General features: G+C 49.5%; 32 protein-coding genes, 2 rRNA genes and 3 pseudogenes. 20 read left to right on the top strand and 17 right to left on the bottom strand.

Going from position 1 to position 40,976, the window contains the following annotated elements; translation table 11 throughout:
• Positions 1–174: 174 nt before the first annotated feature.
• Together LH51_RS18555 and LH51_RS21760 are read left to right on the top strand one after the other, a co-directional pair.
• A complete protein-coding gene (locus LH51_RS18555; protein WP_036525154.1) occupies positions 175–1,551 on the top strand; it encodes an ammonium transporter in 1,377 nt (458 codons plus the stop codon).
• Between the two features lie 50 nt (positions 1,552–1,601).
• Positions 1,602–1,778 (top strand): hypothetical protein, encoded by a 177-nt coding sequence (locus LH51_RS21760; protein ID WP_200882068.1) that lies wholly within the window; start codon positions 1,602–1,604, stop codon positions 1,776–1,778.
• An 83-nt stretch (positions 1,779–1,861) separates the two neighbouring features.
• Here the strand turns inward: LH51_RS21760 and glnG are convergent, their stop codons facing one another.
• The 3 genes from glnG to glnA all read right to left on the bottom strand — a co-directional run bounded on the left by glnG (position 1,862) and on the right by glnA (position 5,987).
• Positions 1,862–3,289 (bottom strand): nitrogen regulation protein NR(I), encoded by a 1,428-nt coding sequence (glnG, locus tag LH51_RS18550; RefSeq protein WP_036525151.1) that lies wholly within the window; start codon positions 3,287–3,289, stop codon positions 1,862–1,864.
• 60 nt (positions 3,290–3,349) lie between these two features.
• Positions 3,350–4,345, bottom strand: a complete 996-nt coding sequence (glnL, locus tag LH51_RS18545; protein WP_327125601.1) for a nitrogen regulation protein NR(II) — start codon at positions 4,343–4,345, stop codon at positions 3,350–3,352.
• Positions 4,346–4,580: 235 nt separating this feature from the next.
• Positions 4,581–5,987, bottom strand: a complete 1,407-nt coding sequence (glnA, locus tag LH51_RS18540; RefSeq protein WP_036525148.1) for a glutamate--ammonia ligase — start codon at positions 5,985–5,987, stop codon at positions 4,581–4,583.
• A gap of 394 nt (positions 5,988–6,381) precedes the next feature.
• Between glnA and typA the strand changes: the two genes are divergently transcribed.
• From typA to LH51_RS18520, 4 genes are all read left to right on the top strand, one after another.
• Positions 6,382–8,190: a translational GTPase TypA gene (typA, locus tag LH51_RS18535; protein ID WP_036525146.1), complete on the top strand. Its 1,809-nt coding sequence runs from the start codon at positions 6,382–6,384 to the stop codon at positions 8,188–8,190.
• 77 nt (positions 8,191–8,267) lie between these two features.
• Positions 8,268–9,218, top strand: coding sequence for a prolyl aminopeptidase (gene pip / locus LH51_RS18530; protein WP_036525143.1), 951 nt, complete (start codon positions 8,268–8,270; stop codon positions 9,216–9,218).
• A 2-nt stretch (positions 9,219–9,220) separates the two neighbouring features.
• Complete coding sequence (dtd, locus tag LH51_RS18525) at positions 9,221–9,658, top strand: D-aminoacyl-tRNA deacylase (RefSeq protein WP_036525140.1); 438 nt, start codon at positions 9,221–9,223, stop codon at positions 9,656–9,658.
• A 115-nt stretch (positions 9,659–9,773) separates the two neighbouring features.
• Positions 9,774–11,207: a sodium-dependent transporter gene (locus LH51_RS18520; RefSeq protein WP_036525137.1), complete on the top strand. Its 1,434-nt coding sequence runs from the start codon at positions 9,774–9,776 to the stop codon at positions 11,205–11,207.
• Between the two features lie 56 nt (positions 11,208–11,263).
• Here the strand turns inward: LH51_RS18520 and LH51_RS18515 are convergent, their stop codons facing one another.
• The 3 genes from LH51_RS18515 to LH51_RS18505 all read right to left on the bottom strand — a co-directional run bounded on the left by LH51_RS18515 (position 11,264) and on the right by LH51_RS18505 (position 14,423).
• Entirely contained in the window at positions 11,264–11,908 is a 645-nt protein-coding gene (locus LH51_RS18515; RefSeq protein WP_036525134.1) for a hypothetical protein, read from the bottom strand.
• 73 nt (positions 11,909–11,981) lie between these two features.
• Positions 11,982–12,962 (bottom strand): alpha-E domain-containing protein, encoded by a 981-nt coding sequence (locus tag LH51_RS18510; RefSeq protein ID WP_036525131.1) that lies wholly within the window; start codon positions 12,960–12,962, stop codon positions 11,982–11,984.
• 3 nt (positions 12,963–12,965) lie between these two features.
• On the bottom strand, positions 12,966–14,423 hold the full coding sequence (locus LH51_RS18505; protein ID WP_036525128.1) for a circularly permuted type 2 ATP-grasp protein: 1,458 nt from the start codon (positions 14,421–14,423) through the stop codon (positions 12,966–12,968).
• A gap of 331 nt (positions 14,424–14,754) precedes the next feature.
• Between LH51_RS18505 and LH51_RS25000 the strand changes: the two are divergent.
• The 3 genes and pseudogenes from LH51_RS25000 to LH51_RS18490 all read left to right on the top strand — a co-directional run bounded on the left by LH51_RS25000 (position 14,755) and on the right by LH51_RS18490 (position 21,593).
• A pseudogene (locus LH51_RS25000) lies at positions 14,755–18,079 on the top strand (transglutaminase family protein).
• 29 nt (positions 18,080–18,108) lie between these two features.
• A complete protein-coding gene (locus LH51_RS18495; protein WP_052063957.1) occupies positions 18,109–20,718 on the top strand; it encodes a circularly permuted type 2 ATP-grasp protein in 2,610 nt (869 codons plus the stop codon).
• 41 nt (positions 20,719–20,759) lie between these two features.
• Positions 20,760–21,593 (top strand): transglutaminase family protein, encoded by an 834-nt coding sequence (locus LH51_RS18490; protein ID WP_235263829.1) that lies wholly within the window; start codon positions 20,760–20,762, stop codon positions 21,591–21,593.
• 119 nt (positions 21,594–21,712) lie between these two features.
• Here the strand turns inward: LH51_RS18490 and LH51_RS18485 are convergent, their stop codons facing one another.
• The 7 genes and pseudogenes from LH51_RS18485 to LH51_RS24995 form a co-directional block, all read right to left on the bottom strand.
• Complete coding sequence (locus LH51_RS18485) at positions 21,713–23,824, bottom strand: hypothetical protein (RefSeq protein WP_052063956.1); 2,112 nt, start codon at positions 23,822–23,824, stop codon at positions 21,713–21,715.
• Between the two features lie 65 nt (positions 23,825–23,889).
• Positions 23,890–24,318, bottom strand: a complete 429-nt coding sequence (locus LH51_RS18480) for a TIGR01244 family sulfur transferase (protein ID WP_052063955.1) — start codon at positions 24,316–24,318, stop codon at positions 23,890–23,892.
• Positions 24,319–24,357: 39 nt separating this feature from the next.
• On the bottom strand, positions 24,358–24,963 hold the full coding sequence (locus LH51_RS18475) for an ABC-type transport auxiliary lipoprotein family protein (protein ID WP_036525125.1): 606 nt from the start codon (positions 24,961–24,963) through the stop codon (positions 24,358–24,360).
• Positions 24,960–25,859, bottom strand: coding sequence for an MlaD family protein (locus tag LH51_RS18470; RefSeq protein ID WP_036525122.1), 900 nt, complete (start codon positions 25,857–25,859; stop codon positions 24,960–24,962). Before LH51_RS18470 ends, LH51_RS18475 begins: the two co-directional genes overlap by 4 nt.
• Complete coding sequence (locus LH51_RS23205) at positions 25,856–26,083, bottom strand: hypothetical protein (protein ID WP_235263828.1); 228 nt, start codon at positions 26,081–26,083, stop codon at positions 25,856–25,858. Before LH51_RS23205 ends, LH51_RS18470 begins: the two co-directional genes overlap by 4 nt.
• A 29-nt stretch (positions 26,084–26,112) precedes the next feature.
• Entirely contained in the window at positions 26,113–26,637 is a 525-nt protein-coding gene (locus LH51_RS18465) for an ABC transporter ATP-binding protein (protein WP_235263827.1), read from the bottom strand.
• 5 nt (positions 26,638–26,642) lie between these two features.
• A pseudogene (locus LH51_RS24995) lies at positions 26,643–27,300 on the bottom strand (MlaE family ABC transporter permease).
• Positions 27,301–27,925: 625 nt separating this feature from the next.
• Here LH51_RS24995 and dacB point away from each other — a divergent pair.
• The 8 genes and pseudogenes from dacB (at position 27,926) to LH51_RS18425 (ending at position 37,204) form a co-directional block, all read left to right on the top strand.
• Positions 27,926–29,128: a D-alanyl-D-alanine carboxypeptidase/D-alanyl-D-alanine endopeptidase gene (dacB, locus tag LH51_RS18455; protein WP_327125603.1), complete on the top strand. Its 1,203-nt coding sequence runs from the start codon at positions 27,926–27,928 to the stop codon at positions 29,126–29,128.
• Positions 29,119–29,301: a hypothetical protein gene (locus LH51_RS21755; protein WP_200882067.1), complete on the top strand. Its 183-nt coding sequence runs from the start codon at positions 29,119–29,121 to the stop codon at positions 29,299–29,301. The genes dacB and LH51_RS21755 overlap by 10 nt, the downstream gene beginning before the upstream one ends.
• Positions 29,302–29,369: 68 nt before the next feature.
• Positions 29,370–31,469 (top strand): TonB-dependent receptor plug domain-containing protein, encoded by a 2,100-nt coding sequence (locus LH51_RS18450; RefSeq protein WP_036525120.1) that lies wholly within the window; start codon positions 29,370–29,372, stop codon positions 31,467–31,469.
• Between the two features lie 39 nt (positions 31,470–31,508).
• Positions 31,509–33,365, top strand: a complete 1,857-nt coding sequence (locus LH51_RS18445; RefSeq protein WP_036525117.1) for a TonB-dependent receptor plug domain-containing protein — start codon at positions 31,509–31,511, stop codon at positions 33,363–33,365.
• Positions 33,366–33,708: 343 nt separating this feature from the next.
• Entirely contained in the window at positions 33,709–34,590 is an 882-nt protein-coding gene (locus LH51_RS18435) for an ABC transporter substrate-binding protein (RefSeq protein WP_036525112.1), read from the top strand.
• On the top strand, positions 34,590–35,087 hold the full coding sequence (locus tag LH51_RS18430; protein WP_036525109.1) for a hypothetical protein: 498 nt from the start codon (positions 34,590–34,592) through the stop codon (positions 35,085–35,087). The genes LH51_RS18435 and LH51_RS18430 overlap by 1 nt, the downstream gene beginning before the upstream one ends.
• 17 nt (positions 35,088–35,104) lie before the next feature.
• A pseudogene (locus LH51_RS24990) lies at positions 35,105–35,299 on the top strand (HAMP domain-containing protein); the annotation flags it as partial.
• A 24-nt stretch (positions 35,300–35,323) separates the two neighbouring features.
• Positions 35,324–37,204 carry a hybrid sensor histidine kinase/response regulator gene (locus LH51_RS18425; protein WP_144244332.1) on the top strand — a complete coding sequence of 627 codons (1,881 nt, stop codon included), beginning with the start codon at positions 35,324–35,326 and terminating at the stop codon, positions 37,202–37,204.
• Between the two features lie 5 nt (positions 37,205–37,209).
• Here the strand turns inward: LH51_RS18425 and LH51_RS18420 are convergent, their stop codons facing one another.
• Both LH51_RS18420 and LH51_RS18415 read right to left on the bottom strand, forming a co-directional pair.
• Positions 37,210–37,584, bottom strand: a complete 375-nt coding sequence (locus tag LH51_RS18420; protein ID WP_036525105.1) for a hypothetical protein — start codon at positions 37,582–37,584, stop codon at positions 37,210–37,212.
• Complete coding sequence (locus LH51_RS18415; protein ID WP_036525104.1) at positions 37,584–38,060, bottom strand: DUF2489 domain-containing protein; 477 nt, start codon at positions 38,058–38,060, stop codon at positions 37,584–37,586. The genes LH51_RS18420 and LH51_RS18415 overlap by 1 nt, the downstream gene beginning before the upstream one ends.
• Positions 38,061–38,404: 344 nt before the next feature.
• Between LH51_RS18415 and LH51_RS18410 the strand changes: the two genes are divergently transcribed.
• From LH51_RS18410 to LH51_RS18405, 3 genes are all read left to right on the top strand, one after another.
• The gene (locus tag LH51_RS18410; RefSeq protein WP_200882066.1) at positions 38,405–38,962 is read left to right on the top strand and encodes a Crp/Fnr family transcriptional regulator; all 558 of its coding nucleotides are present in this window, start codon (positions 38,405–38,407) and stop codon (positions 38,960–38,962) included.
• 8 nt (positions 38,963–38,970) lie between these two features.
• A complete protein-coding gene (locus LH51_RS21750; RefSeq protein WP_200882065.1) occupies positions 38,971–39,069 on the top strand; it encodes a hypothetical protein in 99 nt (32 codons plus the stop codon).
• Positions 39,070–39,136: 67 nt separating this feature from the next.
• Complete coding sequence (locus tag LH51_RS18405; RefSeq protein ID WP_036525103.1) at positions 39,137–39,319, top strand: YgaP family membrane protein; 183 nt, start codon at positions 39,137–39,139, stop codon at positions 39,317–39,319.
• A 131-nt stretch (positions 39,320–39,450) separates the two neighbouring features.
• Here the strand turns inward: LH51_RS18405 and rrf are convergent.
• Both rrf and LH51_RS18395 read right to left on the bottom strand, forming a co-directional pair.
• Positions 39,451–39,566, bottom strand: a 5S ribosomal RNA gene (gene rrf / locus LH51_RS18400).
• A 143-nt stretch (positions 39,567–39,709) separates the two neighbouring features.
• A 23S ribosomal RNA gene (locus tag LH51_RS18395) occupies positions 39,710–40,976 on the bottom strand; the annotation flags it as partial.

Raw genomic sequence — 40,976 nt, 5'->3', positions numbered from 1 at the left:
CCCGCATATACTGACTTTCAACCTAATAACCCAACTTTACATCGATCTGGCACGCACCCTGCTTACATTCCTTTCCGGAACATTTTATAACCAGAAATAAATAACTAGTCGACCTTTTGGTACGTCTATGACTGTGTTTTAAGCCGCCCCAATAACCTTTCCGAGGATTGACCTATGGATGAGCTTCAAACCCCTTCCCTTGCAGAGCTACATGCTCTGATCGAAATGACCAACACCTTAAACATGGAGATTTTCTACTGGTGGTGTACCGCCTTGATGATACTGATCCACGCCGGATTTCTCTCTTATGAAATTGGCGCATCGCGCCTTAAAAACGCCCTGGCTGCCGGGGTTAAAAATATTCTCGCTTTCGCACTGATCATACCGGTTGTTTACCTGATCGGCTGGGCGATCTACAACGCCTTTCCGGATGGACTGGTGCCAAGAATGGACGCCTTCTTGGGCGCTATGCCCTGGAGCCAATCAATGGGACCTAACATCCAGGACAATGCCACCGGCATTTTCTGGGGGGCGTTTGCACTGTTTGCCGCAACTACTGGCTCTATTTTTTCTGGCGCTATTATTGAACGTGCTCGTGTCAGCGCCTTCCTGATTCTGACACTAGTGCTTGGTGGCGTCCTCTGGCTTCTGGCAGCTGCCTGGGGCTGGCACCCGGAAGGCTGGCTGACGGTAAAATGGGGTTACCATGATGTCGGCGCTGCAGGTGTCGTACACATGGTCGCCGGCTTTTTTGCACTGGCGGTGGTCATTAATCTGGGACCGCGTATCGGACGCTTCAATAACGACGGCTCGGTCAATCCCATCGTGGGCCATAGCATGCCAATGAGCATCGTTGGATTGATGCTCATTATTGTTGGTTTTTTTGGCTTTCTCGGCGGTTGCATTATTTACAACGAAGGCGCGCAGTGGATCAATATTTACGGTCAGCCGACAACCCTGTCCGCCTTTTCTTTTAACACCCTCATGGGATTTGCCGGTGGCGTTGTCGGTGCTTACCTGGTCAGCCGTGAACCTTTCTGGATGATGTCTGGTGGCCTGGTCGGCATTATTTCGGTTGCTCCTGGCCTGGACCTCTACCACCCGGGACTGGCTTACCTGATCGCTCTGGGTGTTGGATGCCTGGCGCCTATGGTTAATCAGCTATTGCTACGCTTTCGCATTGATGATGCGGTGGGTGCATTTGCCGTTCACGGCTTTGCCGGATTCGCCGGACTACTGATCAGTGGCGTGTTTCTCAGCGGTTATCCCAATATGGAAGGTATGGCCGATATCAGCTTTACCGGCCAGCTGGTCGGTGCCATCGTTATGGCCTCACTGGGGTTCATTCCAGGCTACCTGCTCTCTTACCTGCTAAAGCAGGCTGGTATGCTGCGTGTTCCCGCACAGGCTGAAGAGCGTGGACTGGATTTGACCGAGGTGCCAGCTCAGGCTTATCCCGAATGGGCTGCAATGCATGGACAAGCTCCCGTTACCCGCTTCGAGAACAGCAGTTCGACAACCTCTATCCCTATGGAAAATAAACTTGCCTGAACCAGCAGACAGATGATCGCTGGTCAAACTATTAATTAAGAGGATTTACTATGAGTCTAACTACATTTGAAGGCGCCAGCGCCGTATTCACCTTCTTCGACAAACCCGTGATACTGGGTCTGATTACCCTCGGTGTTGCCGCCGCTGTTATCCTGGTAGTGATCGCGAGTGCGGTACACGAAAAAAACAGCTTTAGCAGTCCAATGGATCCGTTGAAAAACCGCTAACTGTCGGTTCACTGGCAGCTCTCTCAGGAGAGCGAGCTGCCAGTACCCGGATATATCCTCATCACAACAAATTACAACAGCCTTTAACTATCGTCATCTTCATCATCAGCTTCCATACCCAGCTCTTTAATCTTGCGGGTCAGCGTATTGCGCCCCCAACCCAACAACTCAGCAGCATCACGCTTGCGACCTGCTGTGTGTTTAAGCGCAACCTCTATCATTGCCTGCTCAAACGCTGGAAGTGCTTCATTAAGAATTGATTTGCGTCCGCGAACCAACTGCTGATCAGCCCAATTACGTAACAACTGATCCCAACTACCACCCACTGGATGGTTGATTTCCGGACGATCCAATAACTCGGGTGGTAAATCTGAAATCAACACTTCTCTACCCGAGGCCATCACCGTTAACCAGCGACAGGTATTCTCCAGTTGCCGAACATTACCTGGCCAGGGTAGATCACAGATGAACTCTTCAGTATCTGACTTAAGTGTTTTCGGTTCCACGCTGAGCTCTTCTGCTGAACGAGCCAGAAAATAGCGCGCCAGTCGTGGAATATCTTCACGTCGCTGCGACAACCTGGGAATATGAATGCGGATGACATTTAAGCGATGAAACAAATCTTCACGAAAACGCCCCTCCTGCACCAGCGTTTCAAGATTCTGATGGGTTGCCGCGATAATACGCACATCTACCTTAACCGGCGTATGACCCCCTACCCGATAAAACTCGCCATCAGCCAAAACTCGCAGTAAACGCGTTTGAGTATCTGCTGGCATATCCCCAATTTCATCCAGAAATAGCGTCCCGCCATCGGCCTGCTCAAAACGCCCGCGCCTCGCGGCAGCGGCACCGGTGAAGGCCCCTTTTTCATGACCAAACAGTTCTGATTCAATCAGATCTTTGGGGATGGCTGCCATATTGAGTGGAATAAACGGATGCGCCACACGCGGACTATGTCGATGCAGAGCATGCGCGACTAGCTCTTTACCCGTCCCGGAGTCGCCATTGATCAGCACGGTAATATTTGATTGTGACAAGCGCCCGATAGCACGAAACACTTCCTGCATGGCAGGCGCTTCACCAATGATTTCTGCTGTATCCGCTTCAATCAGATCAGGGGTTTTTTCCCGCCGCTCATGGGCATGTTCTACCGCTCTTGCAACCAGCGCAACCGCATCATCGACATCAAAGGGCTTAGGCAGGTATTCAAAAGCACCGCCACGGTATGATGCTACAGCACTATCCAGATCAGAATGTGCTGTCATAATAATGATCGGCAGATCTGGATAGTCAACATGGATACGCTCCAGCATCTCCAATCCATCTATTCCCGGCATACGTATGTCACTGATAATGGCATCAGGTTGTTCCTGCGACAGTTTTTTCAGTAACTGATCTGCACTTTCGAAAATAGCAGTCTTCAGACCGGCTGAGCTTAAGGCTTTATCAAGCACCCAGCGTATCGAACGGTCATCATCAACCACCCAGACATTACCGCTTGTATTCATGATCCTGCTCCAGTGGTATTAGTAAGTTAAATCGTGTCTGACCTGGCTCTGTAGTGCACTCTATAAGCCACGGTGTCGGTTAATGATGGACTGTGCAATTGACAAGCCCAAGCCTGAACCTTCAGCACGCCCGGTAACCATCGGATAAAAAATTGAGGAGGCAAGCTCATCCGGAATACCTGGACCGTTATCAACTATTTCGATTGAACACACTAACCTATGCCTTTCTGTACCCAGCGTCATCTGTCGCAGAGCACGTGTTTTAATCGTGATAGACGGGTTTTCAGTAGCTGACTCATGCAGTGCTTGCATAGCATTACGGACAATATTAAGAATGGCCTGAATCAACTGCTCTTTATCCCCAGAGAATTCCGGAATACTCGGATCATAATCTCGCGTTAAGCTAATTTTCTCTTCAGATTCAGCTCTGACCAAGTGGCAGACACGCTCCAGGATGGCATGAATATTAACCATCTCCAGGTGTGGCAACTTATGCGGGCCGAGCAAACGATCAACTAAATTACGTAACCGGTCCGCTTCATCTATGATCACACGTGTGTAATCGTGCAAATCAACATCTGTAAGCTCACGCTCCAATAGCTGTGCGGCTCCGCGAATCCCACCCAAGGGATTTTTGATCTCATGCGCAAGCCCTCTGACTAATGAGCGAGCTGTAGCATGGCGGGACAAAAGCTCTTCTTCTCTTTCAATACGCAGTAACCGATCTCTTGCCTGAACTTCCAGCAACAACCCCAATGACGGTGACAAATTAACACTATAGTCAATCAGCAGTTCCTGCCCCATCGCATTCATCAGGCGGGCTTCGCGTTTACTGTATGGATGCGATGTGGTTAACGCATCACGCATCAACTCCAGATCCTCTTCACTAAACACTAACCACTCATATACAGCCTTACCTTTTAAACGACGTATGGATGCCTGCAGCAACATTTCCGCTGCTGGGTTCATATAGATTATAAACAGCTGATTATCGAGCAGAATCACTGAAGTAGTCAGGTTATCCAGTATCTGCTGATAAATCGTTTTTATGGGCATGAAACATCTCCTCTTGCATTGTTATAGCAAGAAAGGTGCCACTTAAATGACCCCTTACGATCCAAATAAGTGCAGTGTCTACGGGTTTTTCAACCACTCTACCATCAAACAATGCACAAACAGTGCACCAATTCTGTGCACTTGTGATTTTTTAGCACAGTGAGCTGCGTTGTAAAGGGGCAAAAAAAAACCCCCTAGCGGAGGTTTTTTTTAGCTGGGTTAAACCTTGCTAGTCTTAAACAGAGTAGTAAAGGTCAAACTCAACAGGGTGAGTTGTCATGTTGACGCGCTCAACTTCGGCACGTTTCAGCTTGATGTAAGCATCCAGCATATCTTTGGAGAACACACCGCCTTTAGTCAGAAACTCATGATCAGCTTCCAGGTTATCCAAAGCTTCAGTCAAGCTGGATACCACAGTCGGGATCTGCTTAGCTTCTTCTGGTGGCAGGTCATACAAATCTTTATCGGCAGGGTCGCCAGGATGAATCTTGTTCTGGATACCATCAATACCTGCCATCAACAAGGCTGCAAAGCACAGGTAGGGGTTAGCCGCTGGATCAGGGAAACGTGCTTCAACACGACGTGCCTTCGGCGTTGTAGTGTAAGGAATACGCAGTGATGCAGAACGGTTACGCGCTGAATAAGCCAGCATAACAGGTGCTTCGAAGCCAGGAACCAAGCGCTTATAGGAGTTGGTTGATGGGTTACACAGTGCATTCAATGCTTTAGCGTGTTTAATGATACCACCGATGTAGTAAAGTGCGGTATCGCTTAAACCACCGTAGCCATCACCCGCAAAGACGTTTTTGCCATCTTTGTTCATAGACAGGTGAACGTGCATACCAGAACCATTATCACCAACCAGAGGCTTAGGCATAAAGGTAGCGGTTTTACCATAAGCGTGCGCTACGTTGTGTACGCAGTACTTAAGTATTTGTACTTCATCAGCTTTTTTAACCAGGGTGTTACCACGCACACCAATTTCACACTGACCGGCTGTGGCCACTTCGTGATGGTGTACTTCAATGGTTAAGCCCATAGCTTCCATCGCATCACACATCGCCGCACGGAGATCATGCAGAGAGTCGATCGGCGGCACTGGGAAGTAACCACCTTTCACGCGCGGGCGGTGACCAGTATTACCACCTTCAATCTTATGGCTTGATGCCCAAGAGGCTTCTTCAGAGCTGATCGTATAACCACAGCCACCGATATCAGCATGCCAGTTAACTTCATCAAATACGAAGAATTCAGGTTCTGGGCCAAGCATCGCTGTATCAGCAATACCGGTAGAGGCCAGATACTGTTCTGCACGCAGTGCGACAGAGCGCGGATCACGATCATAACCCTGACCGGTGGCTGGCTCTACGATATTGCAGCGAACAATAATAGTTGAGGCTTCAGTAAAAGGATCGAGTACGGATGCAGAGTCATCCGGCATGAGAATCATGTCAGATTCGTTGATACCCTTCCAGCCGGCGATGGAAGAACCATCAAACATTTTACCTTCTTCAAAGAAGGAATCACCCATATCAGAAACAGGGATGGTTACGTGCTGTTCTTTACCCTTGAAATCAGTAAAGCGCATATCAACCCATTTCGCATTGTGTTCTTTAATCAGATTCAGAGTATGCTCTGACATAGGACTCTCCTACCTTTTTGATCTACATGAATTTGCCGAAAGCCGGATCTACCGGAGTTCTATCCAGCACGACTGCTTAATATTTACCAAGCAAACCTCGTGCCATTTCGTCAGAGCCACCTATTTACGGCATGGAGAGTGATAAACACCCCCACACACCCGCCAATCATGCATTGTTTTGGTGCATTACTGCATTGGCAAGCACAGAAATGGTGCATTTATACAATTGGGGTTCTGATAGTGTGCACTGACTTGTTTATACTACGCCAAAGCGTGAAATCTTGCGCTATCGCAGTGCACCATTTAGAAAATAAACACTGCACAAACTTTCATCGATTGTTCGGCGTTACTGGCGTATAATACTGCGCTTTACCAAGAAACCTGGAACACACTTGTGATCGAAGACCTCAGAAACATTGCCATTATCGCGCACGTCGACCATGGCAAAACCACACTAGTGGACAAGCTCATGCAGCAGTCAGGCACCCTGACTCGTCGCGATGAAAGTGCAGAACGCATCATGGACTCCAATGACCAGGAGCGTGAGCGTGGTATTACCATTCTGGCCAAAAACACGGCCATCAAGTGGAATGGCTACCGTATCAACATAGTAGACACACCGGGACACGCCGACTTTGGTGGCGAGGTTGAACGTGTACTCTCTATGGTAGATTCCGTTCTGCTGCTGGTAGATGCGGTTGACGGCCCTATGCCTCAGACCCGCTTCGTCACCCAGAAAGCCTTTGCTCAAGGCCTGCATCCGATTGTCGTTATCAACAAAGTAGATCGCCCCGGCGCCCGACCTGATTGGGTTATGGACCAGGTGTTTGATCTGTTTGACAACCTCGGAGCTACTGATGAACAGCTCGACTTCCCGGTTGTTTATGCGTCAGCCCTGAATGGCATCGCCGGTCTCGACCATGAAGATATGGCCGAGGATATGACGCCGCTGTTTGAAGCGATCATCAAGCATGTACATCCGCCACGTGTTGATCCCGACGGTCCACTGCAGATGCAGATTTCCGCACTGGATTACAACAGCTATGTCGGTGTTATCGGTGTGGGGCGTATCACTCGTGGACGCCTGAAAACCAATACCCAGGTCAAAGTCATTGACAGTCATGCAGGCCTGCGCTCCGGTCGCGTACTGCAGATTATGGGTTACCATGGCCTCGAACGTGTCGAAATAACAGAAGCTGAAGCAGGTGACATCGTTTGTATCACGGGCCTGGAGCAGCTCAATATTTCTGATACCCTGTGTGATCCGAACTGCGTTGAAGCCCTGCCTGCCTTATCTGTTGATGAGCCGACAGTCTCCATGACCTTCCAGGTCAATGACTCACCCTTTGCTGGCCAGGAAGGTAAGTTTGTTACCAGTCGTAACATCAAAGAGCGTCTGGAACGTGAGCTAATTCATAACGTTGCGTTACGTGTAGAGCCAGGTGAAACACCTGAGAAGTTCAAAGTATCGGGTCGTGGCGAACTGCATCTATCTGTTCTGATTGAGTCCATGCGTCGTGAAGGCTTCGAGCTGGGCGTTTCCCGTCCCGAAGTTATTCAGAAACTCATTGATGGCGAAATCCGAGAGCCCTATGAACTGGTCATGCTGGACGTTGAAGAACAGCACCAGGGATCAGTCATCGAAGAGCTGGGTAAACGTAAAGGCGACATGACCAACATGGAAGTGGATGGTAAAGGCCGCATACGTGTGACCTTCATGATTCCATCCCGTGGCTTGATCGGTTTCCGCAGTCAGTTTATGACCATGACATCCGGCACCGGCATCATGACCTCTGTTTTTGATCATTACGGCCGCGTCAAAGACGGCGATATGGGTGAGCGTCAGAACGGTGTACTGGTCTCCATGGTTAATGGCAAGGTACTCGGCTTTGCGCTGTTTAACCTGCAGGAGCGTGGCCGCTTGTTCTTGCCGCCTAACGTTGAAGTCTATGAAGGCATGGTCATAGGTATTCACAGCCGTTCCAACGATCTGGTGGTCAACCCCACCAAGGGCAAGCAGCTGACCAACGTGCGCGCGTCTGGTACGGATGAAAACATCGTACTGACGCCTCCAGTTAAGTTCTCACTGGAACAAGCGCTCGACTTTATTGAAGATGATGAGTTGGTAGAAGTCACGCCAAACAGCATCCGCATACGTAAAAAGCTCTTGAAAGAGAATGAGCGTAAGCGCAATAAAAAGTAAGACTTGCTAAACTAAGGGCAGCCTCCGGGCTGCCTTTTTTTTAAGTGAAATTTTAAGCACCTCTGGAGCTATCGAGCATGCGCGCCCTCTACCCTGACATCACACCTTATGCCGAACATCGACTTGATGTAGATAGTATTCACCAGATTTACGTGGAAGAAAGTGGTAACCCGCAAGGCATCCCAGTGATATTTATCCATGGCGGCCCAGGTGGTGCAACCTCACCGACACACCGGAGTTTTTTCAACCCGAACCACTACCGTATCATCCTGTTTGACCAGCGCGGCTGTGGGCACTCAACACCGCACGCCAGCCTGGAGAACAACACCACCAGCGATCTGATCAATGACATGGAGACGATACGCCGGCACCTGGGGATAGAACAGTGGCTGCTGTTTGGGGGCTCCTGGGGCTCAACGCTGGCACTGGCCTATGCACAAGCACATCCTGGCAAGGTTAGTGGCATGATTCTGCGCGGTATATTTCTGTGTCGGCAACAGGATATCCATTGGTTTTATCAACAGGGTGCCAGTGCTATCTTCCCGGATTACTGGGCTGATTTCCTTCAACCTATTCCGGATGCCGAACAGCATGATCTGCTCAGTGCCTATTATCAGCGACTCACGGCGGATAATGAAATCGCACGTATGGCCGCAGCCAAAGCCTGGTCTATCTGGGAGGGTCGCTGCTCCACTCTGCACCCGAATACCGATATCGCCGCACACTTTGGTGAGCCCCATGTCGCCTTGGCCATGGCACGCATCGAGGCGCATTACTTTATGAATGGCTGTTTTATGCGCCCCGGACAACTCCTGGATGATGCATATAAACTGCGGGACATCCCTATAACTCTGATTCATGGCCGTTATGATATGGTCTGTCCTATTGAGCAGGCCTTTGCACTCTACCGGCAATTACCCCATGCTGAATTCAACATCATCCGTGATGCAGGTCATTCAGCCTTCGAGCCAGGCATCACCGATAATCTGATTCGTGCAACCGATCGTTTTGCCAACCAAAGAGCCTGAGGATGAAAGGATTAATACAGCGCGTTGCCCATGCCAGGGTTGATGTTGCAGGCCAATGCTGCGGAGAGATAGGTCCGGGAATTTTACTGCTACTGGGCGTGGAAAAGCAGGACACGCCTGAAGCGGCGGATAAACTGCTGCAAAAAATACTCAATTACCGTATTTTTTCTGACCAGGATGGCAAAATGAATCTCAGCCTGCAACAGACCCGCCAAGGCTTGTTGATTGTGTCTCAGTTCACGCTGGTAGCCGATACCCGCAAAGGACTAAGACCCGGTTTTTCACAAGGCGCAACACCGGCCTTGGGTGAGCAACTCTATGAGCATTTTGTCCAGCAGGCAACGACCCTGCACAACCCAGTCGCTTCGGGACAGTTTGGCGCCAATATGCAGGTCAGCCTGTGTAATGATGGGCCGGTCACTTTTCTACTGCAAAGTTGAAATTGATACGCATCGACTACCTGACTCATCGGACAGTTTACTGTAGAATTCCCGCCCTGTTTTAGCCTTTGGTCTAATTAACTCTTTTATCAAATCAACCCTGGAATTCACAACTATGAGTTCACCCAAAGTTTGGACCCATAAAGGGACCTTTTTGTTGGCAGCCGTAGGTTCTGCTGTTGGCCTCGGAAACCTCTGGCGCTTCCCCTACCTGACTGGTGAAAACGGTGGTGGCGCCTTTATTCTCGTGTATGCGCTGACCATAGCCCTGGTTGGGATACCCATTCTGATTGCCGAATCACTACTGGGTCGCGCCAGCCGCAAAAGTCCAATCATGGGCATGCAATATCTGACTGAATCGCACAACACCAGTCGCAACTGGCGTGCTATCGGCTGGATGGGAGCCTTTGCGGCATTTATTATTCTGAGCTTTTATTCCGTCATTGCCGGTTGGGCAATACACTATGCGGGCCTGATGTTTTCCGGCTCCATGGTGGGAGCCGATGCGGATACCATTAGCGAATCATTCGGAACACTACTCGCCTCACCTGGCTTGCTGTTGATTTACCATACCCTGTTTATCCTCGCATCGGGTCTGATCGTTGGCATGGGCATCCACAAGGGCATTGAAAGCGGCCTGAGGTTTATGATGCCTGCGCTCTTCATCATTTTGATGATCGTGTTGGGTTATGGTGTCATTGCTGGTGATGCTGGCGCGGCCATGCGCTTCTTATTTACCTTCAACCTCAGCGACTTAAGTCTGGAAGGCTGGCTACAGGCTATGGGTCAATCCTTCTTCACCCTGAGCCTGGGTATGGGTGCCATCATGGCTTACGGCGCATATATGTCCAGTGAAGCCTCATTGACCCGCACTGCCATTTCCATTGCTTTTGTCGATACAGCTATCGCTCTGTTGGCGGGTATAGCGATCTTCTCACTGGTATTTGGTAGTGGTTTAGAAGCCGGTCAAGGTCCAGGATTGATGTTTGTCACTCTGCCGATAGCCTTTTCTGAACTCCCTGCTGGCTGGCTGATTGGCGGTGTATTTTTTATTCTGGTGATCGGTGCTGCGCTAACCTCTGCTATCTCTCTGGTTGAGCCAGTTGCTGCTTACCTGGTTGAACGCTTTGGTATGAGTCGTCCGGTTGCCGTTAGCATTATGATTGTGCTTTGCTGGTTGCTGGGTTTATTGACTGTATTCAGCTTCAATATCTGGTCAGAAGATAGCTTCAGTCATCGACTCTTTGGCCGCTCGCCCTTTGATGTACTGGAATTCATTACCAATATTCTGATGCCACTGGGTGGCCTGCTGATTGCACTTTTTGCTGGCTGGGCATTAAGCCGACAGGAAGTATTGCGTGAGATGGCAACCAATGAAAACTGGTTCAGCCTTTGGCAGTTCCTGGTGCGTTTTGTCGCACCCACTGCCGTAGCCTTTGTCTTCCTGCGTACCATTCCGCAGATTGATGGTTACCTGATACCGGCGCTGGGATCCGTGCTGTTGATTGGTGCGTTTACAGCTGGAAGAACCTTTGTTCAACGTCGTTGAATATGAGTGAAAACTAAAAAGCAGGCTTTAATAGCCTGCTTTTTTTATTTACAGAACTACAGATCAAGCTCGCTCTGAACAGGCTGGCGGTGCTGTAGAAAAAACAGCACACTACCATAAAGAACTAACACATACCCCAGTAGCTCCAACCCTTCCTGCACAGCATTTTTCACTAACGCAGGAGCCTCAACATTCGCACCCGCATCCAGAATCGCTTCCCAAAACGAACCCGTGCCAAAAACACGGCTAAAAAACAATACAACCGCCAAACCCGCTAAAATATAGGCAAAAGGGACAGAACGGGTTGCCTCTGCCATGGCAGGCACCACACTTTTTCTAAACAATGCCGCCAGGGCAAACGTCAGTAACACCACGCAAGCTACCGGATATTTCCAAAAACCATGGCTGATCTTGTCAAACAGGTAATCCAGTTCACGCAAAAACATCGACAAAAACAAACCCGCAACAAGTAACAGAAAGCCACGTTGCGATGGTAGTTTAATCACCATCGTATACATCAACAGGGTCGATAGAAGTAACGCTGATCCCTGACTAATTTCAGTGGCACTCAGCTCTGGCATACCATGTACGATAATTTCCACATCCAGCAATACCGCAACAGGGGCCCACAGCATCCCCAGCACCAGAATCAAAAAACTCAATGCCGCACGTTTAATTGCTCGAGCATCTCCAACAGCCATGCTTACACTCCTTTTTTCAACAATAGGCTATTGTCATCCAAGTAACCACGGCTGTCGAGTCTAGGAGGCTGTCCTAGCTTGTTTGCGCCTGGGTAAGCTTAGCCAATACCTTGCTTTCTTCAACCAACCGAAACCAGGTATCGGCTATCTGGTTATGTAGCTGACTGATATCAACCTGTATATCATCAATAAAGGCATGCAAGCTCTCAGGTTCAGAGGCCAGCAAGGAAACATCGGCTTGCATCAGATGCTGCAAGCAATGATCAGCTGCCGCAATCGCATTAGCTCCGCCTGGTAAGGTATCCAGCTCACGACTGATACGGGCAAAACAGCAAGCCACGGCGCGCGGAAAACGCTGATCCTGTAGCAGAAAACGCAACACATCCGGCCCGCGTACTCGCAAACGTACATGCTGGCGGTACATCTGGAATCCGGTCAGAGATTTCAGCACACTGACCCATTGCAGGGTTTCAAAGGGGGTAAAATCATCCGAATTGCGTGGCAATAAATTGTCTGAACGCACATCAATAATACGCGTGGTCATATCCGCACGCTCGATTTGCCGCCCCAACATCAGAAAAGTACGCGTCTGCGTATAGCTAAGTGTTCCGGCGATCATACCGTTGACCGCTTCACAACTGCGAATAACACGATTCAGGAAAGTATCCCGGTTACGCGACGTAATCCCGGACTCCACCTGACTGCTTATTGTCAGATAGAGCTGATTAACCTCTTCCCAAATACGCCGGGGCATAACATCCCGTGTGGTTCTAAGATTCTCACGCGCGGATGCCAACGACGAAATAATCGATCCACTGTAACGGCGATCACCACATAAAAAGCTCAGCACACTTTCTTCATCATGCTCTGAATAATACTTTTCAAATATATCTTCACTACCGCTAATTGTTACCAGAGTAGCCCAGCCCAGACGTGTGGCACGGGGAAAATCCAGCAACAAATGGCTATTTACACTGATCAGACGTGCGGTATCTTCTGCACGTTCAAGATAACGAGCTAACCAATACACATTTTCAGCAACTCTGGATAACATAGCTTAGCCCTCTCTCACATCAACAACCCAGGTGTCTTTACTACCACCCCCTTGCGACGAATTCACCACCAGAGACCCCTTGGTCAAGGCAACACGAGTCAACCCACCCATGGTCACATAAGTCGAATCACCACCAGATAGAATAAAGGGGCGCAAATCGATATGACGGGCTTCCATGGCATTACCACAAAGTGTCGGTGCTGTTGACAGTTTCAAGGTAGGTTGTGCCATATAGTTACGCGGGTCCGCCTTGATCAACTCGGCAAAGGCTTTGCGTTCACGCTTACTCGCATGGGGACCGATCAACATACCGTAACCACCCGACTCATTGGCGGGTTTAACCACTAGCTTATCCAGGTTGTTGAGCACATATTCGCGGTCTTTTTCAAGCATACACAAATAGCTTGGCACATTCGGTAGCAAGGGCTCCTGATCCAGATAGTAACGAATGATCTGTGGCACGAAGGCATACACGATCTTATCATCCGCCACCCCTGCACCTGGTGCATTGGCCAAAGCGACCTTACCCGCCCGCCAGGACCGCATCAGCCCAGGCACACCCAGGGTGGATTCCGGATTAAACACTTCCGGATCCAGAAACATATCATCGATGCGACGGTATATAACATCTACCTGCTGCAGCCCATTAACTGTTTTCATGTAAACATAGTCATCATCACTGACCAGCAAATCAGAACCTTCGACCAACTCCACGCCCATCTGCTGTGCCAGGTAGGAGTGTTCGTAATAAGCCGAGTTATAAATACCCGGTGTCAGTATTACAATCTGCGGATCATCACCCGGTCTCGGTGACATCGAGGCCAACATATCAAACAGTTGATCGGTGTAATCATCTAGCGGTTGAATACGCCCGGTAGCGAACATGTCCGGCAATACCCGCTTAATCACATTACGATTTTCCAGCATATAGGAGACACCCGAAGGCACCCGCAGGTTGTCTTCCAATACATAGAGCGTGCCGTCGCTGTCGCGTACCAGATCCGAGCCACAAATATGCGCCCAGATGTTATGCGGCGGAGAAATACCTACACACTGTGGCCTGAAGTTAACCGACTGAGCCAGAACCTCGGCTGGAAGGACACCATCCTTGATGATGCGCTGGTCGTGATACAGGTCATTAATAAACAAATTCAAGGCCTCTACCCGCTGACGCAAACCGGCAGCCGTTTTCTCCCACTCTACACGGGGAATAATGCGCGGCACCGGATCAAAGGGCCAGGCGCGGTCTATCATGCTGCCTTCGGTATACACCGTGAAGGTGATACCCATGGTTTGTATGGCCACATCAACGGCGTGCCGGTGCTCAGTCAACTCAGCCGACGTCAGATTCTCAAAGTAATCACATAACATCTGCGCCTCAGCCCTGGGCTGACCGGGAGCGGCAACCAACTCATCGTAAAAATCTTTGCACGCATAATCTTGCCAGTTCACTTTCGTCATAGCGTGTTATCCATTGTTGTCATCATACCGATAGAGTTTTATTTGCAATTGCTGTACCAGTTCAGCGCTATCAGGCCTTATGCTCCGAATTGAATAGGTCCAGCCAATCAGTTATGCACTTAAACAGCGCCAATTGCACTTAAATAGTGCGCAACATGCGATCAAACAGGGCATTAGCAGTCATTAATTTAACCAGCCCAGGCTGGATCCAGGGCCGGTATTCTTTAACATATAGCTTATTAATGACTAAGCAAGTTATATCTGGCATATCTGTTGCTGATAAACCATCATAGATTCTGTAAGCCTATCTGTTCAGCAGGGTAAAAAGATCATGACCATTCGCGTTGCACTAAAGCACACCACACGATATGACTTTGATAAGCCGGTATATCTGTCACCACATTTGATCCGGCTGCGCCCTGCCCCTCATTGCCGCACACCAATCGATGCCTATTCACTCAAGGTATCCGGGGGTGAGTATTTTATAAACTGGCAGCAGGATCCCTTCGGCAACCATTTGGCGCGGCTGGTATTCCCAGAGAAAGTCAGTTTTATGCAGGTGGATATCGAGCTGATAGCCCCTATGACTGTCGTTAATCCATTTGATTTTTTTCTGGAAGAGTACGCTGATGCGTTTCCTTTCAGTTACCCTGAAACCTTGCGCAAGGAACTCAGTCCTTACCTCGAAATTGCAGAATCTGGTCCACTGTTGATGCAATGGGTCAAGCAGATATCAACACAACCCACTGCTGTAGTGGACTTTTTGGTCGGGCTGAATCAAAAGCTCGAAGCCGATATTGAATACACTGTGCGCATGGAAGCGGGTGTACAGAGTGCGGAAGAAACCTTGCAGAAAAAGCTCGGCTCCTGCCGTGATTCAGCCTGGTTAATGGTACAGGTGTTACGCCACCTGGGGCTCGCTGCCCGCTTCGTGTCAGGCTACCTCATTCAGCTCAAAGCAGATCTGCAAGCGCTGGATGGCCCTTCAGGAACAGATGTCGATTTTACCGACCTGCATGCCTGGACCGAAGTTTATATCCCTGGTGCTGGGTGGATAGGTCTTGATCCAACCTCAGGCATGCTCGCCGGCGAGGGGCATATCCCACTGGCAGCCACTCCCACACCTTCCAGTGCAGCTCCCATCACCGGCACATCGGAGCCCTGCAAGGTAACCTTTGACTTTGCCATGCAAGTCACCCGTATCCACGAAGATCCTCGCGTTACCAAGCCCTATACGGATGATCAATGGCAAGCCATAGATCAGCTAGGCGAGCGCGTTGACCAGGTACTTGAGCAGGAAGATCTGCGCCTAACCATGGGCGGCGAGCCACCTTTGTCTCTATCGATGATATGGATGCAGAGGAGTGGACCATTGCCGCGCAAGGTCCGAATAAGCGCCGCTTAGCTGAAATTCTATTGCAGCGATTACGCCCACACTTTGCACCCAATAGCCTGATTCACTATCAACAAGGCAAATGGTACCCGGGAGAATCTCTACCCCGCTGGGCATTGGCTTGTTACTGGCGCCGGGATGGCAAACCCATCTGGAAGGATGATCGCTGGTTGGCTGACATCCACAAAGACTATCGTCTGGATGCTGAGGATGCCCGACAGTTCGCCACAACCCTGACAACACGCCTCGGACTAAAAGACCAGCACTTAATTCCCTGCTATGAAGATGCTTACTACTACCTATGGGTGGAACGCAAACAACCCGTGGATATCGATCTTAGCAAAGAAGATCTCAACAGCGATGAAAACCGCCGCCGACTAGCCTCTCTGCTGGAGCAGGGCATGGATAAAATCACTGGCTTTACGCTGCCACTTGGGCGTGATCTTAAACGGGATCGCTGGCGCTCCGGAGACTGGCCGGTCAGACGCCGTCAGCTCTACCTGATTCCCGGAGACTCCCCCATGGGCTACCGTTTGCCGCTGAGTGAGCTGCCCTTGGCTGGACAGGAAGAACAGCATCACCCAGCGTCCTTATTTGAGGTCAAGCCACCCCTACCCGATTTGCATGGTGAAATTGCCAGCCGTTACAGCGCATGGCTACATCAGGAATCCACCACAGGTCGCCCTGAAGCCCAGTTACGTCAAGAGCAGCATTCCGACACGGACGAAAGCCGGATCATTCATACAGCCTCTGTGTCGAGCCCCGTGACGGCAAGCTGTTTGTATTTATGCCACCACTGGCTGAGCTGGAGCATTATCTGGAGCTACTGGTACAAATAGAACTAACGGCCACCGAGCTGGAATTACCAGTCTGTTTAGAAGGCTACCCACCTCCCGCAGACCCCCGTATTGAGAAGTTTATGATCACACCCGATCCGGGTGTCATCGAAGTAAACATCATGCCTTCACGCACCTGGCGTGAGCTGGTCAATACCACGCACCGCCTGTATGAAGAAGCCCGACTGGCACGCCTGGGTACTGAAAAGTTCATGTTGGATGGCCGTCACACTGGAACGGGCGGTGGTAATCATGTCACCCTGGGTGGCGCCACACCCGTCGACTCACCTTTTTTACGCCGGCCGGCACTGCTCACCAGCATGATTAACTACTGGCAGCACCATCCCAGCCTGTCTTTCCTGTTTGCGGGTATGTTCTTAGGGCCCACCAGCCAGGCACCCAGAATTGATGAAGCCCGTCATGATGCGCTCTATGAGCTGGAGATTGCCTTTCAGCAAATGCCTCCGGGTGAAGTGCCGCAACCCTGGATAGTCGACCGTCTACTGCGTAACTTACTCACCGATATAACCGGTAATACCCACCGTGCGGAATTCTGTATCGACAAGCTCTATTCACCGGACAGCCCGACTGGGCGACTCGGTCTATTGGAACTGCGCGGTTTTGAAATGCCACCCCATGCACGTATGAGCCTGATGCAGCAACTCTTGATCCGTGCACTGGTAGCGCGCTTCACCCGCGAGCCTTACCGCAAAAAACTGGTACGCTGGGGAACTGAACTGCATGATCGCTGGATGCTACCGCACCATCTCTGGACCGATCTGCTGGATGTGCTGGATGATCTGCGCGTTCATGGATTTGATTTTAATCCTGAATGGTTTGCCCCCTTCCTGGAGTTCCGCTTCCCGCAATACGGTGAGGTTATCTATGATCAGGTTAAAATCGAATTGCGTCAGGCGATTGAACCCTGGCATGTACTTGGAGAAGAGGTCAGTGGTGGCGGCACCGCGCGTTATGTTGATTCATCCGTTGAGCGATTGCAGGTAAAAGTCTTCGGCTTTAACCCGGCACGTCATATTCTCACCTGTAACGGCCGACGTGTTCCACTTCAGCCCACCGGGGTTAACTCTGAAGCCGTAGCCGGTGTACGTTACCGCGCCTGGCAGCCGCCTTCGGCATTGCACCCAATGATACCGGTTCATGCTCCCTTGGTATTTGACCTGATCGATAGCTGGAACCAGCATTCTCTGGGGGGCTGTACTTACCACGTTTCGCATCCGGCAGGGCGCAATTATGAAAGCTTTCCCGTCAATGCCAATGAGGCCGAAGCCAGGCGTTTAGCGCGCTTCTGGGCACAGGGGCATACACAGGGCAAAGTGAGCATTCCTCCTGAAGCGGTAACCGGTGAATACCCACATACACTAGACCTGCGCTATAACCACAGCAAACCCGGCGCAACTGATATATGATAAGGCGTTTTTAACTAACTAGTGGCGTTATGTCAGACCTGAACTCACTCAACAGCGACATGCAGCAACGCCTGAAGGCTTATTTGGAACAACGTATCCATAGCGGCCAGGCATTAGCCGGATATGATGAACTGCTTAATGCGGATCAACGCATTCGTGCGCACTGGCAGCCCGTACTGGATGAGTTATCCAAATTTGACCGTGAAGGGCTGCGTAGCCGCTGTGATGAAGCGCAGAATTTACTGCATGAAAACGGTGTAACCTTCAACACCTATGAAGATGAACCCGGTCAATTGCGTTCATGGCAACTGGACAGTCTGCCCTATGTCATCAGCACTGAAACCTGGGATCACCTTGAACGCGGCTTAAAGCAGCGCTCAAGGCTGCTGGAAGCTATAGCTCAGGACCTCTACGGTCCACGCACACTGATCGAGACAGGACTCCTTCCTCCTGAACTAATCCACAGTTTCCCTAGCTACTTGTTACCGGTCGTCAATGCGACTGGCAAGCAGGCGCGCCCCATGCTGATTTTTCATGGTACTGACCTGATTCGCAACGCCGAAGGCCAATGGCAGGTTTTGTGTGACTGGACCCAATCACCTTCTGGTGCCGGATACGCACTGGAAAATCGCATCACGCTGGCGCGCGCACTCCCCAGCTTGTACCGGGAAGCGCCGTTAAAACGCCTGGCTGGTTTTTTACAGGCACAACACCGCACCCTGGCATCGCTTTGTACCGCACAACGTGAGCAACCTAACATTGTTCTCCTGTCGCCAGGTCCCGGCAGCCCCGGCTACTTTGAGCATGCCTGGCTGGCCAACTACATGAATTTTTCGCTGGTTGAAGGCGCTGATCTGGTTGTCAGAGATGGCCATGTATCTATGCGTACCCTGGGAGGCTTGCGTCAGGTCGATGTGATCGTCAGGCATATTAATGACCCCTGGTGTGATCCGCTAGAGCTGCGCGGTGACTCCCTTTTGGGGGTGCCTGGTCTGATGCAAGCGGCACGCGATGGCGATGTTGAAATAGCCAATGCGCTGGGCTCTGGTATTCTGGAGCATCCCGCACTGGCCGCCTATATGGAAGAGATTTGCCAGCGATTGCTGGGCGAGTCGCTGCTATTACAAAATCGTCCAACCCTCTGGGCGGGTGATGCCGCTCATTTGTCCAGGTTGCTGTCATCACCACAACAGTGGCTTTACCGTGACATTACCGAGCCTGGCAAACTCATCCGCCCGGATAAACTCTCATCCGAAGCCCTGTCACTATTGCTGCAGGCGATCCAGACTAATCCACACCGTTATGTAGCCCAAGCTAAACTGCAAGCGGCCACCTCTCCCGTTTATAACACCCGGTCAGATCAATTCGAGGCACAAAATATCAACTTGCGCTTCTTCAGCCTGATCGAACCTGATCACCTGTTTACCTCCCCGAACAAACGCCTCTACCGCATTATGCCGGGTGGTCTGGCCTGGATAGGAGAGCCAGGCACCTTGCTGATGGAAAGCCACATGGTAAAGGATATCTGGGTCATGGCACCGGTACCCCAGCCACATATCAGCATGCTGCGCCAGGCTAATGGCCCGATTGTAGTCACCCGCGACGGTACCGACTTGCCCTGCCGGGTCGCTGACAGCCTGTTCTGGATGGGGCGCTATGGCGAACGCCTGGACATTCGCTCACGCCTGCTACGTGAAACACTCGGACGCTTCCTGCAGGAAGATCAAACCGCCGAAGACTCCGGCCTGTTGCCTGATCTGTTCACTGCACTGGAAGTGGAATTGTCTGAAGATCCTGACACCCTGGCAAATCTGCCAGAGGCGCATCCGCTGTCAGACTACAAACACACCTATCTGCACTATCGCAATCGATTGCTAGAGTTGTTTGAAGAACATCACGCTGATGGCATGCCCTGGTTGTTCAGTCATTTTCTGCGCAACTGCAGAGCGGTCAGGGATCACCTGGGTGACGATGCCTGGCGCACCGTCAACGGACTGCGCCAGCGTTTTAATGATATGCCACGCACGCAAGGCATTATTGTAGGACAACGGCAACTGGAAGGTGTTGTCACCGATCTGGCAGCCTTTTTTGGGCTATGCAATGAAACCATGCCACACCACTATGGCTGGCGATTCCTGGATATCGGGCGTTTTATAGAGCGGGTACTCTGCACACTCGAACTGCTAAAACTGGCACTGTTGAGTGCACGACAGCCCGGTATTCCCTTATGCGAAGTGGTGTTGGCCACGACTGATAATTTCACCGTATACAGGCGCCGCTACCGTTCGCAACTGCACCCGTCTGCCATTCTGGATCTGCTGCTGTTTGACGAAACCAATCCACGCTCAGTGGGTTATATGCTCAAGCGCCTGGAACGACAGATCCAGCGCTTACCCCAGCCCAGCTCCACGCCTTATCGTAATCAGGAAACCCGGCTGGTAATCCAGGCCACCAGTGCACTACATTTAGTTGATATTGATCAGCTCAGTGATGTTGAAAACAGCGAAGCTTCCCGAGCGGCACTCGAATCACTACTGGACAGCCTGATTGCGCCACTATCAGAACTGACCAATGCAATCTCTCACAGCCATTTCAGTCATGTTGAGGCACCTATTCAGCTAGTGACGATGCAATCTTAGGTTTACTATAATCATAACCCCGATTTTCTGGCCCTCGCCCTATGAAATATCAATTACGCCATACAACCCGGTATGACTATACCAACGATGCTACGCTGAGCCACAACGAGGCGCGTATACTGCCCCGTGATCTTCCCTGGCAGAAGGTAGCAGATACCCGGCTGCAGATAAATCCGCAACCGGTCAGAATCCGGGAACGTCTGGATTTTTTTGGTAACCGTGTCAGCTACTTTACTATTCAGGAGCTCCACTCCAACCTGGAGGTAACCCTGACCAGCCAGATCACCACACTACCACGCCAGCTCCCTCCGGTGGATACCGGTCTTCCCTGGACTCAAGCGGTACAAGCATTACGTTCAGCAAACAGCCATGACACCAGGCAGCTATTAATGCCGGATGCCCGTTTGATGATGCTGGATTCAGATTTTGTTCGCTGCCACGAGCAGCTCGCCGACTATGCCCGGAAGGCCTTTACTCCCGGCGTATCCCTGGTAAACGCTGTATATGCCTTCAACCAGCAGATTTTCAGCGAATTCACCTATGACCCGGAACATACCACGATAGCCACGCCGGTACTGGAGGTACTTAAAAGCCGCAAGGGGGTGTGCCAGGACTTTGCTCATCTGGCCATTGCCTGCCTTCGATCACTGGGCCTGCCTGCCCGCTACATCAGTGGTTATATGGAAACACTCCCGGCCCCTGGGCAACCCAAGCTGCAAGGCGCCGATGCCACGCATGCCTGGCTGGCAGTTGGCATTCCTGGCTGGGGCTGGCTGGAAATAGATCCCACTAACGGCACACTGGCAGATGAGCGCTATATTATCCTGGCCTGGGGGCGCGATTTTGCTGATGTGACCCCACTAAAAGGGTCATGAGTGGTGGTGGTAAACATCGACTATCTGTTGCTGTTGATGTCACGCCACTGACTGACAAACACCTGCTGGAACTCTTCTGAATTACAATACAAGCCATCAAAATGGCTTGAGCTAACCGATCAGGCGGGCAGATCAGCCTGATTGTGACGATTCAATGATCGCCAGTGTTGATTCTCATCCGAGAGAATATGCGTCAAGGTACCCAGCAGTTCACGCAATTCCTGAGTTTGCCGCCACTGTTGCTGTGCGCTGGCTGGCAGGTGCCCGGCATTACGCTGATAAAAATCGTCACAGGCCTCACTGAGCACACTGAGTTTTCCCCAGACCTGACCTGCCAGAGACGACATACGTACCACTTCATTGTGGCTGAGAATACCGTGTATGGCCGCACCCCAGGCTGGAAAAAAGGCTGTAAAAATCAGAATCCAGGATATTTTCACAAAAAAGTGTAACGTAACCGCAAGAAAAGTAATGAAAAACAATGCAAATGCCAAACGATGCAGATAAATGTGATCACGGTGAAGATTGTCATGACTCTGGGCAAAGTAATGCCGATGCTCGTTCAGCACTTGGCGCAGATAGTCAACCATCGCCGGATTGTGTTCGGTTAAACGATAGCGTGGCGCACCCTCGCGGTTTCGCGGTAATCCCTCGGCAACTAGCGTACGTTGAAGTAGCCAGTTTTCAGCACTAGTGAGCTGTGCTTCCCTGTGCTTACCCGATGGACTCCACGTAGGCTGCAAAAAGGCTTGAGGCATGACTAATAACGGGTAACCGATGCGCAAGTAGCGTAATTGTTCGGCCAAATAGCGATAGCTCATCCAGTGGCCATGCCAGTCCCGGAAACGTGCCTGGAGTACATGACCGATGATAAAGCGCAGTAGAACAAATTCAAATACAGCCCAAACCATCAATAAGCCGGGTAAAGTGGCAGGCCAGATGCCTAAAGCGCCAGCAACAGCGCAAAACACCGCAAAAGCCGCCGCATAATAAGTCATCCAGATGCTATCACGGTAGCGCCGCCCAAAAACACCGGCTTGTTGATCGGCCCAATTGAATATAACTGCCAGGTCCGGTTCTTTGATAGGATTATTGATCGCAACCTGCGGTATCACCTTATGATAGCCAGCAATCGTCTCAGAAGGCCGTAGTGACGCTTTCAGATCAGTCAGGTTAAGACGTGCAATAGCGGAACAAAACAGATGTAACCGGCTAATTAGACGTTCACGCAAACTAATGCCATGAGGTTCCTGAGTCAGTAATTCAAGTAATCGCGATTCCTGGGTTCGCTCTGGTGGGTTAAGCATCACCTGCAACCAGACATAAGCTCCTGCCAGCCAACTGCACAGCGATACCGGCCGGGGATGCCGCCCTATCGTAAAGAGACAGGCCAGCCAGTGATAGATATATATCAGCACAGGTTGCTGCTGCTTAATCTGTTGCAGTTGCTTATTTTCAACTGACTGACTGTTTTTTGCAGGTATAAAGGGTGCCAGCAACACCTGCATCCAAGCTTGCAATGCCGAGCTGAGCAACGCTTCATTCTCAACCGGTGCAAAGAAATTCAGCAGCAATTCGCTATCGCAGCTCAGGGTTTCGAGTTCCAGCAGGTGCGCTTCTGTCAGTGAAGCTTGACGACTCAACATCAGCACCGGGCAACCCTGGTGTCTATCCGGACAGATCAGCACAACCGGCTTGCGCCTGAGTAAAGCTGAGCGGATCACCCGTGCCGTACCACTGGTGATTAGCATCGGCTCCTGTTTATCCCAGACAGCAACAAGCAGATCAGCAAAACTCAGTGCCAGATTATCACGTAAGGAGTAATCCTCCTGTGACAAGGGCTGATCCGGGATCGGTGAATGCATTTCTAACACAACGGTTGGTTCTGTGGGTAAAGTCTCTGTATTGGGTGTATCTGTGGGCGTAATACGCTGCAGAGAATAGCCGCATGGATGCGCTTGCTGTGCCGCCATTTGGTCTATGCCCGAGGCCTCACCTGTCAGCATTCGATAACTGAAGGGCTCCTGGGCGTACACGTCAGCCGCCTCATGAAAGGCTTGCGCAGCTGCCGAACGTATAGAAAACAACGTATGCCGCAAACACGACTGCAGCAACTCTGTATCCAGGGCGACAGATTCTGATTTTAACCAGTTGCGCTCCAGGCGTTGCTGGCGATGACCAGCCACCAACAGACTGAATACCGGACGCGGACTGGGAATCGTTTGTATCATGTAACCTTCGTATCAGTGCTCATCAGGTGCATGGAAGAGGATGCATACCCACTAGCTCCTGACCTTCAATCGGTTAAACGCTTAAAAAAATCTGGCATGTCATAGCCTGCCTGCTGCAACGCCAACACCAACTTATCACCGCTTACCCTGTGCCGCTGACTTAGCGCCCAGAGCATGCCACAGCGGGCTCCAGAGCGACAAAAAGCCACCACAGGCTCAGCAGATTGATCGAGTATACGACCAAACTCATCACCCTGCTCATCCCTTACCTGACCAGAAATTACTGGCTGATCAATCCACTGCATACCCAGACTTTCAGCCAATGTCTGTAATTCAGCCGTACGTGGTTGCCCAGGCTCTTCCTGATCAGGACGATTACATATTAATGTTTTCACCCCGGCATCAGCCAGCGCCCGAACATCATCGGCAGTCAACTGCCCTGCTGTACTTAATGACTCAGTCAGTTGACGCATAGGGGGTAAAGGCTGTGACATCAGCTAGCTCCAATAAAATAACAATTAAATATCAATAAACTATAGTTCAAGATACGGCTCCACGCGATCACCCAGCTCAACTAACCATTTTCCCAACCAAACCTGTCCAGCAGCAGCCAGGCCCTGGGCACTGACCTCTGGCAAGGCTTCGGATTGCTGCCACTGCCAACTGACCACTGGCTGGCCATTGGCCCGAATAAGATCGGCATGAATAACAACCAGCAAGCGCTGGGAGGTTTGATCCAGGTGCCACTGATGCAGGTTAATGCGTAAACGATAATTGCCCTCAACACCCGGCTGATCAGTAAGAACATTCACGCCCTCCAACTGACCACTGAGATAATCAGCCGCAATCCTCTCAATCTGTTCTGGTAGCGGTTCCGTCCAGATATGGTCACGAAAAGGCGTCAGTTGATGCTGGCCGGTCTGATACCACAGTGCCCGGCTACTTAAAGCTGTAGTGGCCTTGGGCATCTCCAGAATCAGGCTACCTCGTTGTGCTGACCAGATGGTTTCAGCCGTACGTTCGCCTGTATTTACTGGCATCAATTGCAACTGTACAGGTGCCGGCCCTTTTTCAGGGAGAATAGAGCAGCCAGTTAGTAACACCAGCAGGAGTAACATCGGCCATGTAAGTATTTTCATTTTTGCTCTCCGGGTCCTGCGGGTATTTGCCCGGGACCTCTAATCAATATATCGCCATCACGCATCAGTGTTTCTGTTAATGCCCGGGTTTCCTTTAGGACTGGTGCCAACTCACGAGCTAACACCTGACTGTCGCGTGACATGGCACCCAATTGTCGATTGGTCTCGCCGAAAGTTTCAGCCAGGAGTTCACGAAAAGCCTCCAACTCATCCGGGAAGGATTCACTCTGCTGCACCAATGACTCTGATAATCGAGTCATGGATTTAGCCAACGTGTCCCAGGCCACTGGATCCAGTTGCTGCAACTGTTGTTCAGCCGTTTGCGACAAACTGGCCACGGCCGTCATCACTCCACTGAGTTGTGCGCGCATTTGTTCATCGCTCAACTGACTCAAATGATGGGTCAGTTGAGTCAGATTATCTGACAACTGATTAAACTTATTCAAAGTTTCATTCAGTGCCTCGGTGATTTGTAGCAATCTGGAGGCCTGACTTTGAATCACAGCAGGGTCTTTATTCGAGGTTTCCAATAAGGGTGAATTCACATCGCCACTGCGTATTTCCACATACAGCAGTCCGGTTATGCCCTGATTCTGCAGTGATGCTATCGAACCTTCACGAATAGGAACATCTGGATCGATACGCAGTTCAAGACGCACACGCCCCTCTTGCTCTCGATCCAGTGCAATATGCTCTACCACACCGACAGGAACCCCCAAAAAGCGCACGGTGGCACGTTCATTAAGCCCTGCAACCGACTCGGAAAAATAGGTGATATACGTTTGCCGTTGTACCTGTCGGTCATCTTTTGTCATTAAAGCCAGCATCGCGACACCCGCTAATACCAACAGCACAACAAAGGCCCCGACCAGCGTATAGTTTATCCGAGGATTCATGTTGTAGACTCCAGTCTGATAGCAGCACGCTTTGCACGGTTATTAGCAAAATAGGCTTTAATTACGGGATGATCATCCTTTACAAGCTTTTCTATGGGCTGTTTGGCCAACACTTTTTTATCACCTAAAAAAGCCACTTGATCGGTAACCCGCCAGATTGAATCAAGATCATGTGTAACCAGAATAAGTGTCAGATTCAACGAGGCATGGAGCTCAAGCAGCATATCATCAAAGGCTGATGCACCGGCCGGATCTAACCCAGCGGTGGCTCATCCAGCAGCAGTAAGGCAGGGTCCAATGCCAATGCACGTGCAACAGCCGCGCGCTTGAGCATACCACCGCTCAATGACTGCGGATAGAGATGGGCTGCCTGCTCAGGCAGCCCGGTCAATCGCAGCTTCAGCATTGCCAGCTCTTCCAATAAGGTTTGTGATAAGCGCTGATACTCACGCAGTGGTAACATTATATTTTCTAATACCGTCAGACTGGAAAATAGTGCTCCCTGCTGAAACATCATACCGATCTGCTTACGCAAATCAGCCAGGCCCTGACCACTGAGCTGAGTGACTGGCTGACCAAACAGCATGATTTCACCTGCATCAGGCTCCCGCAGCAAGGCAATCTCACTCAGCAATACCGACTTACCCGTGCCACTCCCCCCCACCAGCGCCACACGCTCACCTTCGTAGATAGTCATATCGAGCTGTTCATGTACAACATGCTCGGCAAAGCGGGTAGATATAGCTTGCAACTCAACAATTTTATTACGTTCCAGCATATCCATTACCAACCTAATTGCGCAAACAATATAGAAAACAGCGCATCGACAATAATGACCAGGAAAATACTCTGTACAACACTGCGAGTGGTACGATGTCCAACAGCCTCAGCACCACCCTTAGCAAGAAACCCTGCATACAGCCCACATGGACAATCAACAAAGCAAACACAGGCGCCTTGATCAAGCCCACCCAAAAATGGATTGGGTCAACGGTAGAGCCAAAACGCTGAATAAACTCGATAGCACTTAAATCCAGCTGCAAAGAGGCAACTAACATCCCACCCCCACACCAGCAAGCATCGACAAAATAGTCAACAGGGGCATCACCAGAATCAACCCCAGCAACTTAGGCAAAACCAACCAGGCAAAGGGGTCTTGGCCAAGACTTTTCAAAGCCACTACTTCCTGGTTCATCTGCATCGTCGCCAGTTGTGCGGCGTAGGCTGATCCAGAACGCCCTGCAACAATAATGGCACAGATCAAGGGTGCCAGCTCACGCAGCATGATCAGCGAGATCAGCTCAACTACAAAAATATTAGCGCCGTAGGTAGCTAACTGCAGCCCACCCTGGAAAGCAATCACGCCCCCAACAAGCAAGGCCAGCAAGGCAATAATCGGCACAGCATTTAGTCCATCACGCTGCACAACATCCAGCAACATTTTAGTTTTTAACTGACGTGGGTGCTTGATCAGACTAAACAGCAACACACTCAACTGACCGGCGAAATCTAACAACTGCCGTGCATGCACAACAAGGTGCAACGTCTGTTGCCCCAAGCTGGCCAATGGATTCAGGCGTTTATCACTGCCTGGGACATCGGCCAGGCGCCCTTTTATCAGCGTCAGTAATCGGATTTGCTCCTGTGTCAAACCGGGAGGCCAAGCTTCAGAATCCGGGCCTAGCAGCTCCAGAAGCAACACCGCACCATTGGTATCAAGCGCAAGGATATCCACTTCAGTCAGTGGTAACTGATGCCCAAGTTGAAGCAACAGCTGCTGCTGCTTCAAAAACAGCGTCGTCCAGCTGCCGACTATCCGAACAGAGTCGCCCGAACGGATTATCTTTGGTATTTCAGATTGTTTACTCATGCACGGAGACTCCTCAACTGACTGCATAGTAACAGAACATGTGAATTTCAGTCAGCGCTTCTAATAATACCTTGTGTATACGAGCTGCTTTGCCATAATGCACACATGATTTTTCTCTGGAGCGTAAAAATGCGGGTGTTACAATCTTCAACCTTAATCCTGCTGGCCTGTACGCTGTCGTTAGCATTACTGAGCACTGCCAGCAGTAGCACAACTACCGACCAGCCTGAATCAAGTCATTGACTCTCAGCGCTTACCTGCTGATTCAATGGGTATTTGGGTACAGCAAACCGACAGTAACACCCCGTTAGTTGCCCACAATACGGATCGACTATTTAACCCGGCATCAACTATCAAACTGGCTACTTCCTTGGCTGCCTTGCTTGAGCTTGGGCCTGCCTACACCTGGCGAACAGATATACGCGCGACTGCAGCCATTGAAAATGGCGTGCTACGCGGTGACCTGATTATCCGGGGCACAGGTGATCCGGGGGCTGTCAGTGAAGAACACTGGCGCATGTTAAGAGATCTGCAGCGCATGACCGGCCTAAAACGTATTGAAGGTAACGTCATTCTGGATGCCAGTTACTATATGCTGCCACCGGGTGATACCGGTGAATTTGATGGCCAGCCCTACCGGGCTTACAACCAGCTTCCCTATGCGCTGCATGTCAACTCTAACGCTATTCGTTTTCACATATTGCCAGATGGAAACACTCTTCGTATAGAAGCTGAGCCACCGCTCCCCGGTCTGCACATTGAGAATAACCTCACACCTGCAAATAATGGTAGCTGCGACGCATGGCAACGAGGTGTGCGTTATGATGTTGGCGAAAACCGGGTTACATTCAGTGGCAGTTATCCGGTGAGCTGCGGTAACTACGAACTGTTACGCACCGCCGTAGCACCTGACTTTAATGCTGCAGAGCTTTTCCGGCTGCACTGGGCACAATGGGGCGGTGAACTCACAGGGCAGGTGCTAAGCCACTATGGTGCACCACTGGCGTATGAACAAAGGTTGATGACCCACATCTCCAGACCGCTTGCCGATTTGATTCGTGTTTCTAATAAATGGAGTCACAATGTCATGACTCGGCATATGGCGTTAACGCTTGGCGCTCACAAGATGGGAGAACCGGCCACAATAGAGAAAGCACGCGTCGCGCTGATCGAGGTGCTGTCATCCGCCGGTGTAGAGACTAACGGTATGTTTATCGACAATGGCTCAGGCCTTAGCCGCCACGCACGTATTACACCAACACAGCTTGGGCAGATTCTTCAAGTCGGCTGGAACAGCCCCAGACGCCCCGAATTTCTCTCATCACTATCTATTTCAGGCATAGATGGGACTACCCGCCGCCAATACCGTAACGAGGCAAAATCTGGCAGATGCACCTAAAAACCGGCCTGCTCAATCAGGTGTCAGCTATTGCCGGGTATGTCCGCAACCAATGTAATCAAGATGTTATGGTGGTTCTGCTGATCAATCATCCTGAAGCACACCAGGGTCACGGCACACGCATGCAGCAGAATTTACTCGACTGGGTATACAAAACCGGGCAGTGTGATTAAGGAACTGGCATAATATGCCAAAGTACGAATAAATACTGCAACCCCTCGGTTATGGGCGAACCCAGTTAATGCAGCATCAAAAAATTAACAGTATAGCGGCACTTCTGACCGGGTTAGCGGGTGTACTTCACGCCGCAGCTTTAACAGCCGACATATCGCACCTGGATGAAACAGCGTTTTTGATCGATATACCCATGGTCACTTCAGCCACACGTATGTCTCAACATCAAAGTGATGCACCCGTATCCATGACGGTCATAGACCGCGCCACCATCACAGCATCCGGCGCCCAGACGGTTCCGGATCTGCTACGCCTGGTACCGGGATTTCAGGTAGCACATGTCAACAGCAACAAATACGCCGCCACCTACCACGGACACAGTGATGACTTCCCTCGCCGCCTTGAGGTGATGATTGATGGGCGTTCGGTTTATATGCCGCTCATATCATCTCCTGACTGGACCTCTCTAGCACTTCACTTAGATGATATAGAGCGTATAGAAGTCATTCGAGGATCTAACACAGCCACACAAGGCTCCAATGCGTTTATGGGTGCCATTAATATCATTACCCGGCATCCCGCGACTGAAGCCAGGGCTTCTGCATCTATAACACTGGGTTCACTGGATACAGCTAATAGCAATCTACGTTTTAGTGACAATACCTCTATGGGGCATTATCGGCTCTCAGCAGGGCATGAAAAAAATACTGGCAGTAAACGATTTAATGATGGAGCCAAACGAGACTATTTGAGCTTCAGTGGCAGTTTTGCCCCAACCTTAAGAGATCAGATTGATATCAGAGTGGGTGTAGATCGTGGTCATACTACAATTGGCTCTTTAAAAGGTGAAACATACAGGAGTGTAGTCACACCGGAGCGCGCATATCGATCAGACTTCCAACATATCTTCTGGGAACATACTATTAACCCAAACCTAACCTTTGAATTAACAGGATATAGAAATCAATTAAGTTTATCTGAAGACTCTCCAACAATTGATGATATTTTTAAAAATCAATTCAAATATAATATTTATAAAGATTGGCTAGCAAACCCCGCCAAATATGCTTTAGAAGAGGCAGGTTTTCAGGAAATTCTTAATAGCAATCCTAGCCTAAAACTTTTGAGTGAGAATGGTGCGACACGCCAAGAAGATTTTCAGTTTTCAATCACACACCAACAAAGCCAAATATCGACATCAGCAGGGCTTGGCTACCGACGGGATACGGGTAAAGGAGACACTCTCTTTGATCAAGGTGACGTACATTCGACACGCTTCAGGCTTTTTGCTAATAGTGTTATTATTCCAAATCAAGCCTATACAATCAATTTAGGCGCTATGCATGAAAAAGAAGAGTCAGGCCCAGGCGCGACGTCTGGCCGAGCAGGTCTAAGTCTACATATTACTCAAGACCTAACCTTACGCTATGGTGTAAGCAGCAGCGAACGCTTACCTTCTTTACATGAACGCTACAGTCAATCAACCATTTATCTCACACCCGATAAAAGTCAAATATTTGATGCTATTAGCAGGCCAAATCCAGACCTAAAACCTGAGCGCATGCTGAGTCATGAAGCTGGATTACTATATAAGTTCAGATCACTACCCGGTTATTTCGACCTGCGCGTTTTTAATGAGCGTATCACTAATGGAATAGCTACCTATAGACATCCATTTTATGATGAACATGAAATGAGTGGCCGGACAATCCGTGTGAGTGAAAATCTTGCAGAATGGCAAAACCAGGGCGCTGAATTTCAGTTAAAACTTCAACCCTCTGATGCTTTCTGGTTTCTGTTAAACTATGCCTACGTCAATAATACAGCCAAAAGCTTTGCAATAACGTCTACCCGAGAGTTCAACCGCAGTGAACTCGCACCCCGCCACAGCGCCTCTCTGCTTCTAAATTGGCAACCACGTCCGGACATTAACCTGAGTGCCGGTCACTACTTTGTCGATCAGATGCATTGGCTTGAGGGTGATACTCGGGAGGCCTACAACCGCACCGATCTGCGTGCTGCAAAACACTGGGCGCTAAACTCACAAACACAAGCGGAACTGTCACTGAGCATTCAGAACGCCTTTGGCCCTACTTATCAGGAGTTCTACGACTATCACGACTTTGAGCGTCGTTTTTTTGTGCAGTTTCGTTTAAAATATCACTAGATTTTCGATCTAACCGGAACCTATTGTGGATGGACCCGCATGCTACAACCTTTAATCGCATCTAAATCAGCAGCACCAATTCCTGAGCATGACGTAACTAAACGCCCTGGCAAGCCATTTCCCGCCAGCGTTATCCTGATGTATTTGTTAGGGATGAGTACTCTGGCACATTCCAACGCTCAGCCTTTATTCGATGAAGCAGATTTTCTGGCTGATATTCCGGTTGTCACTGCTGCCAGCCGACTAAGTCAGAATCTTCATAACACCCCGGCTTCAGTAACGCTACTGGATCGCGCCACCATTTCGGCATCCGGCGCTCAAACGCTACCAGATCTGTTACGTCTGGTACCTGGTTTTCAGGTATTTCACGTCAACATGAACAAGTATGGTGCCAGTTACCACGGCATGAACGATGAGTTTCCCAATCAACTGGAAGTGATGGTCAATGGACGCTCAGTCTATTTGCCACTCCTTTCCACTGTGATATGGACCTCACTTGGATTAAGTCCCGAAGATATCGAGCGGGTGGAGATAGTCAGGGGCTCCAATGCGGCCACGCACGGCTCCAATGCTTTCATGGGTGCTATAAATTTTATTACCCGGCACCCGGCATCCGAAGCCAAAATTACCGCTGCAGGCACGCTGGGATCAAAGCAAACACAAAGTGCACATCTACGCTACAGCGGTGAATCCCAAAATGCTTTTTACAGAATAAGTGCAAGTCATGAATCCAATGCGGGTAGCCAAGGCTTCAGTGACAGCGCTCAACGACAATACCTTAACACTGACTTGAGTTTTGCTCCCAGCCTGCTGGATACGGTTAACCTGCATTTTGGTATCGATCAGGGTCATACACATATAGGCTACCTCTACCCCTACCATCGTTTTCCTGATAACCAGCACTATATTAGCCGCTCTGATTACCAGGCTAACTATCAGCAGATTAATTGGTCACACTTACTCACTGCAGAGTCTACGCTACATATCAACGCATACCGTAACTACCTGAAACTCAATGAGTCACGTCCCACTGCAAAGGATGTTTTAACCTACTATCTGCCGCCCGGACTGCAAACCCAACCTATAGCAGAAGAGCTATTACAACTAAATCCAGAATTCAGGGGTTATCGGGAGCATGGCGAAACTCATGTTATTGACACCGAAGTGGCATTTGAAACCCGTAGCCCCGGCTTTAGCAGCTTTACTGGTCTAGGGTTACGCCGGGATACAGCCAGCAGTCCGGTCTTACTGCAGCAACAAGACAGCAGAGCCCGACGCTACCGTCTGTTTCACAGTAACGAATTCCAACTCAGCTCAAAGCTCCTGGCCAATCTCGGCATTATGCATGAAGTGCAGGCTGGCGGTGCCAAAGCCACTTCTACTCGCGCAGCTATTAACCGACAGATAACTGACAATACCAGTCTTCGCATTGGCTACAGCCATAGTGAACGCCTACCCTCATTGCTGGAGCAAAAGGGCAACTACCGAATTGAATTCCCGGCAGGTCAGTTCATCGCGATTGACCGCTATAATCCACACTTGGGTTCCGAACGTATCCGAAGCTGGGAAGTAGGTGTATTGCACAACCTGTCCCCTTTGAATGGCTACCTTGACTTGCGTTTTTTTCACGAACGTATATCTGATGCAATTGTCAATGTAAAGCAAACCGATGGTGCCGGTATGAAAATGAACCGTGGCTATTGGCGGAATCAAGGTGTCGAAGCACAGTTAAAATTACAACCCAATGATCGATTATGGTTAATTATTAACTATAGTTACCTTGATAACCGTGCAGGCAACTGGGATCAGGGAAATCAACAGGAAGCTATAGGCATTTTCCAGGCGGACAACTTGCACCCAGACACACTCTGTCAGCACTGCTTAACTGGCAACTGACAGAAGAGATCAATCTCAGTAGTACCTATTATGCTATGGATCAGGTACGGTGGCGCGCAAGTTATGGGACACTGACTCCACAGGAATCTTATCAACGTGTTGACTTGAAACTGACTAGAGAATGGAATATTGCCTCGCAAAAAATGGAACTAGCTGCCATCATTCAAAACGCAATCCACGGCAGCTATAAATCCTTCTATCAGGATAATGAGTTTGAACGCAGAGCCTTTTTGCAATTCAGACTGACAATGGACTAACGGCGGACAGGATGTGTAGGGAAAGACCAAAATTCATATTAGCTAGTTCAGCCCGCTACTTTGTAGGCGCCCTACTACTTTGTCTATTGTCTTTAGCCTCTTTTCACGCACATTCAAAAACCCTGACAATACTTCTGAGTGATCGGCATCATGTCTATCAGGAGTTCGCAAACGCCATACACACCGAAGCCTTCCCTGAGCACCAAATATTGACTCTGGGCGAGTTCGACAACAATAAGGGCCCTATACCTGAGCTGATCCTGGCGATAGGTGCGCGTGCTTGTGAAGCCGCTCTTCGCGCTATACACCAAGACAGTGACATTGTTTATTGCACCTTCTTACCATCTCAAACCTTTCAGCAAATGTTTGCTCAATACCGATCCAGCGCCACGGCACAGACTGTCAAGGTTACCGCAACGTTTATGGACCAGCCTTTACAGCGCCAAATATATCTCGCTCGGCTTATCGCGCCTGGAGCAAGGTCAATTGGCACAGTCTTTGGCAGTAACTCGGTATATCAGCAACAAGCTTTTGAAACGCTGAGTCTTGCTGCCGGTTTTGAAGCACAACATGCATTCCTGGACGAACGGCAAAATCCGGTTCAGGTACTTACACCCTTAATACAACGCAGTGACATTTTTCTATCACTGCCTGATAGTGCTGGTTTCAATCGCAACGTAACTCGTTGGTCACTCTATATCACTCTAAGGAACCGGGTTCCGTTAATTGGATTCTCAGCCAGCTATGCCAAAGCGGGTGCTGTTGTATCCATGTATACAACAACAGAACAACTGGCACAGCAAACCAGTCAGGTACTGAATCAGTTAATCACTACTGATATCATACCTGAACCGGCCTATCCCCATGAGTTTACGCTAAAGATTAACCAATCGGCCGCCAGAACCCTCAGACTTGAATTACCTGACGAGGAACTCCTGAGCAAGCGTCTGACTGAGGTACATCCCTGATGCCACAGTTTAATTCTGACATACGCCAGCGCGTACTTTTCCTGTCCTTGATTCCGATGCTGATCATTACCTGCATACTCGGATTTTTCTTCACTTATACACAACTAAATCATGCGCGTAGCGGTTTGCTTGAAAAAGGGCAGGAGTTGAGCGAACTGCTCTCTGCAGCTGCTGAATTTGGCATTCTAAGTAACAATGCAGCAGAACTGCGGCCATTAAGCCACCACTTAATGCAGAACCCTCTGGTAATCGATGTTGTGTTCATGGATCAGGATTTCAACATCATTTATCGGGAAAACACCTTTGAACTGGCAGTGAGCTCTCCTCCAGAGCCCTCTAGTTTGATTGATAAACACTGGTACTTCAGTCACCCGGTTAGGCCAGCGCCTATTCGTACAGACAACGTACCAGAGCTCTTTGCTGAACAAACAGCTGCTGAAACTGTAGGCTGGGTAACACTAATATTCTCAGATGAGCCATACGAGAACAACAACTAGTCATTATTCGTAATAGCTTGTTTATTATATTCAGCGGATTTTTAATCACCTTTTCTCTATCCAGTTACTTTGGTCGCAAAATTAGCCAACCAGTAAAACAGTTATCCAGCATTATTACACAACTCAGACGAGGGCATCTCGGCGTCAGAGCGCCGACCAGCCAAACGACTGAATTCAATCAGCTCGCGGAAGGTATCAATGATCTGGCAAAATCACTGGAACAATCCAACCGGCATATGGAAACACGGATCACACAGGCTACACAGGCCTTATCTGTAAGCCTCCAGGAACTAGAACGTAAAAACCATCAGCTTATGCGTGCGCATGAAAAAGCTGACTCAGCAAACCGGGCTAAAGATGCCTTTCTTGCACGTATGAGTCATGAACTCCGTACTCCACTGACATCAGTAATCGGCTTTACACGGATGATACAAGAGGGCAGTGGCGAACAGGAGCGGGCACATTATCTAAAAATCATAGATCATACCTCACAAATGCTACTAACACTCATAGATGACCTACTGGATTTTACCCGTTTGGAGTCCGACGCACTTGAGCTTGAAACAATCGAATTTCATCCAGAGCAACTGATTCATCAGGCTCTTGAGATGCAGGCCCCCGCAGCACACACCAAAGGACTTGAACTGATTTTTAGTGGGGGTTTCAACTTACCGGTTCATTTATCTGGTGATCCAACACGTATTCGTCAGATCATAACCAACCTAATCGGTAATGCCATCAAGTTCACTAAAACAGGGCATATTGTATTACATACTGACTATCATTCTGATACCCAGACACTAACCCTCAGTGTTACCGATACCGGCATAGGAATTTCAGCAGACTACAAGAACAAAATGTTTGAGTCCTTTACCCAAGCTGATAACAGTATCAGTCGCAAATACGGTGGCTCTGGATTAGGCCTGGCTATAGTCTATCGTTTGGTAAAACTTATGCATGGCGAGATTGAAGTACACAGTGAGCCAGATAAAGGAACAACATTTATCATTAATCTACCACTGATGACTGAAACTGAGCTATTTAGCATGGATTTGATTGATGATTTTTCAATCAAAATGGAGTCAGATGAATACTCAATTGTAGTTGTTGAAAGAAATGCTGCCTCCAGAAAGAGCCTTTTACACCTGCTTGAGCACTATGGGTACCACTGCCGCGTAAGTGAGCGCCTGGAAGACATTCTTGGTTCAGAAGAAGCTGTTAGCCATATTTTGCTCAGTCATTCTGCTTCTGAACCTGACGCTGAGCTATTACTACGTCAAGCAGAATCACTGCGTCAACGATTCCCAGGTACAAAGCTGATTTTATTACTCCCTGCAAATTTTCGTCGCGATTGCCTGCAAAAGATCAATGCAAATATACTCAATAAGCCGGTTTCGCCAACACAAATACTCGCTGCTTTAGCGAATACTGGACATCAAGACCAGGAAAAAGATTATACAAATTATCAACTAAACAAACTGGAAATTCTGATTGCAGAAGATAATGACTACAATCGTTTACTGATAAAACGCATTTTAAAACAGGCAGGTATCAGTAGCCGTGAAGTTGTCACCGGTGAGCAAGCCATCAAAGCCGTGACTGAAAAAATGCCAGATATTGTGCTCATGGATATCAACATGCCCGATATGGATGGCATAGAAGCCTCACGCCAGATACTCAAGCAACACCCAGATGCTAATATTATCGCATTAACAGCCAATATTTCATCGCGCGAGCAACAACTTCTCAACCAACTTGGTATCAATAAGATACTAATCAAACCCCTTAACATAGAAAAGCTTTATGCTCTACTAAGCACCCTGGATGCGAAAAAGCCAGTCAACAAACTGGATACAGCACCCAAACATAAGCTTGAATTTGAAGAGGAAATAGAGCGTCAATTAAAAGAAATACAATCAGGGATTTATGCTAAAGACTACACAGCTATCGGTCGTAACGCGCATCAGTTACATGGTTTCGCAGGCCTATTTGAGCATCCAGAAATCGAGGACATAGCACAGCAATTACGCAAGGCGGTTATCAGTCAGGATATACGCAAAATATGGAGTGTTTATAATCAGCTAGCAAGGGTAGTTAAGGGGATGAAAAAGCTTTGAAATACTCAAAACTCGCGGATAACCGGGGACTCTTCAATTAGCTTTTCCAACTGATCAATCACCTTATGTAACCGTTGTCGACTTTCACGGTCATAGATATAGCCATTAATGCCCTGACGGGCAGCTGGAATGTCTGCATTGCCTTCATGTATATCAACAATCTGCCGACGAATATCTTCAAGTTCTGGATCATGGCTGATCGGATAACCTATCAACATATCCCAAGCTTGTTCTGAAGTTGTGCGATCTGCCACACCCTTCATTAATTTGAGCACATACTGACGATCTGGCCTGTAGGCAGGTGACCGGCCAAACGCCATAGCTACACCAATCAGCATTAGAAAAAAAGCACTGACAATAAAAACAATGACGAAGTCCATTAGTGTGCCATTTGCTCAAATGGATAATCACGTAATAACTTTGCCGCTGCACGTATTGCTTCAGCATGCTGCTGTTCCAGCGCCTGTAGTTCCTGCTGGTAGTTACGTTTTTCTTCAGCTGAAAGATGCTTCCATGCATCCAGCATCGGAATATGCTCTGTTTTAGCATAGACCAGTTCAATCACTGTCAATTTGTCCTGTTGATGTAGTTGTGGTGACAAGTTATCAAGCAGAACCTTTATCCGGATACAGCCCTCAGCAAGCGGACACTGCTCTTCAAGTATTCCACGAGAAATAATCCGAATACTGTCTATAAGGTAAGTACGCTGCTTAAGCACAGAAGCCGCGTAGGCTTCAGACACTTCTTGATCTTTCTGTTTATGCTGCTTGCTCTTACGCAGCAGGTAAACAATATAAACAAGTAAACCCACACAGGTGAGTGCAAAAGCAGAAATTAACATGTAGGTAACAGTCATAATATCTCTTAACTCCAAGTAGCGAGATAGCATTTTACAGCATTTAAGTACATCCTATCATCGAGGCTATTCAGGAGGCCATGGGCTAGAGGCGCATCATGATACTATCGTGTGGTTCGCTGCGGTTAAATGAATCAAAGAATTCACATTCTCCCAATAAATCGTTCATGAAAAGAATTATTTTTGTATCTATACTGTTTGGTTCTGGCTGTTTTCGGTTTTTTTGGTCGGGCACATATTCTGCATCATCATTACTGGCACAAAAGACGCCATTATGAATGGTTGTCGATTATACCGGAGTCAACAACATGTTCATTTAACCCATTTCTGGCAAGGACTTTTTTATGCGCAAACACCCAGAGTGGCTTAGTCATTTTTCGCAACTAGCCTCTCTTGATAATGATGTTTGGCGACAGGTCGCCAGGGAAGCGCTTTGTATCACGTTACCAGCCGGCGAGATGGTTTTTCGCGAGGGTGAAAACTGCAGTAAATTTCTGCTGGTGATAGAAGGCTCGGTTCGGGTGCAAAAGCTTTCTGAGGGTGGGCGTGAGATTGTTCTCTACCGAGTGGAGGAGGGGCAATCCTGTGTGCTAACCACCGCCTGCATGCTTGGTGGCCAGCCCTATAACGCCGAGGCAATTACCGAAACACAGGTTAAGGCGGTTGCCTTGCCTAACTTAACCTTTCAAAGAGCTTTGCATGGTTCGCAAGGATTTCGTGAGTTTGTGTTCGGTGCCTATGCAGAGCGAGTTACCAGTTTATTGATGCTTATAGATGCCATTGCCTTTGGACGTATTGAACAGCGTCTGGCTACCCACCTGCTCTCAAATATTGATTTGCATGGTGAGCTCTTGCTCACACATCAAGAGCTGGCGCGGGATCTGGCTCCGCCAGGGAGGTGATCAGCCGCATGCTCAAGGAGTTCGAGCGTGGCGGTCTGGTGCAGTTGTCACGTGGCCGAATTTGTGTACGCGATATCGAGGCACTGAAACAGGCGGCTGCTGTGTGATTAAGTCACTGACACTGGATACTGATGAGGATAGATTCAGTATTTCAATCATTAAGGAGTGACTACAATGAAATTCAATGTAGGTGGTATAGATCGTATTCTTCGTATCGTCGTGGGTGTAGCGCTGCTTGGCGCGACGGTCACAGGCTTTCTCCCTGTTTGGGGTTATATCGGTGTTATCCCACTAGTGACTGGCTTGGTTGGTTTTTGTCCGCTCTACCCGATTATCGGTTTTAGCAGCAAAAAATAGTCGTGATGGGGTAATAACCTCCGTTAGCATGCTCTTTGGGTACGTATGGCCCCATGTGCGAGCAGGTCAACTAGCAAATATAATAAAAAAAAGGGCCACCCTGATGGGTGACCCTTTCTTTTATATTAAGTGCCTGGCGATGACCTACTCTCACATGGGGAGACCCCACACTACCATCGGCGATGACGCGTTTCACTACTGAGTTCGGGATGGGATCAGGTGGTTCCACGTCTCTATGGTCGCCAGACAAAACTGGAACAACTCGGACTGCTTTGAAATAGATTGTTTTGTCTTGTAGCGCTACAAGCGTCAACCGCGTAGCGATCATTTGATTCGGTTATTGTTTCGAATCTTGTTACCAGCTCACCAACCAAACGCCTTGGGCGTTATATGGTCAAGCCTCACGAGCCATTAGTACAGGTTAGCTCAACGCCTTACAACGCTTACACACCCTGCCTATCAACGTCCTGGTCTCGGACGACTCTTTAGGGGCCTCAAGGGCCCAGTGAGATCTCATCTTGAAGGGGGCTTCCCGCTTAGATGCTTTCAGCGGTTATCCTGTCCGAACGTAGCTACCCGGCAATGCCACTGGCGTGACAACCGGAACACCAGAGGTTCGTTCACTCCGGTCCTCTCGTACTAGGAGCAACTCTTCTCAAATCTCAAACGCCCACGGCAGATAGGGACCGAACTGTCTCACGACGTTCTAAACCCAGCTCGCGTACCACTTTAAATGGCGAACAGCCATACCCTTGGGACCGGCTTCAGCCCCAGGATGTGATGAGCCGACATCGAGGTGCCAAACACCGCCGTCGATGTGAACTCTTGGGCGGTATCAGCCTGTTATCCCCGGAGTACCTTTTATCCGTTGAGCGATGGCCCTTCCATTCAGAACCACCGGATCACTAGAACCTGCTTTCGCACCTGCTCGACGTGTCTGTCTCGCAGTCAAGCACCCTTCTACTCTTGCGCTCATTGGCTGATTTCCGACCAGCCTGAGGGTACCTTCGTGCTCCTCCGTTACTCTTTGGGAGGAGACCGCCCCAGTCAAACTACCCACCACACAATGTCCTCAATCCAGATAATGGATCTAAGTTAGAACCTCAAAGTTGCCAGGGTGGTATTTCAAGGTTGGCTCCACGCAGACTAGCGTCCACGCTTCTAAGCCTCCCACCTATCCTACACAAACAAATTCAAAGTCCACTGTGAAGCTATAGTAAAGGTTCACGGGGTCTTTCCGTCTAGCCGCGGGTACGCTGCATCTTCACAGCGAGTTCAATTTCACTGAGTCTCGGGTGGAGACAGTGTGGCCATCGTTACGCCATTCGTGCAGGTCGGAACTTACCCGACAAGGAATTTCGCTACCTTAGGACCGTTATAGTTACGGCCGCCGTTTACCGGGGCTTCGATCAAGAGCTTCTCCGAAGATAACCCCATCAATTAACCTTCCGGCACCGGGCAGGCGTCACACCCTATACGTCCACTTTCGTGTTTGCAGAGTGCTGTGTTTTTAATAAACAGTCGCAGCCACCTGGTATCTTCGACCGACAAAAGCTTACGGAGCTAGTCCTTCACCTTCATCGGCGTGCCTTCTCCCGAAGTTACGGCACCATTTTGCCTAGTTCCTTCACCCGAGTTCTCTCAAGCGCCTTGGTAT

Origin of the sequence: Nitrincola sp. A-D6 (assembly GCF_000764495.1) — a bacterium.
In the GTDB taxonomy this organism is placed as follows: Bacteria; Pseudomonadota; Gammaproteobacteria; order Pseudomonadales; family Balneatricaceae; genus Nitrincola.
The sequence above is the reverse complement of the archived record's forward strand: the minus strand, read 5'-3'. Positions and strand labels throughout refer to the sequence as shown.

Coding starts and splice junctions, on each gene's coding strand:
- LH51_RS18555 (WP_036525154.1), top strand. CDS start 175: ATGGATGAGCTTCAAACCCCTTCCCTTGCAGAGCTACATGCTCTGATC.
- LH51_RS21760 (WP_200882068.1), top strand. CDS start 1,602: ATGAGTCTAACTACATTTGAAGGCGCCAGCGCCGTATTCACCTTCTTC.
- glnG (WP_036525151.1), bottom strand. CDS start 3,289: ATGAATACAAGCGGTAATGTCTGGGTGGTTGATGATGACCGTTCGATA.
- glnL (WP_327125601.1), bottom strand. CDS start 4,345: ATGCCCATAAAAACGATTTATCAGCAGATACTGGATAACCTGACTACT.
- glnA (WP_036525148.1), bottom strand. CDS start 5,987: ATGTCAGAGCATACTCTGAATCTGATTAAAGAACACAATGCGAAATGG.
- pip (WP_036525143.1), top strand. CDS start 8,268: ATGCGCGCCCTCTACCCTGACATCACACCTTATGCCGAACATCGACTT.
- dtd (WP_036525140.1), top strand. CDS start 9,221: ATGAAAGGATTAATACAGCGCGTTGCCCATGCCAGGGTTGATGTTGCA.
- LH51_RS18520 (WP_036525137.1), top strand. CDS start 9,774: ATGAGTTCACCCAAAGTTTGGACCCATAAAGGGACCTTTTTGTTGGCA.
- LH51_RS18515 (WP_036525134.1), bottom strand. CDS start 11,908: ATGGCTGTTGGAGATGCTCGAGCAATTAAACGTGCGGCATTGAGTTTT.
- LH51_RS18510 (WP_036525131.1), bottom strand. CDS start 12,962: ATGTTATCCAGAGTTGCTGAAAATGTGTATTGGTTAGCTCGTTATCTT.
- LH51_RS18505 (WP_036525128.1), bottom strand. CDS start 14,423: ATGACGAAAGTGAACTGGCAAGATTATGCGTGCAAAGATTTTTACGAT.
- LH51_RS18495 (WP_052063957.1), top strand. CDS start 18,109: ATGTCAGACCTGAACTCACTCAACAGCGACATGCAGCAACGCCTGAAG.
- LH51_RS18490 (WP_235263829.1), top strand. CDS start 20,760: ATGAAATATCAATTACGCCATACAACCCGGTATGACTATACCAACGAT.
- LH51_RS18485 (WP_052063956.1), bottom strand. CDS start 23,824: ATGATACAAACGATTCCCAGTCCGCGTCCGGTATTCAGTCTGTTGGTG.
- LH51_RS18480 (WP_052063955.1), bottom strand. CDS start 24,318: ATGTCACAGCCTTTACCCCCTATGCGTCAACTGACTGAGTCATTAAGT.
- LH51_RS18475 (WP_036525125.1), bottom strand. CDS start 24,963: ATGAAAATACTTACATGGCCGATGTTACTCCTGCTGGTGTTACTAACT.
- LH51_RS18470 (WP_036525122.1), bottom strand. CDS start 25,859: ATGAATCCTCGGATAAACTATACGCTGGTCGGGGCCTTTGTTGTGCTG.
- LH51_RS23205 (WP_235263828.1), bottom strand. CDS start 26,083: ATGCTGCTTGAGCTCCATGCCTCGTTGAATCTGACACTTATTCTGGTT.
- LH51_RS18465 (WP_235263827.1), bottom strand. CDS start 26,637: ATGCTGGAACGTAATAAAATTGTTGAGTTGCAAGCTATATCTACCCGC.
- LH51_RS21755 (WP_200882067.1), top strand. CDS start 29,119: ATGCACCTAAAAACCGGCCTGCTCAATCAGGTGTCAGCTATTGCCGGG.
- LH51_RS18450 (WP_036525120.1), top strand. CDS start 29,370: ATGCAGCATCAAAAAATTAACAGTATAGCGGCACTTCTGACCGGGTTA.
- LH51_RS18445 (WP_036525117.1), top strand. CDS start 31,509: ATGCTACAACCTTTAATCGCATCTAAATCAGCAGCACCAATTCCTGAG.
- LH51_RS18430 (WP_036525109.1), top strand. CDS start 34,590: ATGCCACAGTTTAATTCTGACATACGCCAGCGCGTACTTTTCCTGTCC.
- LH51_RS18425 (WP_144244332.1), top strand. CDS start 35,324: ATGGAAACACGGATCACACAGGCTACACAGGCCTTATCTGTAAGCCTC.
- LH51_RS18420 (WP_036525105.1), bottom strand. CDS start 37,584: ATGGACTTCGTCATTGTTTTTATTGTCAGTGCTTTTTTTCTAATGCTG.
- LH51_RS18415 (WP_036525104.1), bottom strand. CDS start 38,060: ATGACTGTTACCTACATGTTAATTTCTGCTTTTGCACTCACCTGTGTG.
- LH51_RS18410 (WP_200882066.1), top strand. CDS start 38,405: ATGCGCAAACACCCAGAGTGGCTTAGTCATTTTTCGCAACTAGCCTCT.
- LH51_RS21750 (WP_200882065.1), top strand. CDS start 38,971: ATGCTCAAGGAGTTCGAGCGTGGCGGTCTGGTGCAGTTGTCACGTGGC.
- LH51_RS18405 (WP_036525103.1), top strand. CDS start 39,137: ATGAAATTCAATGTAGGTGGTATAGATCGTATTCTTCGTATCGTCGTG.